Annotated in this window: 57 protein-coding genes and 1 pseudogene; 41 read left to right on the top strand and 17 right to left on the bottom strand. The window is 37.4% G+C overall.

Translation table 11 applies throughout. From position 1 onward, the window contains the following. Positions 1-292: pseudogene (locus NJT12_RS18445) on the top strand (hypothetical protein); the annotation flags it as partial. A gap of 64 nt (positions 293-356) precedes the next feature. Here the strand turns inward: NJT12_RS18445 and NJT12_RS18440 are convergent. The 5 genes from NJT12_RS18440 to icd form a co-directional block, all read right to left on the bottom strand. Beyond that, the gene (locus NJT12_RS18440) at positions 357-1,028 is read right to left on the bottom strand and encodes a BON domain-containing protein (protein WP_271337398.1); all 672 of its coding nucleotides are present in this window, start codon (positions 1,026-1,028) and stop codon (positions 357-359) included. A gap of 153 nt (positions 1,029-1,181) precedes the next feature. After that, positions 1,182-2,177, bottom strand: a complete 996-nt coding sequence (locus tag NJT12_RS18435) for an NADP-dependent oxidoreductase (RefSeq protein ID WP_271337399.1) — start codon at positions 2,175-2,177, stop codon at positions 1,182-1,184. Positions 2,178-2,317: 140 nt separating this feature from the next. Then, complete coding sequence (locus NJT12_RS18430; protein ID WP_271337397.1) at positions 2,318-2,989, bottom strand: BON domain-containing protein; 672 nt, start codon at positions 2,987-2,989, stop codon at positions 2,318-2,320. Between the two features lie 368 nt (positions 2,990-3,357). After that, positions 3,358-3,633, bottom strand: coding sequence for a DUF983 domain-containing protein (locus NJT12_RS18425; protein WP_414655400.1), 276 nt, complete (start codon positions 3,631-3,633; stop codon positions 3,358-3,360). Between the two features lie 188 nt (positions 3,634-3,821). Next, positions 3,822-5,093, bottom strand: a complete 1,272-nt coding sequence (gene icd / locus NJT12_RS18420; protein ID WP_271337395.1) for an NADP-dependent isocitrate dehydrogenase — start codon at positions 5,091-5,093, stop codon at positions 3,822-3,824. A gap of 122 nt (positions 5,094-5,215) precedes the next feature. On the opposite strand from icd, the gene NJT12_RS18415 reads away from it, so the two are divergent. From NJT12_RS18415 to NJT12_RS18330, 18 genes are all read left to right on the top strand, one after another. Continuing rightward, the gene (locus tag NJT12_RS18415) at positions 5,216-5,911 is read left to right on the top strand and encodes a Crp/Fnr family transcriptional regulator (RefSeq protein WP_271337394.1); all 696 of its coding nucleotides are present in this window, start codon (positions 5,216-5,218) and stop codon (positions 5,909-5,911) included. Between the two features lie 132 nt (positions 5,912-6,043). Further along, positions 6,044-6,685 carry a PIG-L family deacetylase gene (locus tag NJT12_RS18410; protein WP_271337393.1) on the top strand — a complete coding sequence of 214 codons (642 nt, stop codon included), beginning with the start codon at positions 6,044-6,046 and terminating at the stop codon, positions 6,683-6,685. Then, positions 6,682-7,824 carry a glycosyltransferase family 4 protein gene (locus NJT12_RS18405; RefSeq protein WP_271337392.1) on the top strand — a complete coding sequence of 381 codons (1,143 nt, stop codon included), beginning with the start codon at positions 6,682-6,684 and terminating at the stop codon, positions 7,822-7,824. The genes NJT12_RS18410 and NJT12_RS18405 overlap by 4 nt, the downstream gene beginning before the upstream one ends. A gap of 12 nt (positions 7,825-7,836) precedes the next feature. Next, positions 7,837-8,997: a glycoside hydrolase 100 family protein gene (locus NJT12_RS18400; protein WP_271337391.1), complete on the top strand. Its 1,161-nt coding sequence runs from the start codon at positions 7,837-7,839 to the stop codon at positions 8,995-8,997. A 217-nt stretch (positions 8,998-9,214) separates the two neighbouring features. Further along, positions 9,215-9,619 (top strand): hypothetical protein, encoded by a 405-nt coding sequence (locus NJT12_RS18395; protein ID WP_271337390.1) that lies wholly within the window; start codon positions 9,215-9,217, stop codon positions 9,617-9,619. Positions 9,620-9,767: 148 nt separating this feature from the next. Then, positions 9,768-10,259: a hypothetical protein gene (locus NJT12_RS18390; RefSeq protein WP_271337389.1), complete on the top strand. Its 492-nt coding sequence runs from the start codon at positions 9,768-9,770 to the stop codon at positions 10,257-10,259. Positions 10,260-10,275: 16 nt separating this feature from the next. Beyond that, on the top strand, positions 10,276-11,658 hold the full coding sequence (locus NJT12_RS18385) for an NAD-dependent succinate-semialdehyde dehydrogenase (RefSeq protein WP_271337388.1): 1,383 nt from the start codon (positions 10,276-10,278) through the stop codon (positions 11,656-11,658). 68 nt (positions 11,659-11,726) lie between these two features. Next, entirely contained in the window at positions 11,727-12,278 is a 552-nt protein-coding gene (locus NJT12_RS18380) for a DUF1003 domain-containing protein (RefSeq protein ID WP_271337387.1), read from the top strand. 56 nt (positions 12,279-12,334) lie between these two features. Beyond that, positions 12,335-13,006 carry a BON domain-containing protein gene (locus NJT12_RS18375; protein ID WP_271337386.1) on the top strand — a complete coding sequence of 224 codons (672 nt, stop codon included), beginning with the start codon at positions 12,335-12,337 and terminating at the stop codon, positions 13,004-13,006. 321 nt (positions 13,007-13,327) lie between these two features. Beyond that, positions 13,328-14,086 carry an MlaE family ABC transporter permease gene (locus NJT12_RS18370; RefSeq protein WP_271337385.1) on the top strand — a complete coding sequence of 253 codons (759 nt, stop codon included), beginning with the start codon at positions 13,328-13,330 and terminating at the stop codon, positions 14,084-14,086. A gap of 3 nt (positions 14,087-14,089) precedes the next feature. Next, positions 14,090-14,833, top strand: coding sequence for an ABC transporter ATP-binding protein (locus NJT12_RS18365; RefSeq protein ID WP_271337384.1), 744 nt, complete (start codon positions 14,090-14,092; stop codon positions 14,831-14,833). 42 nt (positions 14,834-14,875) lie between these two features. After that, on the top strand, positions 14,876-15,838 hold the full coding sequence (locus NJT12_RS18360; protein ID WP_271337383.1) for an MlaD family protein: 963 nt from the start codon (positions 14,876-14,878) through the stop codon (positions 15,836-15,838). 21 nt (positions 15,839-15,859) lie between these two features. Further along, positions 15,860-16,606 carry an SDR family NAD(P)-dependent oxidoreductase gene (locus NJT12_RS18355; RefSeq protein ID WP_271337382.1) on the top strand — a complete coding sequence of 249 codons (747 nt, stop codon included), beginning with the start codon at positions 15,860-15,862 and terminating at the stop codon, positions 16,604-16,606. Positions 16,607-16,758: 152 nt separating this feature from the next. Continuing rightward, complete coding sequence (locus NJT12_RS18350; RefSeq protein WP_271337380.1) at positions 16,759-17,229, top strand: ferritin-like domain-containing protein; 471 nt, start codon at positions 16,759-16,761, stop codon at positions 17,227-17,229. A 25-nt stretch (positions 17,230-17,254) separates the two neighbouring features. Beyond that, entirely contained in the window at positions 17,255-17,854 is a 600-nt protein-coding gene (locus NJT12_RS18345; protein ID WP_271337379.1) for a YceI family protein, read from the top strand. A 5-nt stretch (positions 17,855-17,859) separates the two neighbouring features. Next, the gene (locus tag NJT12_RS18340) at positions 17,860-19,173 is read left to right on the top strand and encodes a hypothetical protein (protein WP_271337378.1); all 1,314 of its coding nucleotides are present in this window, start codon (positions 17,860-17,862) and stop codon (positions 19,171-19,173) included. Between the two features lie 164 nt (positions 19,174-19,337). Further along, positions 19,338-19,622, top strand: a complete 285-nt coding sequence (locus tag NJT12_RS18335; protein ID WP_271337377.1) for a hypothetical protein — start codon at positions 19,338-19,340, stop codon at positions 19,620-19,622. A gap of 118 nt (positions 19,623-19,740) precedes the next feature. Further along, positions 19,741-21,294, top strand: a complete 1,554-nt coding sequence (locus NJT12_RS18330; RefSeq protein WP_271337376.1) for a L,D-transpeptidase family protein — start codon at positions 19,741-19,743, stop codon at positions 21,292-21,294. Positions 21,295-21,355: 61 nt separating this feature from the next. On the opposite strand, the gene NJT12_RS18325 is transcribed toward NJT12_RS18330, so the two are convergent. Continuing rightward, positions 21,356-22,408: a response regulator gene (locus NJT12_RS18325; protein ID WP_271337375.1), complete on the bottom strand. Its 1,053-nt coding sequence runs from the start codon at positions 22,406-22,408 to the stop codon at positions 21,356-21,358. Beyond that, positions 22,405-23,595, bottom strand: a complete 1,191-nt coding sequence (locus NJT12_RS18320) for a PAS domain-containing sensor histidine kinase (RefSeq protein WP_271337374.1) — start codon at positions 23,593-23,595, stop codon at positions 22,405-22,407. Before NJT12_RS18320 ends, NJT12_RS18325 begins: the two co-directional genes overlap by 4 nt. Before the next feature lie 560 nt (positions 23,596-24,155). On the opposite strand from NJT12_RS18320, the gene NJT12_RS18315 reads away from it, so the two are divergent. The 5 genes from NJT12_RS18315 (at position 24,156) to NJT12_RS18295 (ending at position 29,520) form a co-directional block, all read left to right on the top strand. Then, complete coding sequence (locus tag NJT12_RS18315; protein WP_271337373.1) at positions 24,156-24,713, top strand: general stress protein; 558 nt, start codon at positions 24,156-24,158, stop codon at positions 24,711-24,713. Positions 24,714-24,746: 33 nt separating this feature from the next. Then, positions 24,747-25,139, top strand: coding sequence for a hypothetical protein (locus NJT12_RS18310; protein WP_271337372.1), 393 nt, complete (start codon positions 24,747-24,749; stop codon positions 25,137-25,139). Positions 25,140-25,343: 204 nt separating this feature from the next. Beyond that, positions 25,344-26,012 (top strand): BON domain-containing protein, encoded by a 669-nt coding sequence (locus tag NJT12_RS18305; protein ID WP_271337371.1) that lies wholly within the window; start codon positions 25,344-25,346, stop codon positions 26,010-26,012. Between the two features lie 114 nt (positions 26,013-26,126). Next, positions 26,127-27,173, top strand: a complete 1,047-nt coding sequence (locus NJT12_RS18300; protein ID WP_271337370.1) for a glycoside hydrolase family 130 protein — start codon at positions 26,127-26,129, stop codon at positions 27,171-27,173. Then, positions 27,163-29,520, top strand: a complete 2,358-nt coding sequence (locus tag NJT12_RS18295) for a glycosyltransferase (RefSeq protein ID WP_271337369.1) — start codon at positions 27,163-27,165, stop codon at positions 29,518-29,520. The genes NJT12_RS18300 and NJT12_RS18295 overlap by 11 nt, the downstream gene beginning before the upstream one ends. A 51-nt stretch (positions 29,521-29,571) precedes the next feature. Here the strand turns inward: NJT12_RS18295 and NJT12_RS18290 are convergent, their stop codons facing one another. After that, positions 29,572-30,174 (bottom strand): 2,3-bisphosphoglycerate-dependent phosphoglycerate mutase, encoded by a 603-nt coding sequence (locus tag NJT12_RS18290; RefSeq protein ID WP_271337368.1) that lies wholly within the window; start codon positions 30,172-30,174, stop codon positions 29,572-29,574. Positions 30,175-30,466: 292 nt separating this feature from the next. Here NJT12_RS18290 and NJT12_RS18285 point away from each other — a divergent pair, with 292 nt between their 5' ends. The 8 genes from NJT12_RS18285 (at position 30,467) to NJT12_RS18250 (ending at position 38,214) form a co-directional block, all read left to right on the top strand. Further along, complete coding sequence (locus NJT12_RS18285) at positions 30,467-31,150, top strand: DUF6629 family protein (RefSeq protein WP_271337367.1); 684 nt, start codon at positions 30,467-30,469, stop codon at positions 31,148-31,150. Between the two features lie 10 nt (positions 31,151-31,160). Further along, entirely contained in the window at positions 31,161-32,150 is a 990-nt protein-coding gene (locus NJT12_RS18280; RefSeq protein WP_271337366.1) for a 2-hydroxyacid dehydrogenase, read from the top strand. A gap of 105 nt (positions 32,151-32,255) precedes the next feature. Continuing rightward, positions 32,256-32,915 (top strand): BON domain-containing protein, encoded by a 660-nt coding sequence (locus NJT12_RS18275; protein ID WP_271337365.1) that lies wholly within the window; start codon positions 32,256-32,258, stop codon positions 32,913-32,915. A gap of 33 nt (positions 32,916-32,948) precedes the next feature. Beyond that, positions 32,949-33,260 carry a hypothetical protein gene (locus NJT12_RS18270; RefSeq protein ID WP_271337364.1) on the top strand — a complete coding sequence of 104 codons (312 nt, stop codon included), beginning with the start codon at positions 32,949-32,951 and terminating at the stop codon, positions 33,258-33,260. Positions 33,261-33,277: 17 nt separating this feature from the next. Then, positions 33,278-33,757, top strand: coding sequence for a hypothetical protein (locus NJT12_RS18265; RefSeq protein ID WP_271337363.1), 480 nt, complete (start codon positions 33,278-33,280; stop codon positions 33,755-33,757). A 76-nt stretch (positions 33,758-33,833) separates the two neighbouring features. Next, complete coding sequence (locus NJT12_RS18260; protein ID WP_271337362.1) at positions 33,834-34,643, top strand: universal stress protein; 810 nt, start codon at positions 33,834-33,836, stop codon at positions 34,641-34,643. 14 nt (positions 34,644-34,657) lie between these two features. Next, the gene (locus tag NJT12_RS18255; RefSeq protein ID WP_271337361.1) at positions 34,658-37,168 is read left to right on the top strand and encodes a cation-translocating P-type ATPase; all 2,511 of its coding nucleotides are present in this window, start codon (positions 34,658-34,660) and stop codon (positions 37,166-37,168) included. Further along, positions 37,165-38,214, top strand: coding sequence for an AI-2E family transporter (locus NJT12_RS18250; RefSeq protein WP_271337360.1), 1,050 nt, complete (start codon positions 37,165-37,167; stop codon positions 38,212-38,214). The genes NJT12_RS18255 and NJT12_RS18250 overlap by 4 nt, the downstream gene beginning before the upstream one ends. Here the strand turns inward: NJT12_RS18250 and NJT12_RS18245 are convergent. The 4 genes from NJT12_RS18245 to NJT12_RS18230 all read right to left on the bottom strand — a co-directional run bounded on the left by NJT12_RS18245 (position 38,207) and on the right by NJT12_RS18230 (position 41,090). Further along, positions 38,207-38,950, bottom strand: coding sequence for a YoaK family protein (locus tag NJT12_RS18245; protein ID WP_271337359.1), 744 nt, complete (start codon positions 38,948-38,950; stop codon positions 38,207-38,209). The two genes, NJT12_RS18250 and NJT12_RS18245, sit on opposite strands and share 8 nt — an antisense overlap. A 45-nt stretch (positions 38,951-38,995) precedes the next feature. Further along, positions 38,996-39,814, bottom strand: a complete 819-nt coding sequence (locus NJT12_RS18240; RefSeq protein ID WP_271337358.1) for a DUF6920 family protein — start codon at positions 39,812-39,814, stop codon at positions 38,996-38,998. After that, a complete protein-coding gene (locus tag NJT12_RS18235; protein ID WP_271337357.1) occupies positions 39,811-40,296 on the bottom strand; it encodes a hypothetical protein in 486 nt (161 codons plus the stop codon). Before NJT12_RS18235 ends, NJT12_RS18240 begins: the two co-directional genes overlap by 4 nt. Before the next feature lie 134 nt (positions 40,297-40,430). Further along, entirely contained in the window at positions 40,431-41,090 is a 660-nt protein-coding gene (locus NJT12_RS18230; RefSeq protein ID WP_271337356.1) for a BON domain-containing protein, read from the bottom strand. Between the two features lie 186 nt (positions 41,091-41,276). On the opposite strand from NJT12_RS18230, the gene NJT12_RS18225 reads away from it, so the two are divergent. Next, positions 41,277-43,217: an oleate hydratase gene (locus tag NJT12_RS18225; protein WP_271337355.1), complete on the top strand. Its 1,941-nt coding sequence runs from the start codon at positions 41,277-41,279 to the stop codon at positions 43,215-43,217. Positions 43,218-43,348: 131 nt separating this feature from the next. Here the strand turns inward: NJT12_RS18225 and NJT12_RS18220 are convergent, their stop codons facing one another. The 5 genes from NJT12_RS18220 to NJT12_RS18200 all read right to left on the bottom strand — a co-directional run bounded on the left by NJT12_RS18220 (position 43,349) and on the right by NJT12_RS18200 (position 49,391). After that, positions 43,349-46,720 carry a CheR family methyltransferase gene (locus NJT12_RS18220; protein ID WP_271337354.1) on the bottom strand — a complete coding sequence of 1,124 codons (3,372 nt, stop codon included), beginning with the start codon at positions 46,718-46,720 and terminating at the stop codon, positions 43,349-43,351. A gap of 54 nt (positions 46,721-46,774) precedes the next feature. Beyond that, positions 46,775-47,227 carry a response regulator gene (locus NJT12_RS18215; protein WP_271337353.1) on the bottom strand — a complete coding sequence of 151 codons (453 nt, stop codon included), beginning with the start codon at positions 47,225-47,227 and terminating at the stop codon, positions 46,775-46,777. Positions 47,228-47,379: 152 nt separating this feature from the next. Next, the gene (locus NJT12_RS18210) at positions 47,380-48,039 is read right to left on the bottom strand and encodes a BON domain-containing protein (protein WP_271337352.1); all 660 of its coding nucleotides are present in this window, start codon (positions 48,037-48,039) and stop codon (positions 47,380-47,382) included. Positions 48,040-48,227: 188 nt separating this feature from the next. Next, positions 48,228-48,743 carry a hypothetical protein gene (locus NJT12_RS18205; RefSeq protein WP_271337351.1) on the bottom strand — a complete coding sequence of 172 codons (516 nt, stop codon included), beginning with the start codon at positions 48,741-48,743 and terminating at the stop codon, positions 48,228-48,230. A gap of 210 nt (positions 48,744-48,953) precedes the next feature. Next, positions 48,954-49,391 carry a hypothetical protein gene (locus tag NJT12_RS18200; RefSeq protein ID WP_271337350.1) on the bottom strand — a complete coding sequence of 146 codons (438 nt, stop codon included), beginning with the start codon at positions 49,389-49,391 and terminating at the stop codon, positions 48,954-48,956. Between the two features lie 1,047 nt (positions 49,392-50,438). Between NJT12_RS18200 and NJT12_RS18195 the strand changes: the two genes are divergently transcribed. From NJT12_RS18195 to NJT12_RS18160, 8 genes are all read left to right on the top strand, one after another. Further along, positions 50,439-50,735, top strand: a complete 297-nt coding sequence (locus NJT12_RS18195) for a hypothetical protein (RefSeq protein WP_271337349.1) — start codon at positions 50,439-50,441, stop codon at positions 50,733-50,735. A gap of 276 nt (positions 50,736-51,011) precedes the next feature. Then, positions 51,012-51,449, top strand: coding sequence for a hypothetical protein (locus NJT12_RS18190; RefSeq protein ID WP_271337348.1), 438 nt, complete (start codon positions 51,012-51,014; stop codon positions 51,447-51,449). Between the two features lie 38 nt (positions 51,450-51,487). Further along, positions 51,488-51,886 (top strand): hypothetical protein, encoded by a 399-nt coding sequence (locus tag NJT12_RS18185; RefSeq protein ID WP_271337347.1) that lies wholly within the window; start codon positions 51,488-51,490, stop codon positions 51,884-51,886. Between the two features lie 10 nt (positions 51,887-51,896). Next, entirely contained in the window at positions 51,897-52,586 is a 690-nt protein-coding gene (locus NJT12_RS18180) for a VIT1/CCC1 transporter family protein (protein ID WP_271337346.1), read from the top strand. A gap of 109 nt (positions 52,587-52,695) precedes the next feature. Then, positions 52,696-53,130 carry a thioredoxin family protein gene (locus tag NJT12_RS18175; RefSeq protein WP_271337345.1) on the top strand — a complete coding sequence of 145 codons (435 nt, stop codon included), beginning with the start codon at positions 52,696-52,698 and terminating at the stop codon, positions 53,128-53,130. A gap of 40 nt (positions 53,131-53,170) precedes the next feature. Beyond that, complete coding sequence (locus tag NJT12_RS18170) at positions 53,171-54,064, top strand: FAD:protein FMN transferase (RefSeq protein ID WP_271337344.1); 894 nt, start codon at positions 53,171-53,173, stop codon at positions 54,062-54,064. Then, entirely contained in the window at positions 54,061-54,294 is a 234-nt protein-coding gene (locus NJT12_RS18165; protein ID WP_072965097.1) for a DUF4266 domain-containing protein, read from the top strand. Before NJT12_RS18170 ends, NJT12_RS18165 begins: the two co-directional genes overlap by 4 nt. 18 nt (positions 54,295-54,312) lie before the next feature. After that, positions 54,313-55,497, top strand: coding sequence for a DUF3570 domain-containing protein (locus NJT12_RS18160; protein ID WP_271337343.1), 1,185 nt, complete (start codon positions 54,313-54,315; stop codon positions 55,495-55,497). The last annotated feature ends 268 nt before the right edge of the window (positions 55,498-55,765 follow it).

Genomic DNA, 55,765 nt, shown 5'->3' with positions numbered 1-55,765 from the left:
TATTGACTGTCGTACCATTGGAGGTTTCTTTGGAGTCAATGGGAAAAAATTACAAAGACAATACAAAAAATTTTTAAGCTCCTTTAGTACGTGGGCTCCACGTGAACATGCGCATGAGTGGATTATTTATCCTGAAAATATAGGTACTCACTTGTCAATTGATGAAGTAGCCTTGTCTCAGGGTGAGCTTTTTACTATTGTAACCAATAAGGAAGCTACAATTGACAAGTTATATTTTCTTAAAAAAATAAGTCACCAAAGCAAGAGCAAAGCCAAAAAAACAAGAAATTAAACGTAAAAATGTTTGTACTCCAAATCAAAATATGGAATTAAAAATACCAAATCAATCTAATTTTTTAAGCTATTTTTTTGTAATTGAAATGAACAATCAATCTGTTGTCTACTAATGTTATCCCCGGAGCTTTAGAGGCAATATAACCAGCTTCTTGCTTTTGATATAAGGATGAAACAATGCCTGATAACCTGACAGTAGCCCCATCCACTTTTACCATTATATCTTTAGACCTGATTGACCAGTTTCGTGCAAGAGCCTGCTCAACGTCCCTTTGTTCAACAGTGTCGTGAAGTTTAGATTGGACTATAATATCGTTAGTGATACTTTTGACCCCCTTAATATATCCTAAAAATGCCTGAGCCGAGAACTTTTGATAAAGATATGGCACTACTCCGGTAAGGGTTACCTTTCCATTTTCTAACTTTACCTCTATACTGCTTCTGGGTATAGACCAGTTATTATCTAAGACGCTCATGATTTGTTTGAAAAGTTTGCTATGGGATTCAGGCGATGTGACATGAGTTGGAACTTCCATTTTTACAACAACATCTTTTACACCCATAACATTTTTTACTGCATTTTCTGCCTCTATTTTTTCACCAAAAGTATCAACTATTCCCGTAAGGGTCACTACGCCGCTTCTAACCCCTATCACTATTTTTGACGATTGTAATGAGGGTATCCAATTCAGGGCAGCCTGTACTTTTTTTTGTAATTCTGAATCTGTTTTCATAAGCAAAGTTTTTTATTTCTCTCAAATAATAGTCATTAGTCAATACTGTTTTTTTATGCCCAATAATAATTTGTGTGATCCGTAATTTCTTTATTTTTCGAGTTTCCAGTTTTCGGATATTAAATTCTCTATTTGCCCTGAGATGTTAATTTTCTAAATTTTAACTATCATTTTACCCTGATTGGTTCCTTCAAACAAATCCAGAAATGCCTGTGGGATATTATCAAAGCCTTCGATTATTGTTTCACTATAGATAAGCTTGCCTTCTTTAAACCATGAAGTCATTTTTTTTTGCGTCTCAGCGAAATGTTCTGTAAAATCGCTAACTATAAAACCAGTCATTGTAGCGCTCTTAGTCAATAGTAAAGGCTGTAAACGCGGTCCTGTTGCCGCGGCAGTATTATTGTAGAGTGAAATAGCACCGCACACCGGCAGTCTGGCATATTTATTAATATTGGCCAGTACAGCATCGGATATCTCTCCCCCAACATTGTCAAAGTACACATCTACACCCTGGGGGCAGTATTTTTTAACAGCCTCATTAAGATCGGTAACAGTTTTGTAATTAATGGCGTGATCAAATTTAAATTTTGATTCCAGGAGTGTTACTTTTTGGTCAGAACCTGTAATTCCCACAACTCTGCATCCAAGAAGTTTGCCTATCTGTCCCACAACACTGCCAACTGCCCCAGCGGCTCCAGATATCACCAGGGTTTCACCTGCTTTTGGCTTGCCCGCTTGTATAAGTCCCAAATAAGCTGTCAGGCCTGTCATCCCTAAAATCCCCAGATATACAGAAAGCCCACTCCCCTGATCGGTAATTTTAGTTAGGCCTTTTCCCTTAGAAACCTGATATTCTTTCCAGTCCAGATTACCTGAAACAAAGGTCCCTGTTTTAAAATCAGCATTTTTACTTTCCACAACCTCTGCTATAACAGCTGATTGTATGGGCTTATTTAATTCGAAAGGCGGCACATAAGATTTGATATCATTCATCCTTCCACGCAGGTAGGGATCTACAGAAATATATAATGATTTTAATAAGATCTCACCCTCTGAGACAACTGGTATTTGTTCTGTAATCAATTTAAAATCATTTAAAGCTGGTTTTCCAACAGGACGCTTTGCTAAAAGAATTACTTTATTCATAATATTTTTATTTATTGGTCTATTTTCTATTTTCATCTTTTACCTAAACTAAGGACGAATAATACAAGTATGAGCCCCGAAGCAAATAAATCAATATTCCAGTAAAAGAAATCGGGAGTATATGCTCCCGACCCTACGTATTAGTCGATTAGCGCATAATCATATTCCACCACCAGATTATTTTCCACACTCCATACTCCAGGGGTATCCCAGGCAATACGGGCAGCCTCATCTTTTTGGTATAAAGAGGTAACTGTACCGGTAAGGGTTATTTTTGTTCCTGATACAGATACGGTTATATCTTCTGCATTAATGGACCAATGTCTTGTAAAAGCATCCTCAACACGTTTTTTTTCAAGGGTATCATGTGCTTCTGATTTGATGTTTATATCGTTGGTTATACCTTTAACACCTGAAAGTCTGGCTACAGCACTTTTAGCTGCGTCTTTTTGGTAGTGCCATGCAAGTTCGCCATCAAGGGTAACCCATCCATCCTCTACTTTTACGTTGATCTGATTATTAGGAACAGACCTGTCATCTTTTAATGCTTTTACTACCTCGGCAGCAATTTCATTATTGGTTTTTAAAAAATTGCTGGGATATTTAACATTGATTTCTTCCACCACAGCATTAACGCCCGCTACTCCTTTGGCAGCTGTTTCTGCCTCTGTTTTTTTGTAGTATCCGTCAACAGTACCTGTTAGGGTTACTATAGCGTCTTTTACCGTTACACCAATTTCAGCAGCATGAAGGGACGGCTGCCATTTCATAGCATCCTGTACATCTTTTTGTAATTCCTGATTTGTTTTCATTATATAACTGTTAACTTTATATCATTTGAGTACCTTACTTTAAGGAGCTTTCAGATAATTTCCTAACAGCAAAGTTGTGACTTTATAATAGCCAGGGAAATGACAGTGATCATGTATCTGTGTGATTTATAGCACTATTTAACAAGCTGCCTGTTATCGATTTGCAGAATCAATAACTATTTGAAAAAAAAGATGTATAAAAAAGCAGTATACCTTTTGTTGTATATCACTAAAGTTTGAGTAGTATGAAATCCATAAAATGACTGGATAATATATTTTGTACCCTCAAAATTAAATCAAAGTTCTATATGTAAATGAGCACTGGAGTAACTATGCACTACATATAGTGAAACAGGCATCAGGGAAACTTATTTGTTGCCACTGCCTACATAATGGATGGTAAAATGAAGTAAAAGAGCCCTGGAAATACGCATTATTGGAATCTGCAGGCCAAAACAAATGATGATAAAGAATCCCAGCATCATTTCTAAAGAAAGCGAATAAGTCTCTTTCAAAAGAAATCCAAGAAAAATCATGGGCACAAAAACAATGAGTACTATAGGATAACTAATCCATAGTGCGGCGGAATAAAACCCAGGCTCGATCCTGAAATCCTGATTGCAGCACGAACATCTCTCGGGCATTTTTAAAATGGACTTAAAAACAAAAAGCCCCGGTCTGGTAAATAAATTCCCCTTATAACATCGAGGGCATTTTAATGCAAAAATGTTGTATAATTTTGTTATTTCTCTCATGGGTCAGGTAAGTTATTATAATTTAATCCAGAGAGCCCAATTAAGAGCTGTCTGGATTAAGCAGCTAATGAAACATACTACATATTATCGACAACTGCCTGGCCGAATTCAGAACATTTCACAAGGGTTGCCCCTTGCATCAAACGCTCAAAATCATACGTAACGATTTTATTGCCGATTGCGCCTTTTAGTCCCTTTACGATAAGATCGGCCGCATCCTGCCAGCCCATATACTCGAGCATCATGACCCCTGAAAGGATTTCAGAAGACGGATTTACCTTGTCAAGATCCTTATACTTAGGCGCCGTACCGTGTGTGGCTTCAAAAATAGAAACCCCTGAGGCGTAATTGATATTGGCTCCGGGCGCTATCCCTATTCCTCCCACAATAGCGGCCAGGGCATCAGAGATGTAATCTCCGTTAAGATTTAGTGTAGCAATCACATCATACTGCTCAGGCCTTAAGATGATCTGCTGTAAAAACGCATCTGCTATTACATCTTTTATAATTACTTTATGTCCGTATTTTTCCATAATAAGCCACGGACCTCCCTCATACTCTTTGGCTCCAAACTCGTCTTTAGCCAACTGATAGCCCCATTCTTTGAACTGTCCTTCGGTAAATTTCATAATGTTTCCTTTATGCACGATAGTCACAGAGTCCTTCCTGAAATCAATGGCATGCTTGAGAGCTGCTCTTATCAGGCGCTCACTTCCTTCTTTGGAAACTGGTTTAATACCAATGGATACTGTATTGGGAAACCGAATGTTTTTAACCCCCATATCATCAATAAGAAAGTTTTTTACCTTTTCCAGCTCCGAAGTTCCTGCCATCCATTCGATGCCGGCATAAATATCTTCGGTATTTTCCCTAAAGATAATCATATCAACTTTTTCGGGCGCTTTTACCGGAGAAGGTACCCCTTTGAACCACTTTACCGGTCTTACACACGCATATAAATCCAGTTTTTGTCTCAGCGCAACATTCAGTGATCGCATACCGCCTCCAACAGGAGTGGTCAAGGGCCCTTTAATAGCCACCAGAAACTCCTCAATATCTTTAATAGTCTGGTCCGGAAGCCAGTTTCCTGTTTTTTCAAAAGCTTTTTCACCGGCATATATTTCCTTCCACTGGATCTTTCTGCTGCTCCCGTAGGCTTTTTGAACTGCAGCATCGAAAACCAATCTTGAAGCTTTCCAAATATCCGCCCCTATGCCGTCTCCCTCAATAAAAGGAATTATAGGATGGGAAGGCACGACGAGTCTGCCGTTTTGAATACTTATTTTATTTTCGTTCATCATACTGTAAATTTTTGAAAAAAAGTTCCACGCAGACTTTCCTTGGTTCAACTTTATTTTCGTTATTTAACCTTCGCTATTGACTTACTTAATTAAACGTAAGAAGCACAGCTAATTTTTACAAATATATAACAAATGTTATGTATTTAATTAATAAATGTTATATTTGTTTTATGAAAGATTTCTTTTCCCAATTTGATTTCCAGAGTAACCTGCTCTTTGAAGACCTAACGGAGTCAGAAAATCAGGCTGTTCAAAACGTTATGGAACCTCTTGTTATAAAAAAGGGCAGTATGCTTTTTTATGAAGGGGGCATCCCTACTGGTATCTATCAGATAAAGCAAGGCAAAGCCAAAAAATTCAAACGGGGTTTTAGCGGTGAGGAACAAATATTTTACATTTATACCCAGGAAGATGTACTGGGTTATCATGCCCTGCTTGGACAGGAACGATATCAGGACTCGTGCGAGGCTCTCGAAGATTTAAAAGTAAATTTTATAGCTAAGGAAGATTTCCTTAGACTGCTTAATGAAATTCCTGCCTTGCAGCAAAAACTCATTAAAAACATCGGTCACGAATTTGGTGTTCTGGCCAACATCATTGCTGTACTGGCACAAAAGAACCAGAATGCACGTTTGGCGCTGTTTTTACTCCTTTTGGAAAACAGGTTCAATCGAAACTCCCCAATAGTAAAAGGCATAGACCTGACGCGTGATGATCTGGCGAACCTTATCGGCACATCACCCGAAAGCCTGGGCAGAAGCCTTAAGCAATTTAAGGAACAGGGCTACATTGAAACTGACAAAAGAAATATTTATATAAAAGACAGCCTACAGCTCGAGCAGCTCCTGCAGGTGAAAACAGACTGATTTTTACCTCCGTAAAAATAGACCAGCCGCCTATTTTAAAAAATGACGAAGATTACCTTTTGGGGTGATCTTCGTCATTTTTGTTTTTTTTACTTCCTCTTAACTTGCTCTCTGATACCTAACAACCAATACATGGAGATGCAAGTACAGAAAAAAAAAGCAGCTCTTATCGTGGCCCATCCTGATGATGAAACCCTATGGGCTGGAGGAATGCTGCTCAGTAATCCCCATTGGGAGTGCTTTATAGTATGCCTTTGCAGAAAATACGACCCTGACAGGGCTCCTAAATTTTATAGAATGCTCGAAGTACTGCAATGCACAGGTAACATGGGCAATCTGGACGACGGACCTGACCAGATACCTCAAGATAAATCAGAAATCGACCGCCTAATACTGCAATTATTACCTGCAGAACACTATGATATCATCCTTACTCACAATCCGCTAGGCGAATATACAAGGCATCTAAGACATGAAGAAACAGGCTGCTCTGTAATAGGACTCTGGGATGAAGGAAAAATTTCATGTGATGAGCTTTTGGTGTTTGCCTACGAAGACCACAATAAGCAATATTATCCCAAAGCCATGCCAAATGCTGATATTCAATTAACACTTCCATCTGAAATCTGGCAGAAGAAATATGAAATTATGACCCAAATATACGGCTTTACCACCGATAGCTGGGAAGCTCAAACGACTCCAAAAACAGAAGCATTCTGGAGATTTTCCAGCAAAAAAGACGCCCATAACTGGCTTAAAGAAACAAAACTATGAAAGTACTTGTATTATACGATTATCCGCCCACACCCGGTGGTCTTGCTACCCAGGGGGACCTGCTCTATAAAGGCCTTCTGGCCAATGGCGTGGAGGCGCATGCAGTTCATCTAGAATCAGCTCTTGAAAAGCAATGGTATTACAACTGGTTTAAACCCGATGTTGTGGTAGGCACCGGTTACTGGGGGCATACGCCACAGCTGGTGCTGCATCCTCAAAAATTCGGTATCACGGCTGTACCCTGGCTCGTGGCCGACGGCTATATTGCCAATTACCAAAATGTACTCAATGGCTTGCCGCTGATACTGGTCACTTCCAACTGGGTAAAGGAAATGTATGTAAGGGATGGCATTAGCGGTGATAATATTGAGGTCCTTCCCGTGGGCTGTGATACCGACGCCTTTAGGCCTTATGATGTAAATGATCCAAAAGTAATCGCAGCGCGCAAAGCTCTTGAAATAGATCCGCAGGATCAGCTCCTGCTGACCATTGGCGGGGACGCGGCCTCCAAAGGCGCCCGTGAGGTCATGGAAGCACTGGCTATTGCAGGGAAAGAGCTGCCACCCTGGAAGTATGTCTGCAAGGTCTGGCCACAGCCCAGAACTGCCCTTCAGAGCAATCTGGATCAAAAGCTTGCCGAACAGCTCGGGATCAGCAAAAACGTGATATTCCAGACCAGTATCATCTCAAGAAATTTTATTCCGTATCTGTTAAATGCCTGCGATATCTATGCCGCCCCATCAAGGCTCGAAGGATTTGGCATGCCCCAGGTGGAAGCAGGCGCCTGCGGCAAACCCGTAATCGGGATTAAGGCAATGGGAATGCTTGATACCCTTATAGACAACCAGACTGCCTGCCTGGCGGGTATAGGACAAAAAATAGTAGTCAATGAAGTAACCCTGGGCAACGAATCAGGTTTTGAGGAAAACAGGCGAATTGTATTTGATGAGCCCAGAACAGTAGATTACCGCGCCAATGTAGCGGATATAAAAGATGCCCTTGTCAAATTAATGAACAATAAAGACCTGCGCGGACAAATGGGAACCGCAGGGCGAAAACGGGCAGTTGAAAACTTCGACTACAGGATTGTGGCAGCGAAATTTATAAAAATCATCAATGAAAGACTCCAAATATATTAAATTCCACAGCTCATGGGCAAAAGAAACTGGACAGAAATAGAACTAGCAAAAAGTGCAGCCCTACAGGTACTGCTGCACAATGTAAAAGGTCCCTTTGAGGGGCTTCCCAGAACTGCGGCATGGGGATATCCCGAGCCTTATACGCGGGATTTAATGATTAGTATCCTTGGTGTTGCCGTATCCAAAAATGAAGAGTTAATCACAGCGATGCAGAAAACACTTCAGGTGCTTTCTAAAAATCAGTCTCTCAGGGGAAACATTCCTTCACTAGTCCACGATCCTGACAATAGAGGAGCAAGCGATACCACGCCTCTATTTTTACTGGCAGTGGGCATTTTCCGAAAATTAACAGGAGAAAAGGATTTTCTGGAAGAGGCAGTCCAAAAGGCATTAACCTGGATGGAGTACCAAAGTCCTTCTGATGATTATCTTGTGGCTCAACAGCCTACAAGTGACTGGCGTGACGAGCAATGGGTGTTAGGATATGGCTTGTATGTTAACACTTTGACCTACAGTCACCTCAAGATACTGGGGCATACGGAAAGGGCACTCGGACTGCAAAACGCAATGGAACATTTTACCATTACCACCCCTACAAATCCTACTCATCTGCATGAGGGGATGCTGATAAAACAAAAGCCCTATTACGCCTTATGGTCTTATAAAATATACAACAGTGAACGATTTGACCTCTTGGGCAACAGTCTGGCTATTCTCTCAGGACTTGCTTCTGAGCAGAGGGCAGATGAGATTGTGAAATGGATAGAAAATCAATGTGATATTATGATACAGAATAAAGATCTGGCCTTAAAACTGGCCCCGAATTTCTTCCCTTATATCCTGCCTGAAGATCCCGACTGGATCCCCAGATATGAGCAGTATAATCTTCCCGGGGATTATCACAATGGAGGTATATGGCCTTTCATTTCAGCCCTTCACATAGCAGCTCTGGTTCGGGCCGAAAAACAGGAACTGGCAAGAGAAAAATTATTCCTGCTTACCGACCTTATTAAAAAATCAAGAAACAAAGACCTCGATTATGGTTTTAATGAATGGTATAAAGCCCAGGATGGCGAGCCTATGGGGCAGGACTGGCAGAGCTGGTCGGCCTCCCTCTACCTTTACGCGGCAGAATGCGTAAAGACAAACAGCACGCCTTTTTTTGCATTCTGATGCTGTGCTTGAGCATACTTTAAAGTATTCTTTGCTCATAATAAAGGTCGCTAATCCCTTTAAAACTCTTTTGGATGAAACAGTACTATTAGCTCCTGCTCAAATCAGGAGAATAGTATGATGCTATCGGGAAGTGTCACAGATCACTTTTTCAGATGATCGGTATCATTGGCAGGGGATGAAATTTAATACAAATTTGCATCAAATCACAAATCGTATGATACCTATCAGTATGCAGATCATCTGGCTTTTTATTTTGGCAATGCCTATTGCATGCGTTGCCTGGACGGTAACCCATGAGGAAGTATTCCGGGAGCCTAGAGACTATTGCACCCGGCGCAGTAAAACAGGCATCTCTATAGCAGAGCGAAAATTCTTTTATCTCTTTACCTGCGAATATTGTTTTAGCCATTACGTCACTATTGTTGTACTTATTGCTACGGGATATAAACTTCTCATGCAAAATTGGACCGGTTATCTCGTTGCAGGTTTCGCCCTGGTCTGGATCGCTAACGTTTATATGAGGCTCTTCGGTCTGCTTCGTCAGGATATTAAAAAGGAGAAAACCCAAATCACTGAAATTGAAAAAAGCATTTCATCGAAAGAAAATCTTCCTGACTAATCCAATAGCATGTTTTTTAGATTATCAGATATATCCTTAAAAAAGTGTTTTAGATCACTTTCAAATCTGCCGGGCATCATTTGCTGCCAACTTACCTAAATAGATCTTTGCAATAAGAAAATTTCTTAAAAAAATAAAATAGATACTAATGAAAACAACTATAATAACCTTTGCAGCAAGCGTCTCCCTGATGTTTTGCAACTGTAATACGGCATCAAAAAAAGACCTGAGCGATGCAAAAGACAATATCAATAAAGCCAATCGAGAGCTGCAACAGGCTGCAAAAGATTCCCGCGATGCAGCAAAGGAAAAAACAATAAGTGAGTGGAAAACTTTTAATGATAAATCTGAAAAAGATATGGAAGCCTTAAATGACCAGATCAGGCAATTTCAAAAAAAAATAACCACGGCAGATCAAAAAGAAAATTTGAGATTAAAAAATGAACTGAGCCAGAACCACGAGAAGCTCAAAGCAATGAGGGAAAAGCTACGTGAACGTAACGCTAAATTCGAAAATGGCATGCTCAAATTTGATGATTCCATTGTATCGAAAAATGAATCTTTCCAACGGGAGTTCAGCTACGATATGGATGAACTTGACAAAGCTGTTAAAGACCTTTTTAAAAATAATGTGAAATAATCTAAAAACAAATATCATGTCAATACAAACCACTGATCCCAATACCAATAGGCTTATCAAAAGTTTTGAAGAAATGACCGATGCATCCCTTGAAACAGCTGTTGCAACTGCAGAAGAAACTTTTCTGAACTGGAGAAAAACATCCTTTACCCAGCGAATTGACTTAATGCATAAAGTGGCCTCTCTAATGCGTAAAAAAAAGCAGGAACTTGCCCGGGTCATTACCCTTGAAATGGGAAAGCTGATCTCGCAGGCAGAAGCCGAGATTGATCTTAGCGCCAATATTATCGATTACTACGCAGATAATGGAGAACAATTCCTGTCTGACAAACACCTTGATCCTGAATACGGTAAGGCCTTTATACGTTATATGCCCCTGGGTGTAGTATTTGCGGTAGAGCCATGGAACTTCCCGTTTTATCAGGTAGCCCGTTTCGCAGGCCCTAATATCATTGCCGGAAATACCGTGCTTATTAAACACGCCTCCATTGTTCCCCAATGTGCCATCGCCATCGAAGAACTCTTCAATGAAGCCGGAGCTCCAAAAGGATTGTACACCAATCTTCTAATCTCTGGAAAAAGGGCTTCAGCACTTGTTTCTGATCAGAGAATCAAAGGGGTTTCCTTAACGGGAAGTGAAGCCGCCGGTGCAAGCCTGGCCGCAGAGGCTGGCCGAAACCTTAAAAAATCGGTTTTGGAACTTGGCGGAAACGATGCCTTTATTGTACTGGAAGACGCCGATATCGAAAAAACAGTCCATTGGGCCATGGTAGGAAGAATCAATAACAACGGACAATGCTGTGTGGCTTCAAAAAGATTTATAGTTGTTGAGGCTGTGGCCGATGAATTCCTTGCCAAATTTACCCAAAAAATGGCCAGCCTGAAAGTAGGTGATCCTATGGACAGAACAACAGAATTAGGTCCATTATGCAATGAGGAAGCTGCAGTACTGCTAGCCGATCAGGTCATGAGATCCGTAGATGCAGGGGCAAAAGTCGTGCTTGGAGGCAGCCGCCTGAAACGCGAAGGAGCTTTCATGGAGCCCACTATACTAACAGACCTAAAACCCGGAATGGCCGCTTATCATGAAGAACTCTTTGGTCCTGTGGCATCATTTTACAGGGTAAAAGATGAAAAGGCCGCCATTGACCTTGCAAACGACAGCCCATTCGGACTTGGAGGTTCTGTTTTCACCAGTGACATAGAACGCGGTAAACGCGTGGCAGACCAGATTGATACCGGAATGGTATTTATCAACCATCCTACCTGGACACAAGCCGATTTGCCTTTTGGAGGAACCAAAAGATCAGGCTACGGAAGGGAATTATCTGAACTTGGAATTAATGAATTTGTGAATAAAAAACTGATCCGCGTAAGCGCGCTCTCTGATCCTTTTTAAATCGATAATACCTATAGAAATCGTTACAAGGTTTAAAAACAGTTTTCAAACAAGATAATACTACACCAATGATAACAAAGGATAAGTATGCTTTTTCACAGGATGTAAAAATACATATAGAAAAACTTCATGAGATTGTCCGCAATTCCATTGAAGCTGAAGAGCTTATTGTACACAAGCTCTCCCATCCTGATATTGAAAACCTTAGCAGGGGAGAAAGAATTTCTGATATGGTGGCACGATTTGGCGGAAGCTGGAAATTTATAATCTCATTCTTTGTCATACTAATCCTTTGGATCACCTTTAACATTCTTGCTATCGGGATTTATGAATTTGATCCTTCTCCCTTTATCCTTCTCAATCTGATTCTTTCTTGTCTTGCAGCATTGCAGGCCCCTATTATCATGATGAGCCAAAACAGGCTTGAACAAAAAGACCGGATACGCAGTGAAAATGATTACCTCATCAACCTAAAGGCAGAAATGCAGATTCGAAGCCTCAATCAAAAGGTTGACTTACTGCTGGAAGAAGAAATAAAAACGCTGTTTGACGTACAGCAGAAACAGTATGATCTGCTTCGTTCTATCAATTCAAAACTGTCCGTAAAAAAAAGTAAGTGACCAGGCTACCTTTAGTATTTAAAAAATAAAACTAATAAATTTAAAAAATATCCCCTATGAAAACGAATGAAGAATTACAAAAAGACGTACAAGATGCCATTAAATGGGAACCGCTTTTGCATGCCGCAGAAATTGGCGTAATTGTTAAAGACGGCGTTGTGACCCTTACGGGAATTGTAGACAATTATTATAAAAAGACAGAAGCCGAAAATGCCGCCAAAAAAGTAGGTGGTGTCAAGGCAGTAGTTGAAAAAATTGAGATACAGGACGCGCGGCACTTTATAAAAAATGATACTGATATCGCTTCAGATCTGGTAAAATCCTTTTCAGAAAACCTATTGCTTCCTCATAATAACCTGACAGTTAAAGTTGAGGACGGCTGGGTTACACTGGAGGGTCAGCTGGGATGGAATTATCAAAAAGAGCTGGCCAGAAAATCTGCCACCGAACTCAGGGGTGTTAAAGGTGTTATGAACAATATCACTGTTCAGTCAGAATCAAACAGTGCCATTGAGAAAAAACACGTAGAGAATGCCTTAGCGCGCCATTGGGCCATAAATGCCAAGGATATTACAGTATCGGTATCAGGAACAACGGTAACACTTACTGGCGATGTTACCTCGCTCTACCAAAAAGAAGAAGCCGCCAGAATTACCTGGAATACACCCGGGGTTGCCTTTGTGAAAAATGAATTAATAGTCGATTATGACTATGCCTTTACAGAATAAAAAATTGATACTATTTATCTAAACATTAGTACTGAATTACAAAATAACTTCCCTGAATATGCTATGCCATTCAGGGATTTTTTTTAAAATAACTTCAATAAAATGTAATGAGGGTCACTTCGCGCAATGATATCCATCATTTCTAAACGCACCATGCTATTGCATCTTTGCCTGAGGATACTACAAAGATTCAAAACTAAAACTAAAAGCATCATAAATTCAATTTTATAGCGGTCAAGAGAAGAAAATTCACCTGTTCGGAAATCAGGTCCTAACCCAGTAAAATTGTTTTTTAAACTATAACCTAAATCAAATCTTATAATGATAGCCATCGTAAAAGAGCAGCTTACACAGGCAGGAAATTTTTCATTGTTCATAGGACGTTTTTTTAAAGAAATTTTTGTCCCTCCTTTTCAAATCAATGAATTCCTTCGCCAATGTTACACCATTGGATGCAAATCACTTCCCCTTGTAAGCATAACGGGCTTTATCATGGGTCTGGTACTAACCATTCAGTCGCGGCCGACCATGACAAAATTTGGGGCAGAATCCTGGCTGCCAAGTATGGTTTCGCTTTCCCTGATCAGGGAAATAGCACCAGTGGTTACAGCACTTATCTGCGCCGGAAAAATTGCATCAGGCATAGGCGCTGAACTGGGGTCAATGAAAGTATCCTCTCAAATCGATGCCATGGAAGTCTCTGCCGTGAATCCCTATAAATATCTGGTGGTTACCCGAATATTAGCCACAACACTAATGGTGCCGCTATTGGTTATTTTTGCTGATCTGGTGGGTATTTTTGGAGGTTACATTGGCTATAATATACACAATACCATTACAATGAGTAGGTATTTTTCAGAAGTCATTGAACATCTGGATTATCTGGATCTTATGCCCGCTACGATAAAAACGTTCTTCTTTGGATTTTTTATCGGGGTCATCGGCTGTTATAAAGGTTTTAATGCCTCAAGCGGTACGGCAAGCGTGGGACTTGCTGCAAATTCAGCAGTCGTAACAGCATCACTTTCTATTTTTATTGTCGATATGCTGGCAGTTCAAATCACCGATTTATTTTTTTAAACCATGAAAGACGAACCCATCATAAAAATCAAAAACCTCTACAAAGCCTTTGGGAAGAACAAAGTGCTTAAAGGGATTAGTTTTGAGGTAAACAAAGGCGAGGATCTTGTAATCCTGGGACGCTCCGGCTCAGGGAAATCAGTGGCAATAAAATGCCTTGTCGGCCTTCTGGATCCAGATAAAGGTAAAATGGAAATCCTCGGCACAGACATGACAAAACTTACCTATAAAGAACTCAATGAAATCAGGCTCAAAATAGGTTTTATGTTTCAGGATGGAGCCTTATACGATTCCATGTCGGTTCGTGAAAACCTGACTTTTACCCTCAAACACCATACGCGCCATTTGACAGAAGAAGACATTCAGCAGCAGATTATGGAAGCCCTGGACAGCGTTGGGCTAAAAGAAGCTATTGACAAGATGCCTTCTGAATTATCAGGCGGTATGGTCAAACGTATTAGCCTGGCACGAACGATAATTATCAAGCCCGAAATCATATTTTACGATGAACCCACAGCCGGACTTGATACCATTACGGCGCAGGAAATCAGCGAACTGATCTTATCGGTACAGAAAAAATACAAAGCAACCTCCATTATCATTACCCATGATATGATCTGCGCTAAAATGACCGGAAACCGCATCATCATTATCAAAGATGGTCTGATTCATGCGCAGGGCACCTATGAGGAACTCGAAAACAGTACTGATCAGTGGGTAAGATCATTCTTTTTTGCAAACAATTAATACCCCGACAGGCCCTCGCCTGTCTATTTAAATAATACCATCATGAAGAAAAAATCAGGCTATATCTGGAAATTGGGATTGTTTGTCATTGCCGCGCTGACGATTTTTCTCGTAGCGGTTTATTTTATTGGCAAAAGCCAAAACCTGTTTGGTGACACCTTCCAATTGAAAGCAAAATTCAAAAATGTCAGCGGACTCAAAAACGGCAATAATGTACTATTGTCCGGAATTAATATTGGTACCATAAAAGACATCTCCTTTATATCCGATTCTACCGTAGTGGTCGACATGATCATCAGGGAAGAAGTGCATCAATACATTAAAACTGATGCCTGGGCCAGTATTGGCTCCGATGGGCTAATGGGCGATAAAGTACTGACAATTTCTCCTAAAAACAGCTTCGCGCAAATGGTAAAAGACGGCGATATGATTGCTTCCAATGAAGCTGTCGGGATGGAAGATCTGATTGCCGGGCTCAAAAAAAGTGTTGACAATGCTCAGATCATCACCAAACAACTTTCTGAATTCAGCTATAAAATCAATAACGGAAAAGGCGCACTCTCTAAAGTATTAACCGATGAGAATTTTGCAAACAGTATCGATGTTACGATGAAAAACCTAAAGGAGAGTTCCAACGAATTTGCTGTTTTTACCAAAAAAATTAACGATAAGGACGGAACGTTATCAAAGCTCATGACTGATCCTTATTATGCCAACAGCATTAAAAAAACACTTTCTGGTTTTGAGAAAAGTGTCTCTGATTTAAATGTTTTTACCTCAAAACTAAATACAGGAAAAGGCATCCTGCCAAAACTGATCAGTGATGAGAAATTGTCCAATTCCTTAGATTCAACCTTAACAAATTTACAGACAGGCTCTAAGAATTTAATTGAAATCGAACTGGCTGCCAAGCAAAATTTCCTGCTTAGGGGTTATTTCAAAAAAAAGAAAAAACAAGAGGCAAAAAAAGAACTGGAACTGCAAAAAGCATCCGGTGCTAATTAAAAATATAAACCCAAAGAAAAAATGAACAGACTTCAAAACAAAGTAGTATTTATCACAGGTGGTAATTCAGGAATAGGAAAAGCCTCCGCTCTGGAAGCGGCGCGCGAAGGCGCGACAGTTGTAATTGCCGATCTTCCCGGAAAAGACCATCAACAGACAATTCTGGATATTGAAGCGCTGGGCGCTCCGTGTATGTTCGTCCCAATTGACGTCAGTGATGTTCAGAGCGTTAAAAAGGCCATTACAGCCACAGTTGAGAAATACGGCAGGCTTGATGTGGCGTTTAATAATGCAGGAATCGGCGGGGTATATTCAGGAATTCACGATATGCCTGAAGCAGTATGGGATAAACTAATCGCCGTGAATCTTACCGGCCAGTTCTATTGTGTTAAATACGAATTACAGCAATTTCTCAAACAAGGCGGTGGTGTTATTGTCAACATGTCTTCCCTCGGCGGATTAAAAGCCGAGCACGGTTTAGTTCCTTATACGGTTGCCAAACATGGAGTATTGGGATTAACAAAAAATATCGCCGTTCAATATGGTGCCCAAAACATACGCGGCAACGCTATATGTCCCTATTATGTAGAAACACCTTTACTGGGCGCCGCGCCGCAAACAGTCCATCAGGCCTGGATCGATGGCACTCCGGCCAAAAGGTTATGTACGCCTGAAGAAGTAGCCAAAACATTTATTTTTCTGGCCTGTGATGATTCGAGTTATTGCAATGGTACCCAAATTATTTTGGACGGCGGCGTACTGGCTTAAAGGTCTGCTTTATTATGACTTTGGCAACAGCTATGATATTGCACTTGCCAATAAGTAACAACGCTCACTTATTGCTGCGCTTTCTATCATTTTGGTTTGGCTCTAATAGTTTCAACTTTGCTCTGAAAATAAGCAATTCAAAAAAAACGAAAATGAAAACCACTACTTCAAAAAGAGCTCATATAAGAAACCTATCGAGTAAACTCTCGAGTATTCTTTGTGATGAGTACATCCTATTAACTAAAACTCAAAGTATCAATAACAGTTTACAGTCGATTGATTTTCAGGATAAATATCTTTTTTTTACAGCCCAATCCAGCGAAATTGATAGTATAATTGAGCGCGTTGAGAAACGTGTTCATGCCTCAGGTCATTATGCTGATGCCATGCTCAAGGCTTTTTTAAAGGTGACGCGGTTCAATAAAAAAAGAAAAAAAATAAATGATCGCGCAGGTTATATCAATGAATTGCTCGGTGATCATGAAAACCTTATTACGATACTAAAAAACAATACATCCCTGCTTGAAACGACTTCTAGAGACTGTAAAACAGATGATTTTGTTACCACACTAACCGAAAGCCATGAAAAAATGGCCTGGTTCCTTCGCTCCTACTTAAAATAATGCCTTTAATAAATTAAGAACAATCATGAAAACTAAAATAAAATTCACGCTTTTACTTCTGACCATAGTCTTCTCAGGGATGAACCAGACGGTTTTGGCACAATCCCATTTCAAAATTGGTACATCCAAAGTTAATGAAATGAAGATATCGGGAACCTCCACCTTCCACGACTGGACGATGAAAACGGCTTCTTTTTCAGGAAAAGCAGCATTTAATATCGATAGTGAAAATCAAATTACAAAACTCAGCGCTATTGAGTTTAACCTGCCGGTGCTCACCCTTAAAAGCGGTCAGAAAAAATTAGACAAAAATGCGTACAAAGCCCTGAAAACGGATCAGTTTAAAGAAATCCTGTACAAACAGGTCTCCGCTGAAGTAATGAGCTTCAGCAATTCCAAATTCCATATCAAAACAGCCGGAAAGCTTACCATTTCAGGTGTTACCAAAGATGTTGTTATTGATTTGTACTGTTTTGTAAATAAAGATGGAAGCATCAGCTGTGAGGGCAATTACCCCATAAACATGAGCGACTACAATGTTGCTGCACCTGTATTTATGGGCGGAGTCATGAAAACCGGTGATGCGATCAAACTTGAATTTTCTTTCCTTTTTGAAAAATCTTAATTCAGATGAAAAATATAATATTGCTATTACTGTGCCTTTGGATAACATTGGCACAGGCACAAAAGAAACCTATGCAGTATTTTAGGTACAACGACCAAAGAGGACTCAATGTTTTTGAAACCACCAAGAAGGACAGCTCCTCTTTTGAAGGCTTCACAGTAAAAATGGGAGGGAACTTAACATTGGATTTTCAGGGACTAAACCATCAAAATACAGCAACCCCTGTACTGATTGACGCAATAAACAGCAATGAACTTATTGATATTACCAATGGGTTCAATCTGGCTATGGCCAATATGAATCTCGATACGCAACTAGATGACGGAATACGAATGAACCTTACTATATATTTGTCATCAAGACACCATGAGGAAACCTGGGTCAAGGGAGGTTATATACAGTTTGATAAACTTTCTTTTCTAAAAAGCAATTTTATAAATCAGGCAATGAAATATGTAACTCTTAAAGTAGGCGCCTACGACGTAGACTATGGGGATCAGCACTTTAGAAGGAGTGACGGAGGAAACGCCATTTACAACCCTTTTATTGAAAACTACATCATGGATGAATTTGCTACTGAAATTGGAGGTGAAGTATATTACCATGACAATTCAGGCATGATGATCATGCTGGGACTCACAAATGGCGCCCTGAACCCAACTGTGGTGGTTTCCACTAAAATAGATGCGGCAACAGGAGAATTAAACAAACCCACAGCGGCATTACATGGTAAAATAGGTTATGATAAACAATTCGACAAAGATTTACGACTAAGGCTTACCGGTTCCTTTTACCATGTAAAAAGAGCTTTGAACAATACCCTTTTTGCAGGTGACCGGACCGGTTCCCATTATTTTTATGTATTGGAGAATACAACTGCAACGGCTGTTGACAATTTCAGATCCGGACGTTACAATCCAGAATTCAGCCAAGAGGTAACCGCATTAATGTTTAATCCCTTTCTGAAATTTAAAGGATTAGAAATTTTTGGAACCTATGAAGTTGCCAAAGGAAGAAAAATTACCCAGTCAGATACCCACCAGGTTGTACAGTCTGCTATTGATCTAATTTATAGATTTCCTGCCGGAAAAGAAAATTTCTGGATTGCAGGAAGGTACAATACCCTAACTGATTCTCCGCTAAATCAAAATGACCAAAAAATCAATAGAGTCACAGCTTCTGCCGGCTGGTTCTTAACTAAAAATATCCTGATCAAAGCGGAGTACGTAAACCAGAAGTATAAAAATTTTCAGCCTAGCGATATCAGAAATGGCGGGCAATTCGACGGCTTTATGTTAGAATCAACGGTGGGATTTTAAATATGTCAAAAAGATACTTGTAAAAAGTGTCTAACATCAATTATGAAAATGAGCAGAGTCATTTTGTAAGGCTAAAGTTCTGCTCATTTTTGTATCCATATAATACCTCTGGTTTTATTTCAATAAATCAGATATCAAAGATAACATCTATAAAAATTTAAATTATGAAAGCAAATTCAAAAAAAATGGCCGCTGAAATAACAACGGCAATTACCACTGCACTAACCGCAAAATCAAACACAAAAAAGATTCTGAAAACAATTGACAATACAGCCAAAAAGATAGCTAAAAAAATCAATAAGAGAATCGTTAAAACTACTGCAGGAGTTAAAGGAAAGAAACTAAAAAAAGCTCAAAAAATAAAAAAAGGCCAAAATGGAATGCTGCCCGAGGTGAAAAAAAATAAATTACTCACAGAGATGGCGGCCGACGAAATTAAAGCCAATTAAAATATCCTGCAATTAAAGAAAACCTGAACATAACAGTACCTATTGTTATGTTCATTTTAATTAAAGACTTCCCCCTTTCAAATTATACTGTCGAAAAATCCAAGCTAATACCTCCCCGATGAAATATAAATACGCATTGATTTTCTTAATATGCGGTACCTGGCTAATGTCCCGGGCAGATTCTGTGAATCATATTCAAAAACATTTTCAGGAAAATCTTTCGCAAATCGACACCACAAAAATTGCTGCTTTTTTTGACTCCTATCCTAAATTCAGCCCGTATCAGGCTCAGGTACATCTACTCTACAAAAAACATGGCGATTATATTTGGTACAACAACAAAGGACTTGTTGAATTTGCCTATGCACTGCACAAACAGGTAGGGCAAATGAGACAAGAAGGGCTTCCTGTAGAGATACCCTATGAAACCCAATGGGAAAAAATCTTTGAACAAAATGCCAGTACAATTCCAAATTTAGAATCTGAGCTACTGATCAGCTGCATGTATTTTTTCTATACTACCAAAGTTTTTAGTGGATTTACCATAGGAAAAAGCGAAGAAACAGGATGGTATCTTCCCAGAGAAAATGCTTCCAACGTGGCATACATTGACACCCTTGTACAGGGAATTGAATCTAAAAAAGAATTCAAACACGACTATTTTAATCAATATTATCCCCTTAAAGAGGCTTTAAAAAAATATCTTGAAATTGAAAAAAACGGAGGCTGGAAAATTGTTAAATTTGAAAAAGAAATCAAATCCTTTCATCAGGGCGATTCTTCCACTACGATAAAAGAGGTCAGAAACAGACTTTTTTTAGAGGGTTTTGTCAAAGAGGATAACGCATCTCTTGTTTTTGATCAAACCATAACTGACGGCATTTTAGCTTATGGAACCAGTCAAAATCATGATTTTGAAAACAAGATCACGCCCAAACTTATTGAAATGCTTAATGTTCCTGTAGAGAGTAGGATCAAAACCATTTCGGTTAATATGGAAAGATGCCGCTGGATCAGTCCTAAAATAAATACTGCGCAGGAATATATCGCAGTAAACATACCTTCCTACAAACTGCTCTATTATCGTGATGGAAAACCAATTCTTGTTTACAAAGTGGTAGTAGGAAAGGAATTTCATAAAACCATAGTATTTAGTGGCAATATCAGTTATTTAGCTTTCAGCCCATACTGGAATGTACCCACGAGTATTCTTAAAAAAGAAATACTACCCAAGATAAAAAAGAATCCTAATTACCTTGAAAATCAGAATATGGAATGGCATGACGGACAAGTAAGGCAGAAACCTGGAGGTAGTAACGCATTGGGATATGTGAAATTTATGTTTCCAAACTCCCATAACATTTACCTTCATGATTCGCCATCAAAATCCTTTTTCAATAAAGACAAAAGGGCTTTTAGCCATGGATGCGTACGGGTTGAAAAAGCCCGTGATCTTGCAATCGCTATTATGGAAAAAGAAGCGAACTGGAGTATCAAAAAAGTGGATGAAGCCATGCATTTAGGAAAAGAAAACACCTATGTGCTCCAGGATAAAATCCCCGTCTATATTGCTTACTTTACTGCTTGGGCTGACGGCAGTGGAAATATTGCCTTTTACGATGACCTTTATAATCGGGACAATGCACTGGCCAAAGTACTTTTTGAAAATTAAGTTTATGGCCTGCCAATTTAAGAAATCCCAATGGAGTACCCATTGGGATTTTTCTGTTATATCAATTTTTCATCTTGCTTATTTTCATGTAATCCAGAATTTTCAGCTGGCTGCCTTTTTTTTCTATTAATCCTTCATTTCTAAACTCGGTTAAGGTCCTGCTCACGGTTTCTGAAGCCGTTCCTGACATCGCCGCCAGATCATCCCTTGTTACATTGATGCTATCCCCTTTTGCGGCTTCTTCCTGACGAAAGAGTCTCAGCAGGGATTCGGCAATGCGCTTTCTGACCGACTGATAGGCCAGTTGCAGCAAATGAGTGTCCTTGCTCCTTATCTCATTCGATAAGATTTTAATGAATTTTTCGGCTACATCAGGATATAGTTTTAGCAATTCTTCGAGCTGTTCTTTTGGAAAAAAACAGACCTGACTATCTTCCAGTGCTGTTGCAGTATCGGTGTAGGTATCATCAGAAAGAATTGTATTGACCCCTAAAAAATCATTGGCATGGTACATACCGGTCATCAGTTCACGACCGTCTTCAGACATCTTAACTGTTTTGATTTTACCTGAGATCACCAGGTAAAGACCTATAGCCCGATCCCCTTCATAGTGAATAATCTGGTTTTTCTTAAAGGGCCTGTGAATATGCTCCTCTATCATTTTTTTTAGCTCGGAAAGTCCTTCCCTATCCCCTACTAAACTCCCAAGCTGTCCCAGGGACTGGCTGTAAAAATCCCTTTCTGAATTCTTTTTGTTCAGCCTGCTTTCAATGGCCTGTAAAAGTTCCATATCATCAAAAGGTTTGGTCAAGTAATCATCTGCTCCCATTTCCATGGCCTTTCGCAAATCAATTCTTTCGGATTTGGCAGTTATAAAAATAAAAGGAATAGTGCTTGTTTTTGGATTTTTATTCAGCATATACAATACACCGTAACCGTCCAGTTCGGGCATCATAATATCACATAAAATAATATCGGGCAGGTTTACAACAGCAGATTCAACCCCTATTTTACCATTATTGGCCTGATAAATGGTGTAACCTGCCAAAGTAAGTATTTCGGCAATATTTTCCCTAATGTCATTATGGTCTTCAATAATCAATACTTTGCTCATGATATGGGAAATGTTAGGGTGAATAATGTTCCTTCTTGTTCATTGCTTTTAAAATCAGCTGTTCCCTTCATAAGTGAAACGTAACGGCTCACTATATTCAGACCTAGCCCAGTCCCAGGGATACTGCCGGTGTTATACGCTCTGAAAAAAGCCTGAAACAAATGTTTTTGTTCTTCCAAAGGAATACCGATTCCGTCATCATGAACTGAAATGATATAATCTAAATCATTAATTTCTGTTGTAAAATCAATACAGCAGCTGTCTCCGGAATACTTTATGGCATTTCCAATTAAATTAATGGCACAATTCTTTAACAAATTAGCATCGAGGTATATCATGGTTTGATCTCCGAGATGTTTACAAATGATATTTTGGCTGGGTTTGGCCAGAAGCTGCATTTCTTCGGTTATTTCTTCGCCAAATTTAACCAGATCAAAACAAGTGAACTCAGGCTTCATTTTGCCTATTTCCAATTTTTCAACATACAGAAAGTCATTGAGTATCGCCGTTAGGCTCTTTACCGAATTTTTGATCTTGCCAATATGTTTTCCGATAGGTTCACTTTCAAAAGGTATAGCGTATTTTTCAATTAGTGAGGCCGATAACTGCACGGTGCTGAGCGGTGTGCGAAATTCATGGGAAGCCATCGATAAAAACCGGTTTTTTAATTTACTGAGCTCTTTTTCCTTTTCCAGGGAAATACTCACTTTTTCTTTTGCCTTTTCCAAGGCAAAAATAGTATCGTTGAGCGATTTTGTCCTCTCCTCGACAAGTTCCTCCAGATGAGATGCATAATCCTTATACTTTTCCTCATCTATTTTCTGCTGGGATAGATCATGAATAAAACCGGCATAAATAGTCCTGCCTGAATATTTTACCTCACTAACTCCAAGTTTCATTGGAAACAGAGCACCGCCTTTACGCATTCCTGTCAGTTCACGCCCCACACCAATTATGCTGGCTTTTCTTGTTGTTTTGTATTTACTTAAATAGTTATTGTGCCTTTCCTTATCCGGAGAAGGCATAAGCATTGAAATGTTTTTACCTATAACTTCCTCTGGCTGATAACCAAAAAGTACACAGCCGGCTGGATTAATAGTTTCGATAGTACCAATGTCATCTATGGTAATGATGCCATCCAAAGCATTTTGTACAAGAGCGTATAACAGGGCGGCATTGTCCATCATCAAATCGATCAAATTATGATGATCCTTATAAAGGTCGGCTATTTAAAAATGGGAAGTTACATTCTGCCTGAATTTCACACTATAATTAACACATTATCATTCATTTAACAACAAACAAAACTTATTCTGATAATTTTAACCGCTCCATCTACTTTTAAAAAATCTTTAATAATGGATTGACATTTTTAAATAAGTAAAATTTAATAGAGTGACCTTTTCTTATCGGTTTAATCGTTGTCTATTTTTTATTCTAAAAGTGCCCTACATCATTTTTATTGCTGATGACTGTCATTTCCAGTTCCTTGCTTCTACCTCAACTTTGTATTAGTAATAAAGAATACAATTTAAGTTTTCAGTCGAATTTTAATTTAAAGGAACAAGAACGAAAAAGAATGAAATTTTACAGAGAGATGTTCTGGATACCATAAAATGGGAACCGCAATTATCAAATAGAAAGCCCCGAATTTTCGAAACATAAAAAACAATCTCAAAGTAATTAAGAAAACCTGCAAAGAAAATACAGGATGTGTTTATAAAATAACTCATTAAAAACTATCAATATGAAAAACACAAATACATTAGTCGCCTTTTATGCCACGCATCAAAAGGCGGAAACAGCTATTAAAAAGCTCGAAAAAAGCGGATTCGATATGACCAAACTATCCATAATAGGAACAGACTACCATACTGACGAAACTGTAACAGGTTACTACACCGTAGGAGATCGAATGAAAAAATGGGGAAGTTTTGGAGCCTTTTGGGGAGGCTTCTGGGGTTTACTATTTGGATCTGCTTTCTTTTTTATTCCCGGACTTGGGCCTCTACTTGTTGCCGGGCCGCTTGTTTCAGCTATTATTGGGGCTCTAGAAGGTGCAGCCTTACTGGGTGGTACCAGTGTTATTGCAGCTGCCTTAGTTAGTTTGGGTATTCCAAACGATGAAGTGCTAAAATATGAAACAGAAATAAAGGCAGGCAAATTTATGCTCTTGGCACACGGAAACAAAATCAATATTGAAAATGCCCGAAAAGTGCTGAGGCTTCATGTCCCAAAAGAAAACGGTGTGAAAAACGAAGAATCCATTTCTGCTGAGGAAATTGAAGCCGCGGCAATGCAATAAGAAAGAAAACATTAAAACTTATACCTTAAAAAAATGAAAACTATAAATCAATTAGGAATTTACCTGGATCATGCCTCCGCCAATTTGATCGATTTTACCGATAAAGAGAGTGAGACTATAATCTCTGAATTTGATATTCAGGATAAACATGAAACCCTGCAAAGAAGCGAAAGTGAAATGCACCATAAAGAGCAGGATAAACAAAGGTCATATTTTAAGAAAATTGCGACGCTCGCCATTGGCTACAATGAAATCGTTTTATTTGGTCCTACTACGGCAAAAACTGAATTACTGCACTTCTTGCAAAAAGACAACAGTTTTATCAAAATCAAAATAGAAGCCGAAAATACGCCAAAAATGAATCTTCAGGAGCAAGAGGTTTTTGTTCACGACCATTTTAAAAAGTTTGACTTTAAAAATAGTTGAGATGGAAAATATACTTTTTAAAATAAACTGCTATACCCTGCAAAATGGAATTGTAATCAAAACCATTGCCTTATACCAGAGCATTCGATATTATCTGGGAATTGTATTTCCAATCTGATGCGTAAGCCTAACTATTACCCTGGATAAAACTTTTTCAAGGGGCATTAATTACAAAAAAATTATAAATTTTTAAATACATACATTATGAAAACCAACGAAGAATTACAAAAAGACGTTCAAAATGCTATCAAATGGGAACCGCTTTTACATGCCGCAGAAATTGGAGTAACTGTAAAAGATGGTGTCGTAACCCTTACGGGCATTGTAGACGGATATTTTAAGAAAAAGGAAGCTGAAAATGCGGCCAAAAATGTATCCGGGGTAAAGGCCGTTGTTGAGGAAATAGAAATCAAATACTCTAATACCTTTACCAAAACAGACAATGATATTGCCCATGAAGTATTAAAAGCCTTGAAAGACAATTGGGCCGTAGCTGAAGACCGTCTTAAGGTAAAAGTAGAAGACGGATGGGTTACCCTTGAGGGCGAACTAACCTGGAATTTTCAGAGACAAGATGCCAAGACTGCTATCAGCTTCCTTCCTGGAGTTAAAGGAGTGACCAATGAAATCAAAATTAAATCCGACATCAAGGATGCCATTGAAAAAAAAGATGTCGAAAAAGCGCTCGCAAGAAGCTGGTCACTTAACGCTAAAGATATTACAGTTACTGTAAATGGCACCAATGTAAAATTAACCGGTTTTGTTGATTCTGTTTACCAAAAAGATCAAGCTGAGAAAATCGTCTGGAAAACTCCGGGGATCTGGTCCATTGACAATGACCTTGTTGTGGAATATGATTATGCCTTATTATAAAGGTTAAAAAAATAGAGGGCAACGTCCTCTATTTTTATTTTAAGTTTGAGCCTGATTGACCTGTAAATTAAACAATTAGTGTCAGAAGATCCTTTAAACACTTAAATGAGCATTATGATATCAATAAAAAGAGAAGGAATTATACTAGAGAAAACCGAACTTGCATTTGAAGATGAAGGGGTAATGAATCCGGCTGTTATCAAAAAAGGAGATGCAGTTCATCTTTTTTATCGGGCCGTGAGCCATGGCAATTATTCAACTATAGGTTATTGTAAACTAGAGGGCCCCTTGCGCGTTATCCAGCGAAACACTGTGCCTATAATTACTGCTGAATTTGACTATGAAAGTCACGGATTAGAAGATCCAAGAATAGTAAACATCGAAGAAATATATTATCTCACCTATACCGCTTTTGATGGCGTAAATGCCTTGGGCTGTCTGGCCGTTTCTAAAGATTTAATCCATTTTGAAAAAAAAGGAATAATTGTGCCCACCATTACCTATGCCCAGTTTAATGAATTGACAAACGCTAAAATTTTAAACAACAGCAAATATTTCAGATACAACCAACACAATGGAATGGTCGAACAAGATGGTAAAAGAATACTCATATGGGATAAAAACGTTATTTTCTTTCCCCGGAAAATAAACGGCAAATTCTGTTTTATGCACCGCATTAAACCGGAAATCCAGATTATTGTTGCTGTTACATCACTTGAGGACCTGACAGCTGCGTTCTATAATAATTACTTCATGAATTTTAATGACCATATTTTACTCTCACCAAAATACGATCATGAATCCAGTTATGTAGGCGGCGGATGTCCGCCGATAGAAACACCAAAGGGATGGCTTATTATTTACCATGGGGTCAAGGACAGCATTGATGGATATGTATATTCAGCCTGTGCCGCTTTAGTGGATCTTGATAACCCTCAGATTGAAATAGCACGTCTGCCCTATCCTCTTTTTAGCCCAAAAAAAGATTGGGAATTGGAAGGAGCAGTAAATAATGTGTGTTTCCCCACCGGAACAGTTGTCTTTAGTGATACTTTATATATTTATTATGGTGCCGCAGATGAACAAATAGCCTGCGTATCGGTCAGCTTATCAGGTCTGGTTAATGAATTAATGCTTAATACTAAAAAAAATGATAATTAAGACTCCGCTTCGCAAAAGTATTAGCCTATGGGCAAATAAAAATAATACCATTATTTCAGAGAATCAAAAAGAATTTAAAACTCCTGAAATTTTATTTATCACATCATTTCCTGCCCGGGAATGCGGTATTGCAACCTATTCTGAAGATTTAATTGCTGCTTTAAACAATAAATTTGAGCACTCTTTTAACATAAAGGTCGCTGCTCTGGAATCTATCAATGACAGCTATACTTATGGGGATGCGGTAGATCGAATTCTTAAAACGGACTCCCCTGATTCCTATCTGAAGCTTTCTGAGCACTGCAATACCGATAAAGCAGTAAAACTAATTTTAATACAACATGAATTCGGGCTCTTTAAAAATAATGAGACAGATTTGATTAAATTCTTAAGCGCTTCGATAAAACCTGTTTTAATTGTTCTTCATACTGTTCTGCCTCACCCCAATGGAGATATGAAAAGAAATATTATCGAAATGGATACTCTTATCGACGGATTTATTGTCATGACCCAAAGATCTGCTGCATTGCTGGAGAGTGTTTATGGCATTGACAGGGGAAAAATTACGGTTATTGCCCATGGAACACATTTGGTAAAACATGGTGATAAAGAAATTTTAAAAGAAAAATACGGGCTTTCAGGAAGAAAAATCATCTCTACTTTCGGACTCTTGAGTTCTGGTAAATCGATTGAAACCACGCTGGATGCTTTACCTGTTATCGCAAGCCAAAATCCTGATATTTTATTTCTGATTATTGGCAAAACACACCCATCAGTGATTAGGCAAGAAGGTGAAAAATACAGGGATTTTCTAAAAAAAAGAGTCGAAATCTTAGGGCTGCAGGCACACGTAAAATTCATTAATGCCTATTTGCCTTTAGAGGAATTACTCGAATATCTGCAGCTTACTGATATTTATCTTTTTACTTCCAATGATCCGCATCAGGCTGTAAGCGGCACTTTTTCATATGCTATAAGCTGCGGGTGTCCTATTATATCTACCCCCATTCCGCATGCACTTGAAGTGCTTGAGGATGGAATGGGAGTTATTATAGAATTTGAAAATACGATCCAATTGGCTGAAGAAGTTCTAAGGCTTTTAAAAAATCCACAATTACGTAAAAATATTTCAGCCAATGGTATACACAAAATGGCACCAACGGCATGGGAGAATTCCGCAATTGCACATGCAGGATTATTTAAAAAAATTATAGCCGAAAAAATAGCATTGCATTATAAAATTCCTGAAATAAATCTGAGTCATTTCAAAAATTTAACCACTCCATTTGCCATGATACAATTTTCAGTAATTAACCATCCTGATATCGATACGGGTTATACTTTAGATGACAACGCACGTGCATTGGTAGCCATTTGCCAGCATTATGAATTGAAAAGAGAGCCTGAGGATTTAGAACTCATTGAAAAATATTACAGGTTTATCAAATTTTGTCTGCAGCAAAATGGGAGTTTTTTGAACTATGTCAGCAAAGAGGAAGAATTTACCAAACAAAATAGTGAAAACCTGGAGGATTCTAACGGAAGAGCAATCTGGTCTCTGGGTTTCATGCTGTCTCTTTCGAATATTTTACCTGTCGGATTTACAGCAGATGCTGCAAAGACCATGGATTTAGCTTTACAAAAAGTAAATACAATTTATTCAACAAGGGCAATGGCATTTATAATTAAAGGAGTTTATTATCGCAACAAAAATGCTGTAGATTTTGAAAATATTACACTTATAAAACTGCTTTCGAATCGATTGGTAAAAATGTACAGGCACGAATGTAAATCAAACTGGAAATGGTTTGAAAGCTACCTGACTTATGGCAACAGTATACTGCCAGAAGCACTTCTTTGTGCCTATTTAGCCACGGGCGAATATCAGTATAGGGAAGTTGCCAAAGAATCCTTTGATTTTCTTTTATCCTGTATTTTTACCGAGAATAACATCAAGGTAATATCCAATAAAGGATGGCTTGACTCGAGCAGGCAAAATAAAGAAACCATAGGCGGAGAACAACCTATTGATGTTGCCTATACTATTCTTGCCCTTGAGAGATTCAATACCGTTTTTAAAAATTCATCCTATCTGGAAAAAATAGAAACTGCCTTTACCTGGTTTTTAGGCAACAACCATTTGCACAAGATAATCTATAATCAATGCACCGGAGGATGTTATGATGGCCTGGAAGAAAATTATATTAATCTCAATCAGGGTGCAGAATCTACAGTAAGTTATTTAATGGCCCGTTTAACGATGGAAAAATTTACTGCTAAAAAAGAGGTCCTTTATGAAAATACAAGCAAAATCAAGCTTTCAGAGCCTATTGCCGTAAACATATAAATCATTATCCAAAAATAGTGGCAGGAAAACAAATCTGATCAATCTAATGATTTAAAGATACTTCACTCCCGAGAGCTCTAATTTTGTATTAAATTCATATACTCGTGGCTGACCTGTGGGGATATTTACCTTGACAATGTCAAGCGGATTGATGTTTTCAAGGTACATCATCAGGGATCTTAAACTGTTGCCATGGGCTACTATTAAAACATTTTGACCCATTTTTAATTTTGGTTCTATTTCTGTTTTATAATAAGGGACTACACGGTTGTAGGTATCGAGCAGGCTTTCTCCTCCGGGAGGACATATATCATAACTTCTTCTCCAGATATCCACCTGGGCCAAACCATACTTTTGCGCTGTTTCATCTTTGTTGAGTCCTTGCAAAGTGCCGTACATCCGCTCATTAAAAGCTTTATTTTTTACAATGGGAATCGTCACGTGCATTTCACGCAGGATAATCTGCAGGCTTTCCTGTGCCCTTATAAGCATAGAAGTATAGGCCATATCAAAAACATAACCGATCAGTTTTTGACCTGCCAGCTTCGCCTGTTCTTTTCCCAGGTCAGTGAGCGGAATATCCAGGATTCCTGTAAAACGGTTCTCTAAATTATAAAGAGATTGTCCATGTCTGACAAAGATTAATAGTGCCATTTTTTTTCTTTAAAACCAGTCTCAAAGCTAAGGTAAAAATAGCCTGAAAAAGTGTTCCAGATCACTTATTACAATGTTGATGATCATTTCACTACTGGCTGCTTTGTGTCAAATTTGCTGAACAGATTTGAAAACTAAATCTTATAAAATTTAATCTTTCTAAAATTATAATCATGAAAACAATATTCGCACTTATCGCATTGGCCGCTTTAACAGCTACTATTCTTTTGGATACTATAGGCAGAAGAGTTACACCAACTAAACCAAGTCCTAGACCTTAAACTAGTAATTTATGTGTTTTTCTGCTACAGCAAGTTTCAGTGCCGGGATTGTTCTTACAATTATTGGGGTTTCTTCCATAAAAAAAGTACAGCATCGCTCACAAAGGATGTTTGCCTTAATCCCCTTTATATTTGCCATACAGCAGTTTTCTGAAGGTTTTTTATGGCTGTCCATTCCCAATGAAAAGTGGTCCTACCTGCAAACCGGGATCACTTATTTTTATCTGATTATCGCACAAATAATCTGGCCCGTCTGGGTTCCGGTTGCCATACTGCTGTTGGAAAAAGAAAAAACAAGGAAAAAGACACAAAGACTACTTGTAGCAATTGGAATAGCGGTTTCCCTATACCTTACTTACTGTTTGCTCCATTTTAATATCAGATCTGAGATTGATTGTTATCACATAGCCTATATTCAGACTTATCCGGAACCCTTTCGGGTAATGGGTGGATTGCTTTATATCATCGCTACAATTCTTCCCCCATTCTTTTCGCACATCAGACGCATGTGGTGGTTGGGAGTTATGGTTTTAATATCCTATATCGTTACAACTGTTTTTTATGAAAGTTATCTCGTATCGGTATGGTGCTTTTTTGCTTCTGTCATTAGTTTATCGGTATACCTGATTATGTCAGAAATAAGAATCAGTCATCGTGAAGAAATATACCTAAAAAAAGCCATAGAACAGAACTAAAAAAAATAGTATGAAAGTAGCTGTATTTAGCACCAAATATTACGAAAGAGAATATCTGAACAACTACAATAAGGAAAACAGGCATCAGCTGACATTTTTTGAAATGGCACTAAATACACAAACCGTGTATCTGGTTACTGCTTTTGATGCCGTTTGCATACAGCTTACCGATATTATAGATACGGCTGTTATTGCAAAACTGTCTAAGTCCGGAATAAAACTAATCGCTCTTCGAAGTGCGGGATACGACAATGTAGATATCAAAGCAGCTTTAAAGAGTAAAATTACCATAATGCGAGTTCCTGCTTATTCTCCACAGGCTATTGCCGAGCATGCTGTAGCCCTTATTTTAACGCTGGACCGTAAAACCCACAAAGCCTACAATAGAGTGAGGGAAAATAATTTCTCTTTGCAGAACCTAATGGGTTTTAACCTTGACGGAAAAACTATAGGTGTGGTAGGTACCGGAAAAATTGGTGCCGTATTTTGCAAAATTATGCTGGGTTTTGGATGCAAAATAATAGCCTTTGATCTTATTGAATCCAAAGTCCTGATCCGCAAAGGTGTTCATTATAATACCTTTGACAAACTCCTTGAAAACTCTGATATCATTTCCATACATTGTCCCCTTACTCCAAAGACAAGACACCTTTTTAATAAAAAAGCATTCTCAAAAATGAAACCTGGTATGATGCTCATTAACACTAGCCGGGGTGCGCTCATTAACACATCAGATGCCATAATTGCTCTTAAAAAAAGAATTATTGGTTATCTGGGTATTGATGTTTATGAGGGTGAGGAAAAAATATTTTTCAAGGACTTGTCAGCTGCCGTAATAAAGGATGATCTCATTGAAAGGCTCATGTCTTTTAACAATGTACTGATTACACCTCACCAGGCCTTTTTTACATATGAAGCATTGAGTGAAATAGCGCGTATTACAATCGAAAATTTTTCCAATTTTGAAAATGATGTTCATTTGGAAAATAAAATCAACTAATACATTTCATCACGATATGTAACTACAATCAGTTTTTAGAATGTCGACGATCATTTCTAAATACTACCATTTGGCTCAACTTTGCTTCAATAAATCTATTAGCAAATGAAAACGAACGAAGAATTACAGCGAAAAGTGATAGAAGCCATCAATTGGGAACCCCTGTTATCAGCAGCAGAAATTGGAGTTGCCGCTTTCGATGGAATTGTAACCCTGACAGGTTCGGTAAATAGTTATGCCAAAAAAGAAGAAGCCGAAAGAGCTGCTAAAAATGTATCGGGCGTAAAAGTCGTAGTAGAAAAAATTGAAGTTGTACTAAACGACAAAACTCAAAAATCAGATAACGAAATTGCTGCCGAAATTATAAACGCTTTCAAATGGCATTGGGACATTCCACATGAAAGGGTTCAAGTAAAAGTCGAAAATGGCTGGGTAACCCTTACCGGATCCCTGGAATGGAACTACCAAAAAGAAGAGGCTAAAAAAGCAGTTAGCGTTCTCATTGGCGTCAAGGGGATCATCAATAACATAATGATTATCTCTTTATCCAAAGACCGAATCAACAAAAAAGATATCGAGAATGCTATAGAACGAAACAAAATTATTGGAAATATAGCTATTAAAGTTGAGGTATTGGACAATTCTGTTACTTTAAAAGGGAATGTTGAATCCTGGTTTCAAAAAAATGAAGCAAGCCGCCTGGCATGGAAAGCCCTTGGCGTACTTGAAGTTAAAAACAACTTATATGAAGACCTTGAACAATAGTCTGAAACATTCCCTGCAAAAAAAATATGAATTATGGAAAAAGTAAACATGGACAGTCTGGTCACTGTACTGGCTGAAATAGAAAACCTGGGATTTACATCCCAATTTGAAGTGAACGGAAAAAGTCTGGTTTCACTCAAGACAGATCATCACTTTACGCCTGATCAGATAAAAATAACCCATTTCTATCGTTTTGAAGGCGAATCAAATCCTGAGGACTCTTCGATCATGTATGCCATTGAAACCAATACTGATGAAAAAGGTACTCTTGTGGATGGTTACGGAACTGCAGCTGATCCTGCAACAGCAGATTTTATGTGTAGAGTAAATGACATTCATAAATAACAAATCCTATACTAAAGATGAAAAAACTGAACCCCTCCATTGCTGTCATTTTTGTAATCTCGATAAGTATCATTCTACTTAACCAATATACCCAGTTTCATATCAATGATTACCGGGTACATTTCTTTTTTTTGTTTTTTGCAGCCTCATCACTGGTCATCGCTATTGGACAATTCTTTAAAAAACTCCAAACCAACTGGTCCATTATTTCAGTGTTTTTAACCATTGGAATCCTATGCGGATTAAAAGCTTTTTTTACCTGGGGGGGAGACTGGAAAACACAAACAGTGCTTTACAGCAATATCGGGAATCCGGCTAAAACAATTAATTATCAACTTCGCGGAGACCGATTTGCATTTGGCTACAAAAAACGTGTTGTGGGCATTTACCGTTTAGCACCTTTTATGGAATGGACAACAGATATTGATACCCTTCACTTGGATAAAACAAAATGGAAAAAACTAGATCTGAAGCTTAATGAAATGAAACTAAAATAAGACAATCATCATCTAAAATTGCTGATTTTTTTTAGATAAACCTCCAAACAACGATTTCAGTTTAAAAACAAATACAATGAAAAAATTACTCGTTACTACAGACTTCTCAAATATCTCAAGGGCAGGGATACGATTTGCGATTCAATCTGCCGCTCAGACTCCCTGCGAACTCATATTCTATAGCGTAAACACCAAAACCTTTGAGGATAATATCGACAACTATTATAAAAAAACCACGCAGGATTATAAACTTAAAAAATTCATATTATCCATTTACAAAACAACCAAAAAAGAACCTGGTAAGGTGGAATTTGTAACAGAGAACCATACTCACGTAGATCAGGCCATTATAGCATATGCACAAAAATGCCATGTCGATTTTATTTGTATCAATACCTCCGGCCCAGGGATATTTAATCAATTGATAGGCACTACTGCCACAAAATTGATTACTACTTCCCCTATTCCGCTTTTGGTTATTCCTTATAACTATCGCATGAAGACAATACAGCTTTTATTATACGCCTCAGATCTTGTAAAACTAGGTGTGGAACTGCCTTTTGTTAAAAAATTTGCAGCCCTTTTTGCTGCAGATGTGGCATTGTATCATTACAACGAATTATTGGATCAGGGTAATTTCAAGGAAAATTTCAATAAGATAGCCCAAAACTACCAATCAGATAAAGTCTCTTTTAATTTTAAAAAATTAAATATCGAATATTCCCTGCTCAATCATTTAGAAGTAGATATCAGAACAATAAGACCCTCAATTGTTGTAATGTTTACCAAACAAAACCGCGACTGGTTTGAACGCCATTTTCTTTCGAGTAAAACCAAGGAATTTGGTTTTGACACCCATACTCCTATACTTGTTTTTAGAAAGTAAAAAATAGTTAAATAATGACTACAAACAAATTTAATACAGCTGGTTTAACCACTGCACAAGTACTTGCGGCCAGGAAAAAATACGGCCAAAACGTATCATCGTATAAAAAAACAAACCGTTATACGGCTGCGATGATCCGAATGATCAAGGAACCCATGATGATCCTATTATTGGTTGCATCGAGTATTTATTTTATCAGCGGAAAAACGGCCGATGGTTTCTTTTTAGCCTCAGCAATAGTTTTGATTGCAGCTATTTCATCGTATCAGAATGCGAGAAGCCGTAATGCTTTGGAGCAGTTGAAAAATTTCACCAAACCCAAATGCAAAGTCATAAGAAATGGCGATTCTGTAGAAATAAAAACAGAAGAGATAGTTATTGGTGACAGTCTTTTGGTAGAAGAAGGCGTTTTAATTGCTGCCGATGGAATCATTTTACATTCCAATGACTTTTCTGTTAATGAATCGATCCTTACCGGAGAATCCATGGCCGTCAATAAAGACAAAGAGGCCAAAGACAATACAATTTATCAGGGAACGACTGTTGTAGGCGGATTAGCCATTGCAGCGGTCACTGCCATTGGCACCGAAACCAAACTGGGTAAAATAGGCAAAAGCCTTGAGGGAATAAAAGAAGAAAAAACACCTCTGGAAATTCAGATTGGTAATTTCGTAAAAAAAATGGCTATTGCCGGAGCCGTAGTTTTTTTGATTGTATGGGGAATCAACTACTTTCATTCCTTTAAGATATTCGACAGTCTGCTAAAAGCCCTAACACTTGCCATGAGCATCCTTCCCGAAGAAATCCCGATCGCTTTTACCACCTTTATGGCTATTGGCGCCTGGCGGATGATGAAAGAAGGCATCATTGTCAAACAAATGAAAACCGTCGAAACATTAGGAAGTGCTACGGTGATTTGTATTGATAAAACAGGAACTATTACCGAAAACAAAATGAGTCTGGCTAAGATTTTTTCTTTAAAATCAGAGAAAATTACCGATTTGGAGTCTTCATTATCTGACGATGAGAAAAAGCTAATTAGCCTGTCGATGTGGGCAAGCGAACCCATAGCTTTTGACCCGATGGAAATCGCTCTTCATGAAACCTATGCAGAGATTACTGAAAAAGATCAGAGACCTTATTTTCAATTGGTACATGAGTACCCTTTGTCGGGAAAACCGCCTATGATGACGCATGTTTTTGAAAATAAATCAGGCAGTAAGATCATTGCCGCTAAAGGAGGCGCAGAAGCGTTAATGGAAATATCAGAACTTACCATAAACCAGAAAAAAATAATTCTAAAAGCAATCCAGGAATTATCCCGGGACGGTTACCGAGTTCTGGCAGTGGGCGAAACGCATCAGACTTCTGAGCATTACCCTAAAACACAACAGGAATTTAAATTTGAATTTATTGGACTATTAGCCTTTTATGATCCTCCGAAAAAAAATATTAAACTCGTTTTACAGCATTTTTATAAAGCCGGCATAGACGTAAAGATCATCACCGGTGACAATGCCCTGACTACTTCATCCATCGCAAAACAGATCGGTTTTAAGGGATACGAAAAAAGCATCTCCGGAGATGAGCTGATGAAACTTAACAAAAAAGAACTCAAAAAATGTGTCAGGGATACTACTTTATTCACCCGAATGTTTCCTGAGGCTAAACTCAAAATCATCAATGCCCTGAAATCTAATAAGGAAATTGTTGCCATGACCGGTGATGGTGTAAATGATGGGCCAGCGTTAAAAGCGGCTCATATCGGAATTGCAATGGGTAAAAAAGGAACTGAAATTGCCAAACAGGCAGCTTCACTTATTCTGGTCAATGATGATCTATCAAAAATGGTGCATGCTATTGCCATGGGAAGAAAGATTTATGCTAACATCAAAAAATCAATCCAGTTTATTATTTCAATCCATATACCGATCATATTTACCGTTTTTATTCCACTGGCGCTGGGCTGGCGATATCCAAATATATTTTCTCCCATCCATATTATCTTTTTAGAATTGGTGATGGGTCCCACCTGCTCTATTGTCTATGAGAATGAACCAATGGAAAAAAACACAATGGCACAGCAGCCAAGACCTTTTACTTCAACATTTTTCAATTGGAGGGAACTCTCTACCAGTATTGTTCAGGGATTAGTAATCACTATTGGTACACTATTTACTTATCAATATTCTATCTATAGCGGTTATGACGAGCAGCATACGCGTACTATGGTTTTTATTGTACTGGTAACCGCTAATATCTTTTTGACATTAATGAACCGCTCTTTTTATTATTCCATTTTTACCACTTTACGCTACAAAAATAATTTAGTTCCATTAATTATAAGTATTACCATTTTCATTACCGCAATGCTGCTTTACATCAAACCATTTGCAACATTCTTTGCATTTGAACGCCTTGATCTCCTTTCGCTGTGTATGGCAATTGGAGTTGGTTTTCTGGCTGTGATTTGGTACGAATTAGTTAAAGTATGGAAACGAAATTTCAAAGAATTTAAACCATGATCCTGTCACTCACTACAATGATAAAAAAGCTGCTTGTATTATTTTTAATTTTTACAGGACTATATTTTGCTAAAGATCTTCTGATGCCACTTTGCATCGGTGGTATTTTAGCAACCTTATTTCTGCCTTTGTGCAAATGGATGGAAAGCAAAAAAATGACAAGAAGTATTTCCATATTCTTTTGCCTGCTGACCTTTTTGTCGGTAATTTTTATTCTGATTGCTGTTTTAGGTTTAAAAATTTCGGAGCTTTTAACGGATATAGCTTTTATCAAGCAAAAGTCAATAGAATCTGTAGCCCATCTCCAGAAATACATTTTTAATCATCTAAACATTTCGATAGACGAGCAATTTGAAATCCTTAAAAATGAACAACCCTCCTACTCTAATATCCTGCAGGCAATTTTTGGGTCTGTAGCTTATTGTTTGACCACCTTTATTCTTGTGATGGCCTATTTTTTATTTTTACTGCTTTACAGAGATCATATCAAAAATTTTCTATTGAAAATTACACCCGCAGCGCAAAAGCCAGAAATGAAAAATATACTCTACAGCGCTGCACATATTTCCTATCAATATTTAATAGGCCTCTCCAAGATGATTGGTCTGCTTTGGATTATGTATGGCATTGCCTTTAGCATCATAGGAATTGAAAATGCTGTTTTCTTTGCGGTATTATGTGGTTTGCTTGAAATCGTTCCCTACATAGGCAATATTACAGGAACTATACTGACCGTCATTTTTGCGGCTATTAATGGCGCCCACCCTATAATACTTGCTGGAATTGTACTGAGTTATGGGATCATACAACTTGTTCAAACCTGGTTCTTTGAACCCTTGATTATGGGACCACAAGTAAAAATAAATCCTCTTTTTACCATTATTGCATTGGTACTTGGAGAATTGCTCTGGGGCATACCCGGACTTGTTCTGGCTATTCCCCTTACGGCACTACTCAAAATTGTTTGTGATCATATACCTGCCTTAAAACCATACGGGTTTTTAATAGGTACCATTAAGCCTGTTGTCCATCCTAAAATTATTTGACTTTAAATTGTATGAGACGCCTGTACTTTCTTTCGAGTAAAACAGCATTAAAACGAATCCTGTCATATAAAAGTCCTAAAAGCAAAGCGACAACTCCAATGAGTAAAACATGCAATCCCATATTCGAATAAAAAATGCCGCCAATAATGCCACCAAAAAAGAAAAAGCTAATAATGGTCATTCGTAACTTGATCGATACAAACAGTTTTTTTCGAAAGAGTTCTTCGTGATAAAAAAACAGTTGGGATAATTCGATTCCAAGGTCTGTAAAAAGCCCCGTTAAGTGTGTTGTTCTCACTGTGGCATTGGAAATTTTTGTTACTAAAGAATTTTGCAGCCCCATGGCAAAGAGTAACGTATAGGCTATAAAGTCAGGATTATCTATAATTAAATTCTCCCCAAAGACTGCAATCCCAAATAAAATAGCACTTTCAATTGCTGTTGGAATTATATAACTGTATTTTTCATTTCTTCGCAAAAGAAACTCTACAAGCAGACTGGAGAAAAAAGAACCCAGAAAAAAGAAGAAAATATATAAAAAGTATATAAATCCCTGTTTGAAATTGAGCTTAAAAACCTCATCTACAAAAAAGGCAAAATGTCCTGTAACATTTGTAGTCAGTTTTTGAACTGCCAGAAAACCAGCGACATTGACCAGTCCGGCAACAAACGATAATAAAGAGGCTATTTTTAGATTGTGTCTTAAATTTCTTTTATTTCCGTGATGTTTGAACATTCTCTTTTAGTATTTTACAATCCTTTAATTCCAATTATTCTTTAACTATGCTATTGTTTTAGAAATATTTTGGTTGTATTTTATTTCTGTGACTTGAAACTTTGCGTATGTGTAATCTCCTGCTTTCAATTTCCAGACTACCTGTGCCGAAAAAGGGATTTTCACTCCATTAATTTCTTTATAATTTTCCATTTTGCAAAGCCATGGTTCCCTTTTATTGGTCATGAAGCGTTGGGTTTCCATTGTAACAATTTCACCCACAGTATTAAATGTAACGATAAAATCAAATGAGATTTCTTTATATCGGAATGATAATTTTGCCAAATTTTCATCTATGGCGATCCATGTTACATTCTCTGAAGGAAGTAAATTTGTTGGAAACCAAACGCTTTCGGCCAGCCAGCGCTGCATCTCGCCTTCACTAATTTCGCTGCCTTTGCCGTCAACCACTGTAAAAATATTGAATAATGAAACTTTTAAATTTCCCTTGTCGGCAATGAAACTGTCTCTTGCGGTAAAGATTAGCGTTGAGCCTTTCCATATAAATTGTGGTTTTTGAACAGAAAAATATTGCTCGCCCGTAATATTGATGAACCCACTTTTTAAATTGGTTTTGAATAGACCCTTATGTTTTAATCTAACTGAACTTATATAGGGCATTCCGTCTTTGAGTACATATTTAAAATAACGCTGTACTGGTATGGGCAAGCCATCTAACTGACCTATACTATAAGTTTTATCAGATATATTCAATGCATTTGAGTATAACAGCTTGACCTGATTTTTAAATTTTAAATACATCGTTATTTTTCCCAGAAGTATCACCAGCAGTAATACTCCAATAATGATTAGTAAAAGTATCATTGTTTGCTATTTTTGTTAGGTTGGCAGGTGAAGTTTTTTGTGTAATTATTTCTTGTATACGGCAATAAGGCAACAATAAGCATAGCAATGGCATACAGCATATAAAACATTTGCAACCAACCAACTCCCTGTACAAAAAAGGTTTCCACCTGTATCCAAATAATGAGCGCGAAAGCGATATAAATGCTAAAAGTCCAAGCCCAGTACATGTCTTTAAAAAGATTAAAATGTTCTGCAAACGGAATGAAAGGTCTTTTGAATAAAGCCATTACTATTAAAACTGGGAAAAAGCCTAAAACGGAAAACAGAATAATCCCGGGAATCAGGAAATCAGTGAATGGTGAGTTTTCTAAAATAGATAGCGGCAGTCCTCCAAGAAGTTTCCCTGATGGTGAAATAATTAATGCGCCACCACCAATCATAGCAGTAAGTCCCAAAAATAAGAGAAGTGCACGATGTGTATTTTGCGCTACTTTTTTCATCACGTTATCTCGTTTAACTGTCTTATGTTTTTATTTGTCAATACTTAAATTCCAAAACGCTTAACATTATAAAAACTTTATATCTCACTTATACCTAAGTTCAATATGATTGATTGCAAACTTTAGACAGCATATCAATCAGGCTCCACCACAAGTTCATTATCAACATACCATACCCCAGGAGTATTCCATGCTATCCTTTCTGCTTCTTCTTTCTGAAAAAGTGAACTCACAAAACCGCTAAGGAATATCGTTTTGCCATCAACTCTAACTTTAATATTGTCAATATCCAAAATCCAGCTGCGACTGAGCGCTTTCTCAACAATCTCTTGCCCTAGTTCATTTTTTACTTCCGCTTCAATCTTTATCTTATCAATTACTCCTCTCACTCCTTCCAGATAACGAATAGCGTTATCGGCAGCTTTTCTTTGAAAATTCCAATGTAAAATCCCCTCAAGAGTTACCCAGCCTTGTTCTACTTCAACTCTTAATCTATGATCGGGAACAGCCCAGTTATCCTGTAGTGCCTTGACAACTGAACTGGCAATATCTGTATCATTTTTGCTTGCTGCCGGAGATAAATCAACCTTGACATCATCGACAACTGCCTTTACCCCGGAAATGTGTTTAACGGTCTCCTCAGCTTCCCTTTTTTGAGCATAGTTCTCGATGCTTCCTTCAAGTGTCACAATACCCTCTTGTACGCTAACATCTATTTTATTGGGCTGCAAGAGAGGCTGCCATTTGATAGCCTCAATTACTTCTTTACATAAAACTTCATTACTTTTTTTCATTAGATCTTTTATTTAGGTAATGATCTGTAAAAGTCATTGGTTTACTTCTTACATTCAGTGATCAATAAGCAAAAGTGAAAAAAACAGGTCTAAAAAAAAATGATTTCTGTCAATCTAAAAAGTGATAAGAAACATTTTGACAGTTAAGAGAATACCTAACTTTATTTGATTCTTAAAATAATAACAATGAAAGAAAATACAGTTAAATTTGATAAAGTTCTAAATGCCAAAACTGAAAACAGAAATGTAAACCATGAACCTGATTCCAGTAAAGAGCAGCAGCGCAATACACCTGAAAAATCAATGCCGTTTTCGGATCAGATTGGAAACTATCAACGCAATATAGGGATTCCCCTAAAATCGTATAAAGACAGTAAAGTTTATATTATAGGCAGTGGTATCGCCGGTATGGCAACAGCTTATTACTTTATTCGCGACGGGCAGATTCCAGCCAAAAATATTATATTTCTAGAACAACTTCATATTGATGGCGGATCTCTTGATGGTGCCGGTAATGTCAAAGACGGCTATATCATAAGAGGCGGCAGGGAAATGGATATGACTTATGAAAACCTTTGGGATATGTTCCAGGATATTCCGGCCCTTGAAATGCCTGCTCCTTACAGCGTTTTGGATGAATACCGTCTTATTAATGATAATGACTCCAATTATTCCAAAGCACGCCTTATCCATAACAAAGGAGAAATAAAAGACTTCAGCAAATTTCGCCTCAACAAAAAAGACCAGTTGGCCATCATTAAACTTTTACTAAAGAAAAAGGAAGAACTGGACGATTTAACTATTGAAGATTATTTTAGTGAATCCTTTTTAAGCAGTAATTTCTGGACGTTCTGGCGTACTATGTTTGCCTTTGAAAACTGGCACAGTCTGCTTGAACTAAAATTGTATATGCACCGTTTCCTGCATGCTATTGACGGCTTGAATGATTTTTCATCTTTGGTATTTCCCAAATACAACCAATATGACACTTTTGTAACACCACTGCGTAACTTTCTACAAGAGAAGGGTGTCACCATTGAATTTAATACACTGATAAACGATTTGGATATTCTTATCAATACTGATGGGAAACTAGTGAAGGGAATTATCGCAGAAAGGGATGGCAAAGAACTAAAAATACCGATTGGAAAAGAAGATTATGTGATTGTAACTACTGGATCAATGACCGAAGACACTTTCTATGGCGACAACAAAAAAGCTCCTGTTATTACAATTGATAATCAAACCAGCGGAAAAAGCGGTGGATGGAAACTATGGAAGAATCTTGCCACTAAATCAGAGGTTTTTGGCAAACCTGAAAAATTCTGCAGCAATATCGAAAAATCATCCTGGGAATCAGTGACCTTAACCTGCAGGCCTTCCGCACTCGTGGAGAAACTTAGTGAATATTGTGTGAATGATCCTTACTCCGGAAAAACGGCTACAGGAGGAATTGTCACCATTACAGATTCAAGCTGGCTAATGAGTTTTACCTGTAACAGACAGCCCCATTTTCCTGAACAGCCGGATGATATTCTGGTACTTTGGGTATATGCATTGTTTATGGACAAAGAAGGAAATTACATTAAAAAGACAATGCCTGAGTGTACCGGAGACGAAATCCTTGCCGAATTGTGTTATCATACCGGGATCATCGATCAGTTGGATAATGTGATCCAAAACACGATTATACGTACGGCCTTCATGCCTTATATTACTTCGATGTTTATGCCAAGGGCAAAAGGTGATCGTCCAAGGGTTGTTCCTGAAGGATGCAAAAATCTGGGACTAATAGGTCAGTTTGTAGAAACAAATAATGATGTGGTTTTCACGATGGAAAGTTCGGTAAGAACTGCGAGAATAGCTGTTTATGAATTATTGAATCTCAACAAACAGGTACCTGATATCAATCCTCTGCAATATGATATCCGCCATTTGTTTAAAGCAGCAAAAACACTCAATGACAATAAGTCCTTTTTAGGAGAAGGCATATTAAGAAAAGTTCTCAAAGGAACTTACTTCGAACATATCTTACCGCCAAATGTAGAGGAAGATGAAGAACACGAGTCTTTTTTAACAGAACAGGTAAGCAAATTTAAAGATTGGCTCACAGGTGTAAAAGAGTAATACCTACTTTAAGATTTTATTTTGCAATCTTAACATTTATCAAAAACGGAAGTAGGATTTACATAATTAAGTAAATCCTACTTCCGTTTTTCATGCTAATATAACTGCTTCTCTTCTCAATCGAAAAAGATCTAGATAGGCAATATGATATGAAATTCCGCGCCAATATTTTCTTCGGCTTTAGAGAAAATAATTCCCTTGTGATTTTCTACTATTTTTTTTCCAATTGATAGTCCAATACCAGTACCTATATACACTTCATTATTGTGAAGTCTTTGAAAAATAGTGAAAATCTTATTTTCATATTGCTGATTAAATCCAATGCCATTGTCTTTTATTATGATCTCACAATATGCTAAACCTGGATCCAGATCCGGATATGTTTTAACTTGTTTTAAAGTCAGTTTTTTGGAACTTATCTCTATTTTAGAAATTGAATTGTCTTTTTTATAAAACTTAATGGCGTTACTGATTAAATTATAAAAAAGCTGATTCATTTGAAGCGGAATTGCATTGATAACGGGTAAATGACCCACTTTTATTTTAAAATTGCGTTCCTGAATCAGCAACTCAAAATCAATTAAAATATTGTCGATAACCGTATTCAAATCAGTGGCTTTAAATTGCCTATCGGGATTGTCAAGATAAGAATAGGCCAATAAATCTTTAATAAGCGTATTCATCCTAATAGATGATTTGCTGATTTTTTCAAGCAGCAAAAGAGCCGGATCAGAAATTTTTTCCTCCATTCCTAAAAGCCTGCTGATAAACATCAATATTTTACGCAATGGCTCCTGCAGGTCATGACTGGCCACATAAGCGTATTCCTGCAACTGTTCATTGGCTGTATGCAGGTTTTTTACAGAGTTTTCCAACTCCTTATTGGACGTGAGCAGGTCTACCGTACGTTCCTGAACTTTAACTTCTAAACCATCGGACATTGCCTGTAATTTCTTTTCAATCTTCCTGCGTTCGGTAATATCTTCAATAGCCAGCAGAATTAATTGTTTTTTACTGGTTTCATAAGTGACTTGTCTGGCATTTAGAAGCAGAATACTTTCGCCGTAAGGCAAAAGATTTACCGCTATCTGATAATCATCAAGTTGTGTTTTTTGCTGAAGTACTTTTTCTAGCATGGCGCGCATTTGAATATCATCAAAAAGATGATTTTGAATTTCATATATGAGCCTGTCTGCTGCCTCTTCTTTGGTAATATTATATTTTTCAGAAAATGCCCTGTTGATGTTTTTTATTCTAAGCTTGTTATCCAAAACAACTATAGGTTCACGAAGAGTTGCCACTATTGCTTCTGTATAATTTTTTGCAATATTAATTTCCTGTTGCTTGTTTAATAGTTCCTGATTGATCTGCGATAGTTCTTCATTGCTGGATTGTAATTCTTCTTTAGAAGTTTCCAATTCTTCGTTCAGGCTTTGCAATTCCTCGCTTCCGCTTAATAATTCCTCATTAGCCCTCTGCAGTTCTTCATTCGAAGCTTCCTGTTCTTCACTAATCGCATTTACGTCATTTCGTATTTTTTCCAATTCTTTTTCAAGCTGTGCGATCCTTTTTAAATTGACATCATTACGGATTTCTTCGTCCGTCATATTGTTTGGGGATATCACTGGTTGGATATTGTTTGTTTTATAAAACAATATTAGGAAATAGGGCTCTGAAGTATCTGGCAGCGGCTGTACTTCGATTGTAACTTCACTTATAACTTCTTTCCTTTTAACCTGTATTGCTTCTTTTTTTACAAGCGATCCTGTTTCTTTAGATTTATGCAAGGCATTACGAAGTTCAAAAGCCAATCCTTCTCGAACCATTTTCAGCAAATTAAAAGTAGGCTTGCCCTGTGAAAATTTAATAAAATCAGTAATATCTCCAATAATATGTAAAATATCCACCTGTTCATTTACTATGACACTTACTGGTCTATAATTCGAAAGTAAAATTAATTCTGCACTTTTTATAAAATCTTCTTTTACGATTTCTTTTTTGGGAAGTTCTGATTTAAAACTTTTCAATTTGTCACTAGTTCCTACTCCCCAGCGAGATTGCACTGATCTTGCTGAAACCTCTTTTCTTGTATATATTTTTCCGGCTTTATCAAAAGACTGAAAAAGTTCAACGGCCGGAATAGCAGTTTCTGATTTTCCTAAAAGTAAAAAACCGTTTTCTTTTAAGGCATAATGGAATGTACTTAAAGACTTTTTCTGTAAAAATGCATCCATGTAAATAAAAACATTCCTGCAGGTAATCAAATCCATTCTGGCAAATGGAGGATCTGTCAAAAAATTATGAACAGCAAAAACGCATAAATCCCTAATTTGCCGTTTAATAGTATAACCGTTGGTATTGGATGTAAAATACTTGGAAAGCGTAGCTTCAGAAACATTACGCATTTGAGATTTTCTATAAAATCCAGCCCTAGCCTTGGCAATAGCAACTTCTGAAATATCCGAAGCAAAAATCTGAATTTCTTTTCCCTGAAGATTTTCTCCCAAAAATTCATGAAGGGCAATAGCCAGCGTGTAAGCTTCTTCACCGGTAGAACATCCTGCAATCCAGATTCGTATTGCATTTCCTTCCGGTACCCTGCCCACTAATAAAGGGAAAACTTTTTCCCTCATCATCTGAAAAATTTTAACATCCCTGAAAAATTCCGTTACCGGTATAAGCAGATCGTTAAATAAATCTTCAGAGGCCAATTTATCACCTCTCAATACTTTAAGATAATCCCTCAGATTGACGATTTTATTTAATGCCATTCGTCTGGCAATACGTCTGCGTATCGTAGTTTGTTTATAATAAGCAAAATCAACCCCGCTGTGGTGACGCAGAATTTTAATAATTTCATTAAATACTGCCTCATCATTAAGTTCATTATCTTCACCGGCAATCGCTTTTGCATTACAAAGCTCAATTAATTTCGCCACTATTTTCACTGGTGATAATACGTAATCAACAACTCCGGCATTAATTGCATTTTGCGGCATTTCATTATAAGAAGCGTCAATATCCTGAGCAAAAGTTATGCCTCCGTGTTCCTTAATCGATCCCAAGCCAAGTGTCCCGTCAGATCCATTTCCCGAGAGCAATACTCCGCAGGCCAAATTAAGATGAACCTCCGCCAATGAATTAAAAAAAATATCGATTGCCTGATTTTTAGTATCTTTAAGACGTGGACTTAGTTTTAGTACTCCATCAAAAGAAGTCAGTATTTTGTTTTCCGGAATAACATAAATAGTATTTGGGGCCAAATGAATATCGTCGGTAATTTCAATAATTGGTATTCTGGCTACGCGAGATAAAAGCTCTGTAAGTATACTGTCATGCAATGGATGTAAGTGCTGAACAATGACATAGGCCATTTCTGAGTCTTCAGGGATAGCATCAATAAACTGGGTAAAAGCCTCAAGCCCTCCTGCCGAAGCTCCAATACCAACAATAGGAAAGTCCTGGCGTGTAGCCTTGGGCAAGATGTTTTTTTTATGTTGCATTACTTGTAATTTAATTCTGTTGTAATAAGTTACCTCAAAAGTGCAAGAGTTTAATTAAACCGTAATAATAAAAGATTCTAATTTGGAATATTTCAGCTGTTCTTTCCAATCCATTTCGATAACTTTTCTTATGAGTTTCTTTAACTCGTTAAAATCAGTGGGCTTCACGATATAGGCATTGGCACCTGATCCAAAAGTGTTCTTAATACCTTCTTGAGATGATGAAGTGGAATAAATGGCAATAATAGGAATGTCCTTAAATAAAATGTCTTCTCTAATTTGTTTCAGGGTTTCAAAACCTGACATAATCGGCATATTAAGGTCTAAAAATATGATGTCAGGGATAATACGATTTTTATCATAAAGATAATTTATAAGCTCAAGTCCATTTATACAAAATTCAACAGTCACATTAAGATGAAGATCCGCTACTGCATCTGCAAAAAATTCCCTGTCATCCTGATCGTCGTCAGTGAGTAAAATCCGTATATTTTCTTTATTATCCATTAGTTGTTTATCAATTATTTCAAATGTACGCTTTAATCAACGTTAAGCAGTTTATTATTGTTTTAACTGTAAATTAAAACCTAAGCAGGCACCGATCAGCGCAATTCTGTTGCTTTGCAAATCTTCGTCGATAAATCTCATTAGATTTCATATCAATCAAATTCTACAAAAAGTTTATTATCCACTTGCCATACTCCGGTTGTATTCCATGCTATCTTTTCTGCCTCTTCCTTCTGAAGAAGAGAACTAACTATACCACTAAGGAAAATCGTTTTACCATCAACTCTAACTTTAATATTACCGATATCAAGTATCCAGCTGCGCTTAAGCGCTTTCTCTACAATCAGTTTCTCCAGTTCATTATTTATTTCAGCTTCAATAATTATTTTGTCCATAACTCCTCTTACACCTTCCAGATTTCGGATGGCATTCTCTGCGGCCTTCCTTTGGAAATTCCAATGCAAAATACCATCAAGGGTTACCCATCCGTCTTGGACTGTAACTTTTAATCTGTGATTAGGTATAACCCATTTTTGCTCTAATGCTTTAATAACTGCACTGGCAATCTCTTTATCACTTTTAATTACTGAAAAAGAAAGGTCTACCCTCACGTCATCTATAATGGCCCTAACCCCTGATATATCCTTAATTGTATGTTCAGCTTCTTTTTTTTGATTATAATTATCTACAGTTCCTGCAAGAGTAACAATTCCATCTTGAACACTAACCTCTATTTTATTAGAATCTAAAATAGGTTCCCAATTTATAGCTTCCATAACTTCTTTACGTAAAACATCGTTACTTTTTTTCATTAGATTTTTCGTTAATATTTTTCAACAATAAGCATTGATATACTTGTTTTTATAAGTATAATAATCTCTATATCGGTAGGCAAAATTGAGACAAATAGAGCTGAAAAAAAATGATTTCTGTCAATCGAAAAAGTGATAAGAAACATTTAATATATTGAAGCAATAAGGACAATTATTTACTTATACCATTATTTGGTTGTATTTACAACCTGAACTTTTGTGGGCACTTTTTCTATCGAGAGAAAAGAATTCAATAAAAGAAGAACAATAGCTACAAGAATGGCAAAAGTGGTAAGACCCACTCCTTGCATGTACCTTTTACTCGCTTTTAACGTTGCTTTATTGTTTTTTATGTAAGAAACTTTGTTTGCTTCAATTTCATAAAGTAATATATCTTCATACGACTTCTTTAATAAGGCTTCATACTTGGTTACAGATAAGGCCTGATCCAATGGTTTACTTCTAAAAATACTGAGCATTAAAAGGATAGAACTGATAAAACATGCGATAGGTATAATCGTAATTAATTGAATACTTTGATTAGCCCCCTCTAAACTATTTAAGAAAAAAGGAATAAACAATACTGTAAAACCAATAATGGTACCTGCATAAGAATGCTGCTGACGATAGGAGTCTACTTGTTTTTCGATAACTTCTTTAGAATTCAGGGCTAGAAATTCTAAATATCTAATGTCTTTCTCCATTTAAAATAATTTTAAGGTTTTAAAGCTTGTAAAAAAATCCTGTTGAAAATTATTTTTCAACAGGATTTAATATATTGTTTTATGCTTGTTCCATATACTTTATCCCCTAATTATAAATAAGTTAAAAAAACTTTATAAATTTATATACCCTTAAAAATGATAAATACCGGTAATATTCTAATAATAGAAGATGATGCAGATGAAAAGGTATCAGAGATCTTTTAATAAATCTTCTAACTTATATTTTTCCTGAAGATAGTCTTCTTTTAATGAGTCAATTGTATGCTTTAGAGCTGGATCATATTTTTCAATATGAATTGCAAACCCTTTAATATATTTTACTTTTTTCTTCAATTGATCAAGATGCTGTTGAGCTTCTCCAATGCATGAATTAATATACTCACGCTCATCTGGCGGATGAGCTTCCACTTCGGTTCTCTTTTGCTTAATAGTCTGTTGTGCCAAAGCCATTATACTGTCTGATTCCCTATTCATTAAAAACCACTTCCTAACCATCCTATCACTGATGCCAGAGATTTCAGACGAATCTGTCTCCATACCACTTTCATTTGAACCTGTCCAATCCTTTTGCTGGCAAGAGTATAAAAGTATAGCCGTGACAACAAGCATACTTAACTTCTTTTTCATCTGTTTATTTGTTTAGTTATTCCTGTAAAACATAGTGTTGAAATGCTATTTATAGCCGAAGATTTTAGGTTCATCATAAAATTAATTATAAGGCCCAAACCTTGCAAAGACTTGAAAAAATACAGGATTATTTCGTGAATAAAATTAGATTAAAAAGACGTCTACGAAAATGATATTTATCAAATTAATATGTGATATACAACATATAATCCCCAACAGGACATCCAAATAAAAATACTCAAGACATCAAAATACAGCCACTACCAGTAGTAAGCCAATCTCTTCAAATCGTCCATAAAATTTACAGAAATTTGTGCATATCCTGTCACCACAGCCAAATGGCACCAATTAAAGACAATTGGCGCCTTATTTTGCTTAAAAAAATTTTAATCAATGATTAGTGATTTTTTGTTTTCATTTCCTTTTTTATAAGACATAAGAGCCAGAAAATATTTTACAAAAAAACTTTATTTTTTGCACCACCTGTAAATTAGAAATACAACAATTGAATTCAAATTTACATTTCTCCAAACGCAAAATAGGGCCTACAGCCCTTAGCCCCGATAGCAGTGGAAATCCTTTTGTGCCGGGATTCGACGCAAAAGATTGCAACGTATAGCGGGAAAAGCTCCTAAAAGTTTATGGGTGATGCTATGCAATTGGACATGAAATCCTATTAACAGCTGATAAATAAAAAATAAGGCATTTTTTAACAGTTGCTTTATTCAATGGCTAATTTAGGGTGAATTGAAGTAAAAAAACAATCAGATTTAACATTTAGAACCATTCTACTGAGTAGGAAAAAACTTCCAGTAACAACTTTATCGCCCTTTGTTTTTAAACAGCCTTTTATCTTTGTGCAGGTAAAACTTAAAAGTATTTTGGCAAGACTTAACTATTTACAACATTTCTAAACAACCAGTTACCTCAAAATATCATAAGAATATTAGTTATATTTGAATTGTGAAAAAACAACTGTCCATATTATTTTTATCTGTTTACCTGCTGTCTATAACACAGCTGGGCGAACTCATAAAACTGCCTGTAATGGCAGAACATTATATGGAACATAAAGAACAAAATCCTAATTTAACTGTTCTTGAGTTTTTATGCATTCACTACCAGGGACCAGATGTATTTGATGCCGATTATGTAAAGGATATGAAACTGCCTTTTAAATCGCACGCCAATATCAGTTCTGTTGTATTTTATCCGTTGACACAAGAATACAAAACCATGCAAAAAGTAAATTTTACGTATAAAAAACAAAATTTATATACGTATTCTTTCTCCTATTTATCTATTTCCCTTTCCTCTGTCTGGCAGCCGCCCAGAGACTGTTAATCGTTTTTTATCGGCTTAAAACTCTCACGTCTAATGGCGCGTGTTTTTGCTATTGCTTATTTTTTAAAGCGGCGATTAACAAAACAAGCTTATGCTTACTAAAATAATTGCGTTTTCCCTAAGCAATAAACTCATCGCAGGGCTTTTTACAATTGCCGCGACTGGTCTATCAAGAGCAATGCCGAGAGGAAGAAGCATCGGGCTCAGCCAGCGCATTGCCCGGATAAAATGGAAAACAAAGAAGAATAGAAAATCAATACTTTAAAACAAAACATTATGAACGGAGCGCATTATCACTTAGTATTGAACCACCTGCCTATTATTATACCCATTGTAGGTTTATTGGTTCTCATAGGTGGATTTATAGTAAAATCTGAAATTGTAAAAAGGACAGCTTGCTGTATTTTTATACTGGGGGCAATTACGGCATTTGCAGCAACAGCAACAGGGGATGGCGCCGAGCACGTGGTAAAACAAATTGAGGGAATCTCTAAAAATTTAATCCATGAACATGAAGAAAAAGCAGAGGTATTTGCTTTACTATCCTATGTACTGGGCATCGGTTCGATAGCTGCTTTATGGAGCAATTGGAAAGAGAAATCGTATGCTGATTATATTGCACTGGCTCTGATGGTGTACTCTCTGGCAGTTTTATACTCTGGCCGGCAGACAGGCACTACAGGGGGAGAAATCAGACATTCTGAAATCAGATAATATACTTTGATCCTTTCATTAAAAAAAATATTTTAAATATGGGTATCATTAGAGATCAGGCAAATCTCCAGATTATTCTAAAAAAGGCTGACTTAGATATACATAGGCTTAATGATCAAAAAATAAAAGCCTTTTTTGAATTTTTAGGATTGAAGGACCGTGAGGATATCCCTAAGAATTTTCTTGATTGGGAAAACATTCTTGTTGTAGTGCCAAATCGCGGAATGTTACATGAGATTATGAAATACAAGGATTCAATATCCCGGATTTCATTTGTTACAAACACAAATGCCAAGCAGATTCATATTTATGATATCAATGACTGGAAAAGCGCTACACAAAACAAAACAGCATTACAAATTAGACAGTTTCTAAAAACTAATTTTGGAGGTGTTCCAAAAACCTCTGAAGATCCGCATTGGATTAAACTACTATAAAATTAAAATTATGCATGTTGAAAATCATTATATCAATAGAAGCGGATGGCTCAGGGCAGCAGTTCTGGGGGCAAACGACGGAATTTTATCGACCACCAGTTTAGCCATTGGTGTGGCTGCGGCAAGTGTTACAAGAGAGCCTATTTTACTGGCTGCCGTAGCGGGTCTAACAGCAGGTGCGCTTTCTATGGCAGCAGGTGAATATGTATCGGTAAGTTCCCAGTCTGATGTAGAAACTGCAGATTTGAAAAGAGAAAAAATCGCTCTTGAAACCCTGCCGGAAGAGGAACTGGAAGAACTCACCGATATTTATATTCAAAGGGGATTAAATAAAGAACTTGCCAGGCAGGTTGCTGTGGAATTAACGGCTCATGATGCCCTTGAAGCCCATGCGAGGGACGAACTCGGAATTAATGAAATCACACAGGCCACCCCCCTTACAGCAGCTTTTGCATCGGCCATATCCTTTATTATTGGTGGTTTATTGCCGCTTTTGGTGGCCATTTTTGCCCCTATAAAAGAAATGGTATTTTATCAGTATGGTTTTTCAATACTCTTTTTGGCATTATCGGGAATGCTGGCCGCAAAAGCCGGCGGATCCCATACGCTGAAAGCGATATTGCGTATCTGCATCTGGGGCACCTTTGCCATGGCAGCCTCGGCATTTGTGGGCTATATTTTTGGTGTTCAGACTGCTTAAAAAAACAGCTTTTTATTTGGTTTAAAATTTAACCGAATCTTAAGCAAGTTTAAAAAATAAGATACCTGACAATTCGTTATTTCGTATATACCTAAAAACAAACTGAAAAATGAAACTAATTACATTATTTCTGTTATTAACAGTGCTTCCCATCAACTGGGAACCTGACTTTACTAATGCCAAAAAAACAGCAAAGGAAAAGCACGAGTTAATTCTACTGAACTTCTCCGGTTCAGACTGGTGCGGGCCTTGTATTGTAACGCGCAGAGATTATCTTGAAAGCCCGGCATTCACAGAGATGGCCAATGAGAATCTGGTACTGGTTAATGCTGATTTTCCAAGAAAAAAGAAAAACATAGGAACGCCCCAGCAGGTAAAAAGAAACGAGGATTTAGCCGAGATTTATAATAAAGAAGGAAGTTTCCCTCTAACCCTGCTTTTGGATGCTGATGGTAAAGTACTTAAAACCTGGCACGGAAAACCAGAAACTACTCCTGAGCAGTGGACTGCCGAAATAAAAGCAATCTGTGATAGCAAAAAGTAATATATTAAAAAATAAAAAATATTCGCAATCCCTAAAACTCATGGGAAACAACTTTACAATTACAGTTGTGGCTGAAAATGAGAAAATTGGGAATGAGAATATTAATCTTGCTATTGAAGAAATCAGACGGATCGAAAAACTTTTGACTACTTATAAAGATGATAGTCAGACGAACCTGATTAATGAAAATGCAGGAATTAAGCCTGTTAAAGTAGATCTTGAAGTTTTTAATCTTATCGAAAGATGTATTGGAATTTCAAGAATTACGCAAGGTGCCTTTGATATTTCATACGGAAGTATCGATAAAAGTCTTTGGAATTTTGATAAAGCCATGACCAAATTACCAGATGCCGAAACAGCACTCAAAATGGTACATCTTATTGATTATAGAAATATCATTTTAGATAAAGAAAACTCAACCGTATTTTTAAAAGAAAAGGGAATGCGAATTGGTTTTGGCGGAATCGGAAAAGGTTATGCTGCCGAGATGGCAAAACAAATACTTTTAAATCATGATGTTGAAAGCGGCATTATCAATGCCAGCGGAGATCTTTCGGCCTGGGGATTACAGCCTAATGGCAAAAAATGGACCATTGGCGTAGCAGATCCTGATGCTCCAAATGCGGCATTTTCTTATATGGAAATTTCCAATAAAGCAGTGGCAACATCCGGGAATTATGAAAAATTCGTGACCATTAACGGAAAGAAATATTCACATACTATTGACCCAAAAACAGGATTGCCTATAACAGGAATTAAAAGTGTAACCATTATTAGCGGGAACGCAGAATTTGCAGATGCAATGGCAACGCCAATAGCAGTTATGGGTATTAAAGCAGGCTTGTTTTTAATAGATCAGATAGCAGATCTATATTGTATAATAATCGACGACAACAACAAAATTTACACTTCAAAAAACATTAACCTGAAATGAAAAAGCCAAAACAAAAAGCGCTCGTACTATTTTGCAGCATTGCTTTTACGGGCATTCTACTCACCTCCTGCACATCGGTAAAAGAATACCAGAAAGGAAAAATCAACGATTCTGAAATGGTCCTTTCTAACAGAAAAATCGAAAAAACAGAACTTAGTTTTCAATCCTACCGTGAAGGAGCTTCCGGAGCAAATTCAGGAAAAAGCGGCGGTGGCTGTGGCTGTAACTAATTTTCATACTCTTAAAAAATGAAAAGAATATTCATTACAGGATTTGCCTTACTGGCATTATTTCAAACAAGAGCACAAAATGTTCCTACAGATTCTACCAGTTACAAAAGCAAAAAATTAAAACTGGAAGAAGTAAATTTAGTTTCCAGTTATTATAAGCAAAACGGAGACAATTCGGCCGTTACAGGAGGAATTGGTTCTGAACATCTTACCGATATTGCCAATACCATTGACGTAAAATTGGTAAAATATGGAGAAACCGGAATCAAACATACTTTTGATATTGAAGCTGGAATTGATCATTATACTTCTGCCTCATCAGATATGATTGATTTGAGTGCCAATTCATCTGCATCTTCTTCAGACAATCGTTTTTATCCTTCTTTGACTTATTTAAGAGAAAATGAAGCAACAGGAAGAACAATTGGTCTTGGAGTTTCATCATCCACTGAATTTGATTACCAGTCTTTTGGGGGAAACATTAGTTTTTCCCAAAAAACAAGAGACAGGAACGGAGAGTTTACAGCTAAATTTCAAACCTTTCTCGATCAGCTGAAATTAATTGAACCTGTTGAGCTTCGTACTCCGGGTCAGGAAGGCTACGGAAGTGCAAACCGAAATACTTTTGCAGGAACTTTAAGTTATTCTCAGGTGGTCAACCAGCGATTGCAGGTAATGCTTGTAGGTGATGTGATTAGCCAAAACGGGTATTTAAGTCTTCCGTTTCACAGGGTTTATTTTACTGACGGATCTGTACATCAGGAAAAAATGCCCGATACAAGACTCAAAATTCCATTGGGGATCAGGGCAAGTTATTTCCTGGGAGACAATGTAATCATTAGGGCTTATTACAGATATTATACTGATGACTGGAGCTTAAAAGCACATACTGCCGATCTTGAAATTCCTGTAAAATTAACTCAGGCCTTTTCGATAAGTCCGTTTTACAGGTATTATACTCAAACGGGAACGAAGTATTTTAAACCGTATGGCGAACATTCAGCAGCGGACGAATATTATACCAGCAATTATGATTTATCTAAGTTTGACAGCAGTTTCTTTGGGATGGGAATGAAATTCACTCCCTTAAACGGAATATTCGGTCTTAAACACTGGAATACATTGGAGATTCGTTACGGGCATTATACCAGAACGACAAATATGACTTCGGATATTATCAGCATCAATATTAAATATAAATAGAGTATAAAGTCAAATTTAATAACAAAAGCCCTATTATAGCGCTTTTGTTATTAAATATAGCTAATCATCAACTCTTGCTTTTAACTTTATTACATTATTATTATCAGAAATCTTTTAATGCATCTTCTAACTTATATTTCTCCTGAAGATAGTCTTCTGCAAATTCCGGTTATATTGATCACCCCATTCCGTTTTAAAGTGAGCACCTGATTCCAGTTCAAAATGACCACCTAATTCCGGAGCAAAATGACCACCTCCGTTTTGATTA

Origin of the sequence: Flavobacterium azizsancarii, assembly GCF_027980145.1 — a bacterium.
Lineage (GTDB): Bacteria > Bacteroidota > Bacteroidia > Flavobacteriales > Flavobacteriaceae > Flavobacterium > Flavobacterium azizsancarii.
This window is presented reverse-complemented; position numbering and strand designations above follow the sequence as displayed.

What these genes read in the sequence shown, in the direction of transcription:
- NJT12_RS18435 (WP_271337399.1), bottom strand. Translation starts at nt 2,177, where the DNA reads ATGAATAAAGTAATTCTTTTAGCAAAGCGTCCTGTTGGAAAACCAGCT.
- NJT12_RS18200 (WP_271337350.1), bottom strand. Translation starts at nt 49,391, where the DNA reads ATGAAAAAGAAGTTAAGTATGCTTGTTGTCACGGCTATACTTTTATAC.
- NJT12_RS18365 (WP_271337384.1), top strand. Translation starts at nt 14,090, where the DNA reads ATGAAAGACGAACCCATCATAAAAATCAAAAACCTCTACAAAGCCTTT.
- NJT12_RS18320 (WP_271337374.1), bottom strand. Translation starts at nt 23,595, where the DNA reads ATGATGGACAATGCCGCCCTGTTATACGCTCTTGTACAAAATGCTTTG.
- NJT12_RS18265 (WP_271337363.1), top strand. Translation starts at nt 33,278, where the DNA reads ATGAAAAAACTGAACCCCTCCATTGCTGTCATTTTTGTAATCTCGATA.
- NJT12_RS18170 (WP_271337344.1), top strand. Translation starts at nt 53,171, where the DNA reads ATGGGAAACAACTTTACAATTACAGTTGTGGCTGAAAATGAGAAAATT.
- NJT12_RS18395 (WP_271337390.1), top strand. Translation starts at nt 9,215, where the DNA reads ATGATACCTATCAGTATGCAGATCATCTGGCTTTTTATTTTGGCAATG.
- NJT12_RS18360 (WP_271337383.1), top strand. Translation starts at nt 14,876, where the DNA reads ATGAAGAAAAAATCAGGCTATATCTGGAAATTGGGATTGTTTGTCATT.
- NJT12_RS18185 (WP_271337347.1), top strand. Translation starts at nt 51,488, where the DNA reads ATGGGTATCATTAGAGATCAGGCAAATCTCCAGATTATTCTAAAAAAG.
- NJT12_RS18325 (WP_271337375.1), bottom strand. Translation starts at nt 22,408, where the DNA reads ATGAGCAAAGTATTGATTATTGAAGACCATAATGACATTAGGGAAAAT.
- NJT12_RS18410 (WP_271337393.1), top strand. Translation starts at nt 6,044, where the DNA reads ATGGAGATGCAAGTACAGAAAAAAAAAGCAGCTCTTATCGTGGCCCAT.
- NJT12_RS18290 (WP_271337368.1), bottom strand. Translation starts at nt 30,174, where the DNA reads ATGGCACTATTAATCTTTGTCAGACATGGACAATCTCTTTATAATTTA.
- NJT12_RS18375 (WP_271337386.1), top strand. Translation starts at nt 12,335, where the DNA reads ATGAAAACGAATGAAGAATTACAAAAAGACGTACAAGATGCCATTAAA.
- NJT12_RS18330 (WP_271337376.1), top strand. Translation starts at nt 19,741, where the DNA reads ATGAAATATAAATACGCATTGATTTTCTTAATATGCGGTACCTGGCTA.
- NJT12_RS18235 (WP_271337357.1), bottom strand. Translation starts at nt 40,296, where the DNA reads ATGAAAAAAGTAGCGCAAAATACACATCGTGCACTTCTCTTATTTTTG.
- NJT12_RS18245 (WP_271337359.1), bottom strand. Translation starts at nt 38,950, where the DNA reads ATGTTCAAACATCACGGAAATAAAAGAAATTTAAGACACAATCTAAAA.
- NJT12_RS18250 (WP_271337360.1), top strand. Translation starts at nt 37,165, where the DNA reads ATGATCCTGTCACTCACTACAATGATAAAAAAGCTGCTTGTATTATTT.
- NJT12_RS18305 (WP_271337371.1), top strand. Translation starts at nt 25,344, where the DNA reads ATGAAAACCAACGAAGAATTACAAAAAGACGTTCAAAATGCTATCAAA.
- NJT12_RS18175 (WP_271337345.1), top strand. Translation starts at nt 52,696, where the DNA reads ATGAAACTAATTACATTATTTCTGTTATTAACAGTGCTTCCCATCAAC.
- NJT12_RS18310 (WP_271337372.1), top strand. Translation starts at nt 24,747, where the DNA reads ATGAAAACTATAAATCAATTAGGAATTTACCTGGATCATGCCTCCGCC.
- NJT12_RS18215 (WP_271337353.1), bottom strand. Translation starts at nt 47,227, where the DNA reads ATGGATAATAAAGAAAATATACGGATTTTACTCACTGACGACGATCAG.
- NJT12_RS18405 (WP_271337392.1), top strand. Translation starts at nt 6,682, where the DNA reads ATGAAAGTACTTGTATTATACGATTATCCGCCCACACCCGGTGGTCTT.
- NJT12_RS18355 (WP_271337382.1), top strand. Translation starts at nt 15,860, where the DNA reads ATGAACAGACTTCAAAACAAAGTAGTATTTATCACAGGTGGTAATTCA.
- NJT12_RS18425 (WP_414655400.1), bottom strand. Translation starts at nt 3,633, where the DNA reads ATGCCCGAGAGATGTTCGTGCTGCAATCAGGATTTCAGGATCGAGCCT.
- NJT12_RS18220 (WP_271337354.1), bottom strand. Translation starts at nt 46,720, where the DNA reads ATGCAACATAAAAAAAACATCTTGCCCAAGGCTACACGCCAGGACTTT.
- NJT12_RS18430 (WP_271337397.1), bottom strand. Translation starts at nt 2,989, where the DNA reads ATGAAAACAAATCAGGAATTACAAAAAGATGTACAGGATGCTATGAAA.
- NJT12_RS18415 (WP_271337394.1), top strand. Translation starts at nt 5,216, where the DNA reads ATGAAAGATTTCTTTTCCCAATTTGATTTCCAGAGTAACCTGCTCTTT.
- NJT12_RS18190 (WP_271337348.1), top strand. Translation starts at nt 51,012, where the DNA reads ATGAACGGAGCGCATTATCACTTAGTATTGAACCACCTGCCTATTATT.
- NJT12_RS18295 (WP_271337369.1), top strand. Translation starts at nt 27,163, where the DNA reads ATGATAATTAAGACTCCGCTTCGCAAAAGTATTAGCCTATGGGCAAAT.
- NJT12_RS18270 (WP_271337364.1), top strand. Translation starts at nt 32,949, where the DNA reads ATGGAAAAAGTAAACATGGACAGTCTGGTCACTGTACTGGCTGAAATA.
- NJT12_RS18440 (WP_271337398.1), bottom strand. Translation starts at nt 1,028, where the DNA reads ATGAAAACAGATTCAGAATTACAAAAAAAAGTACAGGCTGCCCTGAAT.
- NJT12_RS18160 (WP_271337343.1), top strand. Translation starts at nt 54,313, where the DNA reads ATGAAAAGAATATTCATTACAGGATTTGCCTTACTGGCATTATTTCAA.
- NJT12_RS18385 (WP_271337388.1), top strand. Translation starts at nt 10,276, where the DNA reads ATGTCAATACAAACCACTGATCCCAATACCAATAGGCTTATCAAAAGT.
- NJT12_RS18225 (WP_271337355.1), top strand. Translation starts at nt 41,277, where the DNA reads ATGAAAGAAAATACAGTTAAATTTGATAAAGTTCTAAATGCCAAAACT.
- NJT12_RS18205 (WP_271337351.1), bottom strand. Translation starts at nt 48,743, where the DNA reads ATGGAGAAAGACATTAGATATTTAGAATTTCTAGCCCTGAATTCTAAA.
- NJT12_RS18390 (WP_271337389.1), top strand. Translation starts at nt 9,768, where the DNA reads ATGAAAACAACTATAATAACCTTTGCAGCAAGCGTCTCCCTGATGTTT.
- NJT12_RS18335 (WP_271337377.1), top strand. Translation starts at nt 19,338, where the DNA reads ATGAAAGCAAATTCAAAAAAAATGGCCGCTGAAATAACAACGGCAATT.
- NJT12_RS18370 (WP_271337385.1), top strand. Translation starts at nt 13,328, where the DNA reads ATGATAGCCATCGTAAAAGAGCAGCTTACACAGGCAGGAAATTTTTCA.
- NJT12_RS18275 (WP_271337365.1), top strand. Translation starts at nt 32,256, where the DNA reads ATGAAAACGAACGAAGAATTACAGCGAAAAGTGATAGAAGCCATCAAT.
- NJT12_RS18300 (WP_271337370.1), top strand. Translation starts at nt 26,127, where the DNA reads ATGATATCAATAAAAAGAGAAGGAATTATACTAGAGAAAACCGAACTT.
- NJT12_RS18255 (WP_271337361.1), top strand. Translation starts at nt 34,658, where the DNA reads ATGACTACAAACAAATTTAATACAGCTGGTTTAACCACTGCACAAGTA.
- NJT12_RS18210 (WP_271337352.1), bottom strand. Translation starts at nt 48,039, where the DNA reads ATGAAAAAAAGTAACGATGTTTTACGTAAAGAAGTTATGGAAGCTATA.
- NJT12_RS18340 (WP_271337378.1), top strand. Translation starts at nt 17,860, where the DNA reads ATGAAAAATATAATATTGCTATTACTGTGCCTTTGGATAACATTGGCA.
- NJT12_RS18240 (WP_271337358.1), bottom strand. Translation starts at nt 39,814, where the DNA reads ATGATACTTTTACTAATCATTATTGGAGTATTACTGCTGGTGATACTT.
- NJT12_RS18260 (WP_271337362.1), top strand. Translation starts at nt 33,834, where the DNA reads ATGAAAAAATTACTCGTTACTACAGACTTCTCAAATATCTCAAGGGCA.
- NJT12_RS18400 (WP_271337391.1), top strand. Translation starts at nt 7,837, where the DNA reads ATGGGCAAAAGAAACTGGACAGAAATAGAACTAGCAAAAAGTGCAGCC.
- NJT12_RS18280 (WP_271337366.1), top strand. Translation starts at nt 31,161, where the DNA reads ATGAAAGTAGCTGTATTTAGCACCAAATATTACGAAAGAGAATATCTG.
- NJT12_RS18180 (WP_271337346.1), top strand. Translation starts at nt 51,897, where the DNA reads ATGCATGTTGAAAATCATTATATCAATAGAAGCGGATGGCTCAGGGCA.
- NJT12_RS18165 (WP_072965097.1), top strand. Translation starts at nt 54,061, where the DNA reads ATGAAAAAGCCAAAACAAAAAGCGCTCGTACTATTTTGCAGCATTGCT.
- NJT12_RS18345 (WP_271337379.1), top strand. Translation starts at nt 17,255, where the DNA reads ATGAAAACTAAAATAAAATTCACGCTTTTACTTCTGACCATAGTCTTC.
- NJT12_RS18285 (WP_271337367.1), top strand. Translation starts at nt 30,467, where the DNA reads ATGTGTTTTTCTGCTACAGCAAGTTTCAGTGCCGGGATTGTTCTTACA.
- NJT12_RS18350 (WP_271337380.1), top strand. Translation starts at nt 16,759, where the DNA reads ATGAAAACCACTACTTCAAAAAGAGCTCATATAAGAAACCTATCGAGT.
- NJT12_RS18230 (WP_271337356.1), bottom strand. Translation starts at nt 41,090, where the DNA reads ATGAAAAAAAGTAATGAAGTTTTATGTAAAGAAGTAATTGAGGCTATC.
- NJT12_RS18380 (WP_271337387.1), top strand. Translation starts at nt 11,727, where the DNA reads ATGATAACAAAGGATAAGTATGCTTTTTCACAGGATGTAAAAATACAT.
- NJT12_RS18195 (WP_271337349.1), top strand. Translation starts at nt 50,439, where the DNA reads ATGGCAGAACATTATATGGAACATAAAGAACAAAATCCTAATTTAACT.
- NJT12_RS18315 (WP_271337373.1), top strand. Translation starts at nt 24,156, where the DNA reads ATGAAAAACACAAATACATTAGTCGCCTTTTATGCCACGCATCAAAAG.